At 40.1% G+C, this 57,671-nt stretch carries 58 protein-coding genes and 1 tRNA gene (2 of these 59 cut by a window edge); 45 read left to right on the plus strand and 14 right to left on the minus strand.

Annotated elements, in window-relative coordinates; translation table 11 throughout:
* Positions 1–1,584 carry the 5' portion of a hypothetical protein gene (locus tag FHK88_RS00490; RefSeq protein WP_227428826.1) on the minus strand. 111 nt of this gene lie to the left of the window's left edge, so the window shows 1,584 of its 1,695 coding nt (coding positions 1–1,584); it begins with the start codon at positions 1,582–1,584; its stop codon lies beyond the left edge, outside the window.
* A gap of 466 nt (positions 1,585–2,050) precedes the next feature.
* On the opposite strand from FHK88_RS00490, the gene FHK88_RS00495 reads away from it, so the two are divergent.
* The 14 genes from FHK88_RS00495 (at position 2,051) to FHK88_RS00560 (ending at position 14,464) form a co-directional block, all read left to right on the plus strand.
* Positions 2,051–3,136, plus strand: coding sequence for an FAD:protein FMN transferase (locus FHK88_RS00495; protein ID WP_413680425.1), 1,086 nt, complete (start codon positions 2,051–2,053; stop codon positions 3,134–3,136).
* 174 nt (positions 3,137–3,310) lie between these two features.
* Positions 3,311–4,795 carry a sodium:proton antiporter NhaD gene (gene nhaD, locus FHK88_RS00500; RefSeq protein ID WP_264480567.1) on the plus strand — a complete coding sequence of 495 codons (1,485 nt, stop codon included), beginning with the start codon at positions 3,311–3,313 and terminating at the stop codon, positions 4,793–4,795.
* Positions 4,796–4,891: 96 nt separating this feature from the next.
* On the plus strand, positions 4,892–5,140 hold the full coding sequence (gene nqrM, locus FHK88_RS00505) for a (Na+)-NQR maturation NqrM (RefSeq protein WP_227428828.1): 249 nt from the start codon (positions 4,892–4,894) through the stop codon (positions 5,138–5,140).
* 261 nt (positions 5,141–5,401) lie between these two features.
* A complete protein-coding gene (locus FHK88_RS00510) occupies positions 5,402–6,664 on the plus strand; it encodes a CynX/NimT family MFS transporter (RefSeq protein ID WP_227428829.1) in 1,263 nt (420 codons plus the stop codon).
* Positions 6,665–6,735: 71 nt separating this feature from the next.
* A complete protein-coding gene (locus FHK88_RS00515) occupies positions 6,736–8,049 on the plus strand; it encodes a valine--pyruvate transaminase (protein ID WP_227428830.1) in 1,314 nt (437 codons plus the stop codon).
* Between the two features lie 147 nt (positions 8,050–8,196).
* A complete protein-coding gene (locus FHK88_RS00520; RefSeq protein ID WP_227428831.1) occupies positions 8,197–8,715 on the plus strand; it encodes a GbsR/MarR family transcriptional regulator in 519 nt (172 codons plus the stop codon).
* 91 nt (positions 8,716–8,806) lie between these two features.
* Positions 8,807–9,304: a hypothetical protein gene (locus FHK88_RS00525; protein ID WP_227428832.1), complete on the plus strand. Its 498-nt coding sequence runs from the start codon at positions 8,807–8,809 to the stop codon at positions 9,302–9,304.
* Between the two features lie 3 nt (positions 9,305–9,307).
* Complete coding sequence (locus tag FHK88_RS00530; protein ID WP_227428833.1) at positions 9,308–10,219, plus strand: TIGR01777 family oxidoreductase; 912 nt, start codon at positions 9,308–9,310, stop codon at positions 10,217–10,219.
* A gap of 71 nt (positions 10,220–10,290) precedes the next feature.
* Positions 10,291–10,776, plus strand: a complete 486-nt coding sequence (locus FHK88_RS00535; RefSeq protein WP_227428834.1) for a hypothetical protein — start codon at positions 10,291–10,293, stop codon at positions 10,774–10,776.
* 54 nt (positions 10,777–10,830) lie between these two features.
* The gene (locus FHK88_RS00540; RefSeq protein WP_227428835.1) at positions 10,831–11,262 is read left to right on the plus strand and encodes a DoxX-like family protein; all 432 of its coding nucleotides are present in this window, start codon (positions 10,831–10,833) and stop codon (positions 11,260–11,262) included.
* Positions 11,263–11,405: 143 nt separating this feature from the next.
* On the plus strand, positions 11,406–11,876 hold the full coding sequence (locus FHK88_RS00545) for a DUF2269 family protein (protein WP_227428836.1): 471 nt from the start codon (positions 11,406–11,408) through the stop codon (positions 11,874–11,876).
* A gap of 92 nt (positions 11,877–11,968) precedes the next feature.
* Positions 11,969–12,448: a thiol-disulfide oxidoreductase DCC family protein gene (locus FHK88_RS00550; RefSeq protein WP_227428837.1), complete on the plus strand. Its 480-nt coding sequence runs from the start codon at positions 11,969–11,971 to the stop codon at positions 12,446–12,448.
* A gap of 16 nt (positions 12,449–12,464) precedes the next feature.
* On the plus strand, positions 12,465–13,361 hold the full coding sequence (locus FHK88_RS00555; protein ID WP_227428838.1) for an NAD-dependent epimerase/dehydratase family protein: 897 nt from the start codon (positions 12,465–12,467) through the stop codon (positions 13,359–13,361).
* Between the two features lie 164 nt (positions 13,362–13,525).
* Positions 13,526–14,464 (plus strand): fatty acid desaturase family protein, encoded by a 939-nt coding sequence (locus FHK88_RS00560; protein WP_227428839.1) that lies wholly within the window; start codon positions 13,526–13,528, stop codon positions 14,462–14,464.
* On the opposite strand, the gene FHK88_RS00565 is transcribed toward FHK88_RS00560, so the two are convergent.
* Positions 14,454–14,906, minus strand: a complete 453-nt coding sequence (locus FHK88_RS00565; protein ID WP_227428840.1) for a hypothetical protein — start codon at positions 14,904–14,906, stop codon at positions 14,454–14,456. The two genes, FHK88_RS00560 and FHK88_RS00565, sit on opposite strands and share 11 nt — an antisense overlap.
* Before the next feature lie 119 nt (positions 14,907–15,025).
* A complete protein-coding gene (locus tag FHK88_RS00570) occupies positions 15,026–15,208 on the minus strand; it encodes a hypothetical protein (RefSeq protein WP_227428841.1) in 183 nt (60 codons plus the stop codon).
* A gap of 687 nt (positions 15,209–15,895) precedes the next feature.
* Between FHK88_RS00570 and grpE the strand changes: the two genes are divergently transcribed.
* The 6 genes from grpE to dld all read left to right on the plus strand — a co-directional run bounded on the left by grpE (position 15,896) and on the right by dld (position 23,214).
* Positions 15,896–16,513: a nucleotide exchange factor GrpE gene (grpE, locus tag FHK88_RS00575; RefSeq protein ID WP_227428842.1), complete on the plus strand. Its 618-nt coding sequence runs from the start codon at positions 15,896–15,898 to the stop codon at positions 16,511–16,513.
* 292 nt (positions 16,514–16,805) lie between these two features.
* Complete coding sequence (dnaK, locus tag FHK88_RS00580) at positions 16,806–18,749, plus strand: molecular chaperone DnaK (protein WP_227428843.1); 1,944 nt, start codon at positions 16,806–16,808, stop codon at positions 18,747–18,749.
* 297 nt (positions 18,750–19,046) lie between these two features.
* Positions 19,047–19,628, plus strand: a complete 582-nt coding sequence (locus FHK88_RS00585) for a porin family protein (protein ID WP_227428844.1) — start codon at positions 19,047–19,049, stop codon at positions 19,626–19,628.
* A gap of 134 nt (positions 19,629–19,762) precedes the next feature.
* The gene (locus tag FHK88_RS00590; RefSeq protein ID WP_227428845.1) at positions 19,763–20,224 is read left to right on the plus strand and encodes an NfeD family protein; all 462 of its coding nucleotides are present in this window, start codon (positions 19,763–19,765) and stop codon (positions 20,222–20,224) included.
* Positions 20,225–20,328: 104 nt separating this feature from the next.
* Positions 20,329–21,186 carry an SPFH domain-containing protein gene (locus FHK88_RS00595; RefSeq protein ID WP_227428846.1) on the plus strand — a complete coding sequence of 286 codons (858 nt, stop codon included), beginning with the start codon at positions 20,329–20,331 and terminating at the stop codon, positions 21,184–21,186.
* Between the two features lie 324 nt (positions 21,187–21,510).
* Positions 21,511–23,214, plus strand: a complete 1,704-nt coding sequence (dld, locus tag FHK88_RS00600) for a D-lactate dehydrogenase (RefSeq protein ID WP_264480577.1) — start codon at positions 21,511–21,513, stop codon at positions 23,212–23,214.
* A 32-nt stretch (positions 23,215–23,246) separates the two neighbouring features.
* Here the strand turns inward: dld and FHK88_RS00605 are convergent, their stop codons facing one another.
* The 3 genes from FHK88_RS00605 to FHK88_RS00615 form a co-directional block, all read right to left on the minus strand.
* On the minus strand, positions 23,247–24,392 hold the full coding sequence (locus tag FHK88_RS00605; RefSeq protein ID WP_227428847.1) for a hypothetical protein: 1,146 nt from the start codon (positions 24,390–24,392) through the stop codon (positions 23,247–23,249).
* Positions 24,393–24,721: 329 nt separating this feature from the next.
* Positions 24,722–26,275: an oxygen-independent coproporphyrinogen III oxidase gene (hemN, locus tag FHK88_RS00610; RefSeq protein WP_264480568.1), complete on the minus strand. Its 1,554-nt coding sequence runs from the start codon at positions 26,273–26,275 to the stop codon at positions 24,722–24,724.
* A 100-nt stretch (positions 26,276–26,375) separates the two neighbouring features.
* Positions 26,376–27,011, minus strand: coding sequence for a glutathione S-transferase family protein (locus FHK88_RS00615; RefSeq protein ID WP_227428848.1), 636 nt, complete (start codon positions 27,009–27,011; stop codon positions 26,376–26,378).
* A 214-nt stretch (positions 27,012–27,225) separates the two neighbouring features.
* Between FHK88_RS00615 and FHK88_RS00620 the strand changes: the two genes are divergently transcribed.
* From FHK88_RS00620 to FHK88_RS00655, 7 genes are all read left to right on the plus strand, one after another.
* Positions 27,226–27,639 (plus strand): Ohr family peroxiredoxin, encoded by a 414-nt coding sequence (locus FHK88_RS00620; RefSeq protein ID WP_227428849.1) that lies wholly within the window; start codon positions 27,226–27,228, stop codon positions 27,637–27,639.
* 124 nt (positions 27,640–27,763) lie between these two features.
* Positions 27,764–28,453 carry a nitroreductase gene (locus FHK88_RS00625; RefSeq protein ID WP_227428850.1) on the plus strand — a complete coding sequence of 230 codons (690 nt, stop codon included), beginning with the start codon at positions 27,764–27,766 and terminating at the stop codon, positions 28,451–28,453.
* A 128-nt stretch (positions 28,454–28,581) separates the two neighbouring features.
* A complete protein-coding gene (locus FHK88_RS14305) occupies positions 28,582–29,370 on the plus strand; it encodes a ribonuclease domain-containing protein (protein ID WP_319800140.1) in 789 nt (262 codons plus the stop codon).
* Positions 29,371–29,742, plus strand: a complete 372-nt coding sequence (locus tag FHK88_RS00640) for a barstar family protein (protein ID WP_227428851.1) — start codon at positions 29,371–29,373, stop codon at positions 29,740–29,742.
* A 234-nt stretch (positions 29,743–29,976) separates the two neighbouring features.
* Positions 29,977–31,527, plus strand: a complete 1,551-nt coding sequence (locus FHK88_RS00645; protein ID WP_227428852.1) for a YifB family Mg chelatase-like AAA ATPase — start codon at positions 29,977–29,979, stop codon at positions 31,525–31,527.
* Between the two features lie 311 nt (positions 31,528–31,838).
* Complete coding sequence (locus FHK88_RS00650; protein WP_227428853.1) at positions 31,839–32,204, plus strand: CZB domain-containing protein; 366 nt, start codon at positions 31,839–31,841, stop codon at positions 32,202–32,204.
* 262 nt (positions 32,205–32,466) lie between these two features.
* Positions 32,467–34,113, plus strand: coding sequence for an amidohydrolase (locus FHK88_RS00655; RefSeq protein WP_227428854.1), 1,647 nt, complete (start codon positions 32,467–32,469; stop codon positions 34,111–34,113).
* A 435-nt stretch (positions 34,114–34,548) separates the two neighbouring features.
* Here the strand turns inward: FHK88_RS00655 and FHK88_RS00660 are convergent, their stop codons facing one another.
* Both FHK88_RS00660 and FHK88_RS00665 read right to left on the minus strand, forming a co-directional pair.
* On the minus strand, positions 34,549–35,268 hold the full coding sequence (locus FHK88_RS00660; protein WP_264480569.1) for a YceI family protein: 720 nt from the start codon (positions 35,266–35,268) through the stop codon (positions 34,549–34,551).
* A gap of 99 nt (positions 35,269–35,367) precedes the next feature.
* Entirely contained in the window at positions 35,368–36,045 is a 678-nt protein-coding gene (locus FHK88_RS00665; protein WP_227429184.1) for a phosphoglycolate phosphatase, read from the minus strand.
* Positions 36,046–36,227: 182 nt separating this feature from the next.
* On the opposite strand from FHK88_RS00665, the gene FHK88_RS00670 reads away from it, so the two are divergent.
* From FHK88_RS00670 to FHK88_RS00725, 12 genes are all read left to right on the plus strand, one after another.
* The gene (locus FHK88_RS00670) at positions 36,228–36,587 is read left to right on the plus strand and encodes a hypothetical protein (RefSeq protein WP_227428855.1); all 360 of its coding nucleotides are present in this window, start codon (positions 36,228–36,230) and stop codon (positions 36,585–36,587) included.
* A 268-nt stretch (positions 36,588–36,855) separates the two neighbouring features.
* Positions 36,856–38,220 (plus strand): tyrosine-type recombinase/integrase, encoded by a 1,365-nt coding sequence (locus tag FHK88_RS00675; protein WP_227428856.1) that lies wholly within the window; start codon positions 36,856–36,858, stop codon positions 38,218–38,220.
* 122 nt (positions 38,221–38,342) lie between these two features.
* Positions 38,343–39,233 carry a hypothetical protein gene (locus tag FHK88_RS00680; protein ID WP_227428857.1) on the plus strand — a complete coding sequence of 297 codons (891 nt, stop codon included), beginning with the start codon at positions 38,343–38,345 and terminating at the stop codon, positions 39,231–39,233.
* A 143-nt stretch (positions 39,234–39,376) separates the two neighbouring features.
* On the plus strand, positions 39,377–39,607 hold the full coding sequence (locus tag FHK88_RS00685) for a helix-turn-helix transcriptional regulator (protein WP_227428858.1): 231 nt from the start codon (positions 39,377–39,379) through the stop codon (positions 39,605–39,607).
* 1 nt (position 39,608) lies between these two features.
* The gene (locus FHK88_RS00690; protein WP_227428859.1) at positions 39,609–39,923 is read left to right on the plus strand and encodes a helix-turn-helix domain-containing protein; all 315 of its coding nucleotides are present in this window, start codon (positions 39,609–39,611) and stop codon (positions 39,921–39,923) included.
* A gap of 2 nt (positions 39,924–39,925) precedes the next feature.
* The gene (locus FHK88_RS00695) at positions 39,926–40,453 is read left to right on the plus strand and encodes a KilA-N domain-containing protein (protein WP_227428860.1); all 528 of its coding nucleotides are present in this window, start codon (positions 39,926–39,928) and stop codon (positions 40,451–40,453) included.
* Positions 40,446–40,859 carry a hypothetical protein gene (locus FHK88_RS00700; RefSeq protein WP_227428861.1) on the plus strand — a complete coding sequence of 138 codons (414 nt, stop codon included), beginning with the start codon at positions 40,446–40,448 and terminating at the stop codon, positions 40,857–40,859. The genes FHK88_RS00695 and FHK88_RS00700 overlap by 8 nt, the downstream gene beginning before the upstream one ends.
* A complete protein-coding gene (locus FHK88_RS00705) occupies positions 40,852–41,901 on the plus strand; it encodes a hypothetical protein (RefSeq protein ID WP_227428862.1) in 1,050 nt (349 codons plus the stop codon). The genes FHK88_RS00700 and FHK88_RS00705 overlap by 8 nt, the downstream gene beginning before the upstream one ends.
* A complete protein-coding gene (locus tag FHK88_RS00710; RefSeq protein ID WP_227428863.1) occupies positions 41,894–42,502 on the plus strand; it encodes a hypothetical protein in 609 nt (202 codons plus the stop codon). Before FHK88_RS00705 ends, FHK88_RS00710 begins: the two co-directional genes overlap by 8 nt.
* 116 nt (positions 42,503–42,618) lie before the next feature.
* A complete protein-coding gene (locus FHK88_RS00715) occupies positions 42,619–44,772 on the plus strand; it encodes a DUF3987 domain-containing protein (protein ID WP_227428864.1) in 2,154 nt (717 codons plus the stop codon).
* 382 nt (positions 44,773–45,154) lie between these two features.
* Positions 45,155–45,487 carry a type II toxin-antitoxin system RelE/ParE family toxin gene (locus tag FHK88_RS00720; protein WP_227428865.1) on the plus strand — a complete coding sequence of 111 codons (333 nt, stop codon included), beginning with the start codon at positions 45,155–45,157 and terminating at the stop codon, positions 45,485–45,487.
* Positions 45,477–45,770 carry an addiction module antidote protein gene (locus FHK88_RS00725; protein WP_227428866.1) on the plus strand — a complete coding sequence of 98 codons (294 nt, stop codon included), beginning with the start codon at positions 45,477–45,479 and terminating at the stop codon, positions 45,768–45,770. Before FHK88_RS00720 ends, FHK88_RS00725 begins: the two co-directional genes overlap by 11 nt.
* Positions 45,771–46,424: 654 nt before the next feature.
* On the opposite strand, the gene FHK88_RS00730 is transcribed toward FHK88_RS00725, so the two are convergent.
* Together FHK88_RS00730 and FHK88_RS00735 are read right to left on the minus strand one after the other, a co-directional pair.
* Positions 46,425–46,500 (minus strand) — tRNA-Phe (locus tag FHK88_RS00730).
* A 72-nt stretch (positions 46,501–46,572) separates the two neighbouring features.
* The gene (locus FHK88_RS00735; protein WP_227428867.1) at positions 46,573–46,992 is read right to left on the minus strand and encodes a hypothetical protein; all 420 of its coding nucleotides are present in this window, start codon (positions 46,990–46,992) and stop codon (positions 46,573–46,575) included.
* Between the two features lie 177 nt (positions 46,993–47,169).
* Between FHK88_RS00735 and hisB the strand changes: the two genes are divergently transcribed.
* From hisB to FHK88_RS00760, 5 genes are all read left to right on the plus strand, one after another.
* Positions 47,170–47,796 (plus strand): imidazoleglycerol-phosphate dehydratase HisB, encoded by a 627-nt coding sequence (hisB, locus tag FHK88_RS00740; RefSeq protein ID WP_227428868.1) that lies wholly within the window; start codon positions 47,170–47,172, stop codon positions 47,794–47,796.
* Positions 47,797–47,855: 59 nt separating this feature from the next.
* Complete coding sequence (gene hisH / locus FHK88_RS00745) at positions 47,856–48,503, plus strand: imidazole glycerol phosphate synthase subunit HisH (protein WP_227428869.1); 648 nt, start codon at positions 47,856–47,858, stop codon at positions 48,501–48,503.
* Between the two features lie 36 nt (positions 48,504–48,539).
* A complete protein-coding gene (locus FHK88_RS00750) occupies positions 48,540–48,863 on the plus strand; it encodes a hypothetical protein (RefSeq protein ID WP_227428870.1) in 324 nt (107 codons plus the stop codon).
* A 7-nt stretch (positions 48,864–48,870) separates the two neighbouring features.
* On the plus strand, positions 48,871–49,026 hold the full coding sequence (locus tag FHK88_RS00755) for a hypothetical protein (protein WP_227428871.1): 156 nt from the start codon (positions 48,871–48,873) through the stop codon (positions 49,024–49,026).
* A 97-nt stretch (positions 49,027–49,123) separates the two neighbouring features.
* Positions 49,124–49,882 (plus strand): lysozyme inhibitor LprI family protein, encoded by a 759-nt coding sequence (locus FHK88_RS00760; RefSeq protein WP_227428872.1) that lies wholly within the window; start codon positions 49,124–49,126, stop codon positions 49,880–49,882.
* A gap of 63 nt (positions 49,883–49,945) precedes the next feature.
* Here FHK88_RS00760 and FHK88_RS00765 read toward each other — a convergent pair whose 3' ends face one another.
* From FHK88_RS00765 to FHK88_RS00775, 3 genes are all read right to left on the minus strand, one after another.
* Positions 49,946–51,952, minus strand: a complete 2,007-nt coding sequence (locus FHK88_RS00765) for a DUF262 domain-containing protein (protein ID WP_227428873.1) — start codon at positions 51,950–51,952, stop codon at positions 49,946–49,948.
* 2 nt (positions 51,953–51,954) lie between these two features.
* The gene (locus tag FHK88_RS00770; RefSeq protein ID WP_227428874.1) at positions 51,955–53,658 is read right to left on the minus strand and encodes a DUF262 domain-containing protein; all 1,704 of its coding nucleotides are present in this window, start codon (positions 53,656–53,658) and stop codon (positions 51,955–51,957) included.
* 149 nt (positions 53,659–53,807) lie between these two features.
* Positions 53,808–56,528, minus strand: a complete 2,721-nt coding sequence (locus FHK88_RS00775; protein ID WP_227428875.1) for an ABC transporter permease — start codon at positions 56,526–56,528, stop codon at positions 53,808–53,810.
* 472 nt (positions 56,529–57,000) lie between these two features.
* On the opposite strand from FHK88_RS00775, the gene FHK88_RS00780 reads away from it, so the two are divergent.
* Complete coding sequence (locus FHK88_RS00780) at positions 57,001–57,342, plus strand: hypothetical protein (RefSeq protein ID WP_227428876.1); 342 nt, start codon at positions 57,001–57,003, stop codon at positions 57,340–57,342.
* A gap of 123 nt (positions 57,343–57,465) precedes the next feature.
* Here FHK88_RS00780 and FHK88_RS00785 read toward each other — a convergent pair whose 3' ends face one another.
* On the minus strand, positions 57,466–57,671 hold the 3' end of the coding sequence (locus FHK88_RS00785; RefSeq protein ID WP_227428877.1) for a hypothetical protein. 529 nt of this gene lie beyond the right edge of the window; 206 of the gene's 735 nt are visible here — the last part of the coding sequence; its start codon lies off the right edge, out of view; it ends in the stop codon at positions 57,466–57,468.

A 57,671-nucleotide genomic window follows, 5' to 3' on the forward strand; every position in this document is an offset into this window, starting at 1 on the left:
ATCATGTTTATCCAGATAATACACACTCCAAGAGTCTGTACCATGCACAGGTGATTTTAACCCTTTTGTCCCTTCATAAAATTCTTGAGTTAATGCTTCTAACCAACCGTCAGGACAATCTTCTTTTTGATAATTCACCACAGGATAAATGGCAAAACCGCGAGTAAAGCCATACTGTGTATTTAAATTACGATAAGGTACAATCAAAGACAGCGTCAGCTTTGGCTCAGTATATACCCGCACCTCAATAGTAACACCATCCGTCCGTCCTGTTGGCAGATTGGCATACATATCATAACTTAAAAAATCAAACTTCTGACCTTCTTTAGGTATCTCTAACCTTTGTAACAACGAGCCTACGTCACCATCTACAAATTTTTCAAAGCTGATATTATTGCTGGCTTCATCATAGATTATCGACATTAGCCCTGACTCTGAGCCATCACTAAGATGTATCATATTCCACCCTGCCAATAGCCCTGCCAAATTCATGGCTCTTTGCCAGTCCTCTGGTAGCTTCTTTTCTTCTCTTTGATGAGCATTGACCGATAAAGGATAACTACTTAAATTACCCGCATTTTCCCGCATCACATTATCCGCAAATGCTGTGGCGGTGGTGGGATAATCATCAAGCAGGTCAAACAGGCGATTGGTCACCACCAATAAAGGCGTCCGCATATAACCGCCATCAAAAATAATCACTTGATTATTTTCTAGACAAAAATGAAAATCAGGATTATCGCTAATCTCTTGTATTTGCTTACAGTTAAACCATTTTATCGAACATGTGGCAAGGCGTGCTGAGGTCATACCAATATAACAGCCCAACAAATACATAAATGCCTGATTTTCAGCTTTACTGACAAATTCATCATAATTCTTAAAGGTGAAATTTTCATGATTTTTGATGGCAGTCAAACATTGGTCTATTTGCTTAAGGCTTTGATAAGAGTAGTCAAAATTAACCTTAGACAATAACTTATGATAAGCGACTATATTATCAATCAGCTTACCTGTACGTACTTTTTTAAGATAATGGGTACAAATGTCATTGGCATCATCAAGCAGGTTAATTTGTGCTTTGCTTAATAATTGATTCACCGTATCGTTAACATAATCAACCAAGCTCATTTCACCATCTAAGACACTTTGTACTGCCCCAAGTGGCAAACTGATACCATAAGAAAACTGCGCACCAAAGCTAAATGGAAAATCTTGCTCAAATGTAGGCTGACTTTGCTCATCTGTAGAGCCATCCATACCTATCTTGGTTAAATCCTCATAATTTTTCCACATCGGTACGTCATCAATTTTTCTACCTATCTGCTCAATAATATAGATAGCAAGCGTAAGCAAAAAATTTTTATGACCCTGTTGCTTTAAAATTTTATTCAGGGTAATGCCTTGACGCTCCATTTGTTGTAGCAGTTGGTTAAGGCGATGAATACTGGCATCGGTATTACCCAATTTGCATTGTTGCAATGCTTTAAAAAATAGCATACCGCCATTAGGTACGGTTTGTTGCTGTAGGTGATAACGCAGATATTCGACTTGACGTTGTACAGCATTAGGTTGGTTAAACATGAGAGATAGAATCCTTTTTATATTTTATTAATCTGATTAAATATTCAAAACAGCTTTTCTCAACGTTCAGTCTAGCACAATTAATCACAGCTAATAATGCTCATGTCTGTATAACCCTATCTAGTGGTCAGCATCAAATACCCTATCACCTGATATAGGCAACTCAATACAACCCTATGCAAATAAACAGTTATCACAACCAAAACAACGACTCCCACAAAGGATTTCTTTTCCAAAAAAATACGCTACACTATATGCCAGCTTCACTTATGGTCAAAAACTACGAAACAGCGACAGTGTTGCTCTCATTTACAGTACAACCGTCCTATCTGGGACTATCTGCACTCGGTCACCTTGTATCTGTTTTAGTCTTCTTTGGCTATAGCATCTGTATTTTCACTTATTAGGGCAATCCATTATGTCTCGCTCTGTCACTTCCAATACTGCTATCAATCCCTTTCTGCTAATGGCATGGCTTGCTATTGTTGTATGTTCTATGTTCACACTTAGCGCCTGTCAACAAGCTCCCAATTACGACTATATTGAGGGGCAAACGATGGGAACAAGCTATCATATCCGCTACCAGCAACCTAAAGACATAGATAAGCAAAGCGTCCAACAAGCAGTCAATGCCCGTCTTGTAGAAATCAATCACAGTATGTCCACTTACCAAAAAGACTCACTCATCAGTCAGTTTAATCGCCTGCCTGCACATCAAGTATTCCAGATTGATAATGACTTTTTGCAAGTCTTTAATAGTGCAAAAACAGTATACAACCAGTCTGGTGGCGCATTTAATCCAACTGTTTTACCTTTGATTGAGCTTTGGGGATTTGGCTCAACCATGACCGTGGATAGACTACAAAGTCCACCAACAGAACAGGAAATCGCCACAGCAAAACATCTTATTGACTTTGATGCCATTACAGCCAATGAGATGCAACTATCTAAAAGTAAAGACAATGTGGCATTAGACTTTTCTGCGATAGCTAAGGGCTATGGTGTTGATGCCATTGCCCAGTTGTTACAAGAAAAATATCAGATTCAAAATTATATGGTTGAGATTGGGGGTGAAGTTGCTACTGCTGGTGTCAATGCCAAGTCGCAACCGTGGCAAATTGCCATTGATGCACCCATTTTAAATAGCAGTGTCAGTGAGCGCCAAACCATTGCAGCCATTCGCCAACCCAAAGAGCCCAACCGTTTAAATTTGGCAACCTCTGGTAACTACCGAAACTCTGTTGTTTTTGATGGTCAGCGCTACAGTCATACCATAGACCCAATCACAGGCATGCCTATTGTTGGCGGTGCGCCGTCTGTCACTGTATCTGCTGATTCAGTGACACTTGCTGATGCGTGGGCAACGGCATTAACTGCCATGCCTTATGAAAAAGCCTTAGACATTGCTACCCAAAAAGATCTGGCGGTGATGTTTATTGTGCCTAAAAAAGGACAAGAACACACACAAGATAACCAAAGTATCAATGCTTGGGAGGTAGTCGAAACACCAGCAATGCAAGCATTACGCTCAGGGAAGACAGCAACAAATTAAAGTGCCAGATTGACAGTCCGTTCCTCTCAAATATCAATTCATCTGTATCAAAATGTGACAAAACTCTTAAATTGGCTGATATTTAAGTAACAATATGTGTAGAATATGGTCTAAAGTAAGGATATTGTGAGACTTTTAAGGTATTAGATACTGACTAGATACTAAGGATAGATGATGATATATACACTCATGGCAGTCGTTTTTGTTATTGGATATCTTGCTATTGCATTAGAGCATAATTTACATATTGATAAGGCTGCCTCTGCATTATTAACGGCTGTATTGGTCTGGACATTATTAGTATTTGGTGTCGATACCTTATTTGCAGAGCATGCAACTCATGCTGCAACAGAAGGTGTAACACATGGCGCCATGCTCAACATAGAGTTGCGTCATCACCTTGCCGAAATCGCTGAAATCTTATTTTTCTTAATGGGGGCCATGGTCATTGTAGAGCTGATTGATGCTCATGATGGCTTTGATGTTGTTACCAGTCGTATCAATACCACCAGTGCTACTTCTCTTTTGTGGATTATTGGTACATTAACCTTCTTTTTCTCTGCCTTATTAGACAACCTAACCACGACCATTGTTATGGTTTCACTACTGCGTAAATTGGTGACAGATAAGAATCTGCGTTGGTGGTTTGCAGGGATTATTATCATTTGTGCCAATGCTGGTGGTGCATGGTCACCGATTGGTGATGTAACAACAACGATGTTATGGATAGGTAATCAGGTCACTGCCAGCCGTATTATGGTCGATTTGATTGTACCAAGTATCATTGCAGCAGTCATTCCACTGGCAATTTTAAGCTTCAAACTTAAAGGACAAAATATCCAAAAGCCTATCAGCAATGTGTCTGCACCATTAACTGCAAATAGCAATTATCTAAGTACCAACCCACACCAGCAAGCCGATGAAGAGGATGTCACAACTGTCAGTAGTCATGCAGAAGATGGACATCATGCCAGAGCCTTACCTATCCGCCCCCGTAGCCGTACTAATGTTTTAATCCTAGGCTTGGGAGCATTGGCATTTGTGCCTATCTTTAAGACCGTGACCCATCTGCCACCTTATATGGGTATCTTATTTGGTGTAGCGATTTTATGGATTTACACTGAGCTACTACATCGTGATAAAGAGCAACATGTCAAAAGGCAGGTAACGGTTGTTGGTGTACTGTCACGTGTCGATATGCCCAGTATTCTATTTTTCTTAGGGATTTTATTGGCAGTCTCTGGATTGGCAACGGCGGGTCACTTAACTGATATGGCGCACTTGCTTGATCGCTCATTCGGCAATTTATACATCATTAATGTGTTTATTGGCTTGTTATCTTCCTTAGTAGATAATGTACCACTGGTCGCTGGTGCAATGAAAATGTATCCTTTATTAAATGATGCTGCCCTCAATGGACTTAGTGGTGATGCACTAGCACATCAACAACAGTTTATCCAAGACGGAGCATTTTGGCACTTTTTAGCATACTGTGCAGGTACAGGTGGTAGCTGTCTGATTATTGGTTCAGCAGCAGGTGTGGCTGCCATGGGTATGGAAAAGATTCCGTTCATGTGGTATCTAAAACGCATTAGCTGGTTAGCATTGGTTGGTTATTTGGCAGGTGCAGCGACTTATATTGCCATACACGTGTTGTAACCGTTTGGCCCGTGTGTCGCCTGCCTTCATTTGTTATAATGAAGGTAGGTTATACCCGTGTTTGAGTGTTTGTCCGCTTGATAAACAGGAGTCATTATGCTGACGCAGTTGTTACCAATACTTGCCATTACCTTTACCGTGTTTGTGTTATTCTTCATTTTTATGGGTATTGGATATATGGTCAAAAAAGAGCCGTTACGTGGCTCTTGTGGACGTGTTGCCAACCTGATGGGTGATGAAACCTGCCAGTTTTGTGGTGATGACCCCAATAAGTGCGAGTCTCTCAATGACCAAAAAGCCAATATGCGAGATAAAGCAAAAGAGCTGGGAAAATCGGCTGTATAGTAAATAACTATATCAATGGAATTGGTTAATTAATGATATTAGCAAATATAAACTCGCCTATAATACGGTAAAATTGCAGTCACAAGTCATGTTTATATACGCTAAATGACAATATATTTAAGACCATCGCTATATCTGCGATGGTTTTTTACTGACACACCTACCACGTATTACGAGAATAAAGGTAAGCGTTTATCATTTTTAAATTAAGCTGTTATTAATTTTTTATTTAATATTTTCATCTACCTAATGTACTGACTTATGTCTTCAACCACTCAGCCAGAATCGTCCAAAAGCTCATCTTCAGCTCAGATTACTAGGTCTGCGCCATCACCACGCTTTACTTTCTGGTTGGTGCTGATTGCCATTATTCTACTGTCTGCAAATATGCGCTCCCCCATCGTTGCACTTGGCTCTATTGCACCAGTTGTGCAAGAAGCATTGCATATCCACGAGGCACAGATTGGCTGGCTGGGAGCTGTACCTATGCTCATGTTTGCAGTGGGGGCATTTATCTCACCACCCATTGGCAAACGCTTTGGGCTAGAAAACACGCTTATTGTGATGCTGGTTATGCTGACAGTGGGTATTATTGTACGTTCATGGTGGGTCGGCTGGACAGGGTTTTTGGTAGGTACAGTTTTACTGTCTTTTGCCATTGGCTTTGCCAATACCTTGGCAGCTCCGATTATCAAACAGCGCACCCCCAATCACATTGCGTTAATAACAGGACTGTTTAGTTTGACCATGACCACAGTTGCAGGTTTGGTAGCAGGGGTTATCTATCCTCTCACTACTAAGGTTGGCTGGCAATGGGCGCTTGGTGGTTGGGCAAGTTTGGGAGTATTGGCAATCGCTGTTTGGATTGTACTGCGCATCATGCTCGGCTCATCACATCGTATTCCACAATCAATGGATACCACACCAGATGATAATATCTCTATCTGGCGCTCACCACTGGCATGGCAACTTGCTGTATTTATGGGGTTACAGTCGGTGATGTTTTATACCACTGCCAGCTTTCTGCCCTCTATTTGGCTCAGCAAAGGGCTAAGCCAAGTCCAAGCAGGTCATATGGCATCGGTATTTCAGTTTATGGCACCGCTCGCAATTTTAAGTTTAACTTGGCTCATACAACGTGGCAAATCCATCCAGATGGTCGCCATCACTGCTGCCGCATTAAATGCCATTGGTTCTTTTGGTATGGCATACTTAACCCCATCAGTTGCTTGGCTATGGTCAGCCTTGATGGGACTGGGTACATCAGGGATTTTCACTCTCTCCATTATGTTATTTTCACTACGCACTTACACACCACAGCAAGCCAGCCAACTCTCTGGTATGGTACAAACCATTGGCTATATGATTGCCATTTTTGGACCTCTTGGGGCAGGTTGGCTACATGAGATTACAGGTAGCTGGGATTTATCTTTATTACTATTATTTTTATTGATGGTAGTCAATGTGGTGTTTAGCTATTTTGCCAGTCGTCCCATGATGATTGATGGTCGACCTTCTTACTAAAGTAACTAAAGAGCTATCTCATTTTACTCACACCTTACAAGTTAACAAACTGATATTACAAACGGTTTTTTATGAAATTCTCAAAATTTGGACAAAAATTTACCCAAACAACTGGCATTTCACAATTGATGGATGATATGGGTAATGCCCTAAAAAGTGATGCACCTATCAATATGCTTGGTGGTGGTAATCCTGCCCGTATTGATGCGGTTAACCAAGTATTTTTACAAACCCTAAAAACATTAACTGAAGGGGATTTTGCCAGTCCTGCCCTTGATAGTGTGGCAAACTACTCTAATCCTCAGGGTGATGCAGGTCTTATCAAGGCACTGGTTGAATTTTTTAATCGCCATTATGACTGGCAACTGACACCACAACATATCGCTTTGACCAATGGCTCACAAAATGCATTCTTTTATCTATTCAATCTGTTTGGTGGTGAGTTTGTAGAAGAGCTTGAGAGCGGAGAAAGCACTCATAACAAAGCCATACTTTTGCCCCTTGCACCCGAATATATTGGCTATAGTGATGTGCATATTGAGGGTAAGCACTTTATTGCAAGCAAACCGTATATTGAAGAAACCACCCATGACGGCAAAGAAGGCTTTTTTAAATATCGAGTAGATTTTGATGCATTAGAAAATCTACCTGAGCTAAAGCAAGGAAAAATCGGGGCAATCTGTTGCTCTCGCCCCACCAATCCTACAGGTAATGTCCTGACTGATACAGAGATGATGCGACTTGCTGATATTGCTCAGCAATATGACATACCACTGATTATTGATAATGCCTACGGTGCACCTTTTCCCAATATCATCTATCCGCAAGTACAACTGCACTGGGATGACAACACCATCTTATGCTTTAGCCTTTCCAAAGTTGGACTACCTGGTGTGCGTACAGGTATTGTCGTTGCACACCCTCAAGTGATTGAAGCCATTAGTGCGATGAATGCCATCGTCAATCTTGCCCCAACCCGATTTGGTGCAACCATTGCCACACCGCTACTACAAGACGATACGCTAAAGCATCTGTCAGATACGGTTATCCAGCCATTTTATGCCAATAAAGCCAAATACGCCATTGAGCAACTGCAAGCAGAGCTTGGCGATACCCCGATGCGTATCCATAAACCAGAAGGCGCTATCTTTTTATGGCTATGGTTTAAAGATTTACCCATCAGCACCACTGAGCTATATCAACGCCTCAAAGCAGAAAATACACTGGTTGTTCCCAGTGAATACTTCTTTCCGGGGCTAGACATCTCTGATTATCCACATGCTCACCAATGTATCCGTATGAGCATTGCGTCAGATGATGACACACTACAAAAAGGGATTTCAGTCATCGGTAAAATTGTCCGTGAGCTTTATACGAATGGGTAAAATAGAGACGTAGAGTATATTATCTTCTGTCTTAAGTACTAAATCATTATAAACTGATATCATCAGAATATTTCACTCTTGACAGAAATAATAGAAAGGTGCATGATTATGATATCAACCATTCATATTTAAGAGTAACAAGAAACCATGAAATTAAACCCAGCTACTGAGCAGTTTATTCTACATTGGGGCGAGATGGGCTCACAATGGGGCGTGAATCGTACCATGTCACAAATTCATGCCTTACTTTATATTATTGGTAAACCACTCAATGCTGAAGAAATCACCGAAACCTTAGGTGTGGCTCGCTCGAATGTATCGACCAGTATTAAAGAGCTACAAAACTGGGGCTTGGTACAAAAGGTATCTATTTTAGGTGACCGCCGTGACCATTTCACCACACATGGTGATGTTTGGGAGTTGGCTCGTATTATCGTTGTTGAACGCCAACGTCGTGAGCTTGAACCAACGGTACAGTTTTTACAACAGTTGATGAATAGCCCAGAGTTTGCACAAGAAAATAGCCAAGTACAACAGAAAATTCAAGAGACGCAAGAGTTTGTATCCACACTTACCAGTTGGTCAACTGAGATGCTAAAACTGCCCACAAGCACCCTTAGAAAAGTGCTAAAACTGGGGGCGAGTATTAAAAAATTATTGCGTTAATGTATGATTATTAAGACTTCTAATTATTCGTTTATTTGTAAATTTCAGTTAAAACAGAAATTTTAGAAAAATATAAAAGGAAAGAATCAACATGGATAACGATGGCAATAGGATTGATAAAGTTTCTTTGCATACACTAATGGACTATCCCACTAAACAAGTTTTAATATTATTTTCGTTAGTTGGTACTGTTATTGGTGGCATTATCTTAACAATGTTAATGCTATTAATTGATATTAATTTTAGTTATCAGATGGTGATTTTTTCTTTATTAATAGGCATTTTACCTGCCACTTTAACGGCAGTGTATGTGTGCTACCGAAAAATTTATGCTGAAGGTATATTCAGTTCTGTAGTTGTATTTTTTGCAGGTGCGGTTAGCTCTATTATTTTTGCGATGTTGGCGATTGTTACTCTTTATATCATTGTGAACGGAAGTTTTATGGAGTTTTTGGTATGGCATAACTTAAAAGCTTCATTAGTAATAATGATTTTTGCGGGTATATTGGGAGGGTTTTGTGCGGTGTTGACAGGATTATTTGCATTGCCAAAAAGTGAAGTAAAAGTAGATAAAACACTCAAGGAATAAATAATGAATATTTTAATCAGTGGTGGTTCAGGGTTTTTAGGCAGTGCCTTAACTGACTGCTTAATTCAGCAAGGTATGACGGTTACATGGTTAACCCGAGATACCAGTCAAAGCCACCCCAAAAACGTGCAAATGCTGTCTTATGAGCAGTTAGCAAATGACAATCATAACCACAACCAAAATTATGATGTGATTATCAATTTAGCAGGGGCAGGTATTGCTGACAGCCGTTGGACAGAGAAACGTAAACAACAACTTATGGACAGTCGCCTAAAACCCACACAAGCGATTTTGGACTTTATCGTTCGTAGTGAGTATAAGCCTAAGTTATTAATTAGTGGTTCAGCGATTGGCTGGTATGGCATACAAGGTGATACGCCTCTAACGGAGGACAGCTCCGCTAAACCTGATTTTGCCCATAGTCTTTGTGAAAAGTGGGAACAGCTTGCCATGTCAGCAACTCAGAAAGGGGTAGCGGTGGCAATCGTACGAACTGGCGTGGTGATTGATAGTCAAGGTGGTATGTTGGCAAAACTACTTACGCCCTTTAAGCTCGGATTGGGTGGCAAATTGGGTGATGGTCAGCAAATCATCAGTTGGATAGGGCGTGATGATTGGGTACGGGCAGTGCAGTTTATTATTGAGTGTCATATAGATAGCCAAAATCAAGTGATGATTTATAACCTAACCGCCCCCAATCCCATCAGTAATCATACTTTTACCAAAGCTGTGGGCAGTTGGCTGAATCGTCCAACGTGGTTTACCCTTCCACGATTTTTATTGAAATTATTGTTTGGTGAAATGGCAACTTTACTCATTGATGGACAAAAGGTATTGCCCCAAGCATTATTACAGGCAGGATTTGGATTTGAGTATCCAACGATTGATACATTGTTAGCCAGTCAAGATAAATAAATATTATGTTTCACATGAAACATTAGTTGATATTTGTTTTGCAATAATAAGCTCTTGATAAACAGGATGTGATGATGGAGACAAATAATAATAGACCCTATCCAAGACAAAGAATACTATCAGTATATACCTGTTTGGGTGGCATACTTGGTGGATTTATTTTATATATCATAATGGCATTATTCACTAATATTATGAGCTTGTCTTATGAAAGCATCACTGTTTTAGATTATGTATTACCCAGTTATTTTTCAGTTATTGTGGCTCATATGTATATGATGGTTGCAATGTCTGTTATGGGTGGTGTTGTGGGTCTGATTCCTGCTTTATTGACTGCTTGCATCATCACTGCATCAAGGATATATGCATCTACAAAAAGCTTTGTATTAGTATTTGTCATTGGTACGATGGTCAGTGCATTATTTTCAGCAGCAATGGGTTCAACAGCTTGGGAAGTTGCTGTTACAGGTGGGTTTAGTGCACTGATATTGGCATTATTTACCCTACCAAAAAAAGATACAGATTTAGCTTTAGATGACAATGCTACTGACGCCTAAATATTTGCATGCTAAATTGTTTCACGTGAAACCTATCATAAAGTAGTGACAATTATGAATACATTACCCTTACAAACACAAAAACCGCAAGACTATATTAACCTTGTTAATCCTGCCAAGTCAGATTTGCCCAATTATTTATATCTAAGTTTGGCTGTTTTATGGGCATATAGTGGAGTTATGCCAGTGTTGTTTGCCCCCACCGAGTCACTGGCAATGTTGGCAAAATTGGGCATTGCTGAATCATTACAGTGGGGTGTATTTTTATTTGCCTCTGCTTTAGATGTGGTGTTTGCGGTGTTGATTATTAGCCGTTGTCGTTATCAGGCATGGTTATGGTTGGCTCAGTTTGTGGTGGTAGCAAATTATAGTGTGATAGTGGCAGTGGGTTTGACAGAAAATTGGACACACCCTTTTGCCCCACTGATTAAAAATGTACCAATTATGGCGTTGTTGTTTTATTTATATCAACAACATAACCACTAGTTTTTCCAGCTACTTTTTTTTAAGATTTTATTTCAGTTTTAACAGAAATTACTAAAACAAAACCCTCCCCCAACCCCTCCCAAAGGGCGGGGAGAGATATTTATCAATAGTCAGGTAATGGCTTAGATACAAGGTGAAAGAATATGGATACTTATTTAATTGTCAAAACCCTACATATTTTATCGGCAACCTTGATTATGGGAACGGGATTGGGAACAGCGTTTTATCTGTTTATGGTCAATCGTAGCGACAGTGTGCCTGCTCAAGCAGTGGTGAGTAAGTGGGTATGTAAGGCAGATTGGTGGTTTACCACGCCTGCGGTGATTTTTCAGCCATTATCTGGATTGTGGCTTGCCAAGCAAATGCATATGCCAATGAGTGCGACATGGATTTGGCTAACGTTGGCATTATTTGTGTTTGCAGGGGTGTGTTGGCTACCTGTCGTAGTGTGGCAAATTCAAATGCGAAATATTGCCAATGAGGCTTATAAGGCAGGTGAAAGTAAGCTACCCAAACGCTATTGGCAGTTAGCTAGACGTTGGGAAACTTTGGGTTATCCAGCCTTTACTGCGGTGGTAGTGATATTCTTTTTAATGGTATTAAAGCCAATGTAATCAATTAAGCATGTTGATTGTTTCACGTGAAACTTTTGATGGCTACTCAAAGTATACTGCAAATCATAAATGACAAAACAGGAAATAAAAATATGAAACCTTTTAATAAGCAAGCCAACGTTAAGCCAAGCCATACAACCACTACACCCATCACCATGTATTACGATGACGCTTGTGTGATATGCAGTACGGAGGCAAAAAATATGCAGTCACGTAACCCAACTGGCATACGCCTTATACCTGTCGATGTTGGTATTGAGGAGCTAAATAAGGCAGGGTTTAGCCGAGAGGACGCCATGACTTATTTATGTGTGCAAGATGGTGCAGGGCAGTGGTATACACACATGGAGGCGGTGCGACAACTGTATAAAACCGCAGGGATAAAACATGCCAACTGGCTATATTTGCCTGTCATTAAACAAGCAGGTGATTTTGTTTATCCGTTTATTGCTCGTAACCGTTATCGCTTTCCTGATTGGTTGGTAGTCATGCTGTATGGTGAGGCGGTAAAAAATGAGTGCCAAGATGGGGGGTGCAAATTGCCAATAAGTGAACGTTTAAAGAATAAATAAAAGTGAGTAAAGAAAAATGACCATTTTACTATTGGGTAGCTCGGGATTTATCGGGCGACAAGTTAAGCAAATACTTGAGCAAATGGGGCATGATTTGCGTCTGCCTACTCATCAGCAGATAGATTTTAAGAGTCTTGATTTGCCCACCAATCAGCAAAATCTTATTAAGCTTTTAACAGGTGTGGAGGTGGTCATTAATATGGTGGGTATTATGAGCAGTGATACAGATGAGCTTGAGCAAGTACATCATCATAGCCCTGTACGTTTAGCTAAACTTGCCAAAAGTTTGGGGGTGAAACGCTGGGTAAATTTATCGGCATTGGGGGCAGATAGCAATCATCAGGTGGCATTTTTGGCTAGTAAAGGTCGGGGTGATAGGGCGTTGCAAAGCCTCGCCAATGATGATTTTTCAGTCGCTATTGCTAGACCCTCATTGGTGTTTGGGCATACAGCTCAGCAGTATGGGGCAAGCGGTGCGATGTTTATTAAGCTGGCTAAACTGCCTGTGTTGTGTCTGCCGAATGCAGGTCAGTTTCACATACAACCTGTGTATGTCAATGAGGTGGCAGAGGGGTTGGTTAAGTTGGCAACGATAAAGCAATTTACCCATGATTGTCCAGCAATGGTGGTCGATTTTACTGGCAAAACAGTCACCACATTAGCTGAATATCTACAAATGATACGCCAAATTATTCACCAAAAACCACCATCAACCATTATTAATCTACCAATGGCATGGGCAAAAATGGGCATGGCATTGATTAAGCCGTTTAGCTTATTCATGCCCAATAGTATGTTAAGCACTGACAGTTTGACCTTATTAGAATATGGCTCGGTAGCAGATTATCAAGCGTTTACTCAATTATTAGGACATGAGCCAATGGGTTATAAAGAGTTTTTAGCAGTTTTTTAATTTATCGTCAAAGAACTACTAAACAGCTACGGTGTTGTCCTCACTTGATGTACTGATTGTACTATCTTCACTCGGTCGCCTTGTATCTATTTTAGTCTTCTTTGACTATACAAATTTCTGTTTTTACAGAAATAAATATAAGAATGTAAAAAAGGAATAAAGCCATGTCATCAATTACTACTAAAATAAATCAGCCAGCAAAAACAAAACCCATCATTGAATGGCAAGATTTACGTCAATTAAGTCGTATGCAGGTGCTAAAAAATATTTTATTTCCCATTCCTTTTTTGATGTTATTTTGGTTTTGTTTGGCACAAAATTGGTGGCTAATGGCATTTGTGCTGGCATTTTTTAGTTTTAGTGCCTGTTTTCGTTTGACGCATGATTGTTATCATCGCAGTTTGGGCTTGTCGAAAACGGTAACGCATACGCTATTATTTATTTTAAGCGGTATGATGTTTTGTAGTACCCATGCCATTCACCATACCCACCTGCAACACCATCGTGAGACGCTAAGTGATGATGATATTGAGGGGACATGGGCAAGATTGCCGTGGTATATTGCGTTATTTGCAGGGGTTGTATTTACCATCAAAGTTCAGTGGGCAGGATTTGCTCAGTCTCGCCCATCTCAACAAAGATTGGTCATCATTGATTTACTGATTCTTATCAGTTTGTTGGTGGTGGCAGTTATCACCATGCACCCTATTTTATTGGCACATATTGCAATCATGCTATTGGGTAATACATTGGTGGGATTTTTTGGGGTGTGGTTATTGCATCATGATTTAGATGAGGGTTTTGCTGAAAATGCTAAAAAGGACATGCCTGCTCGTAGTGAGCGTAATTGGCTTATCAATTTGCTAACCTTTGGGCAGTTTTATCATAATGAACATCATTTATACCCTGCTGTCCCCACTGATAATCTGCACAAATTGGCACAAAGGCTAGATAGCTTATCACTTATCAAGCCAATACCCGTTATACCTTTTTTACCGCAGTCTTGTTTAACACAGACCTGTTTATCAAAGCCTTGTTTGTCTAGCTTAGAGAAGATAAAACAACTAAAGCTACCACAGCAAGTGCTAAAGGTTAGGTCTTAGATGAGCGTTTAGACTGAACCAAACCCACAACCAAACTAATTACCCCAACCATTAACGATAAGAAAAACCCAGTCAATAGCGTTGCCAACAAGGCATATAAAAAGGGTTGTTGGTGGATATTAACCAGTTGTTCCACGATAGCGACGGCCCCCATACCTGCCCACATTTCAGGTGCAATAGGCAGACTAATAAACGTACCAATATTAAGCAGTTGTAATCCTGCCTTGATATACACCCCTGTGATAAGGGCTTTGTGAGCTGTTTTGTGTTGATGCTTAAGCAGATAGCCATCAAACAGGGTATAAGCGACAATAAAACAAGCGACCCCAACCACCATACCTAAAATATAAGGGGTAGATTGATTAAAAACTATCGCCCAAATAAAGCTGGCAATGGCATTGACCACCACCCAAAATGTCCAAAATCCAAAACGGTATTGCATGATCATATCCCAGTTATAAATTATAAAAGTGAATATTTTTATATTCATATTAAAGAATAACAAAAAAGCCGACAATCATGTCGGCTTTTATCATCAGTAGTGAAAAAATAGTTTTTAAGCTAGATACCAGCTGCAGCTTTAAAAGCAGCTTCGTCATAGTCATCACCATGAGTGACAACAACTGCTGTACCGTCTACACTGACGTTGACAAATTTTACACCTTGTACACCTTCCGTCTTTTTAACCAACTCTTGTGCAGCTTCTTTATCAATGGCATTAATTTCATATTTAGTTTGTGGCATAACTATAATCCTTATTTTTCTATAACCAATACTAAAAGCATCAAGCACCTTTGTTATAGGTAAAGCTTGCTACTCCAAATGCAAGTTATTTTTGATATGTGGCTCTAGTATTGATATCAATTGATTTTTTGATTTCATGAGTTATATGCTAGACACATAAACTCACATATTATTAGAAGTTACTCGACAAAGTACATTTTACTTATGCACTATTGTAACATTAAATACTTTAACAAATAGCCATAGTCTTAGGTAGACTGCTTATCTGTATATATGACTTTTCATCACAGTATTCATCTTTCGCTCATAGTTTAAACGCAGTTTTATCATATTTTTTTGACTGTCTAACACCTTTTGCAAAATTAGCAAACTATTGTTTTGTTTTTGTCTAAGTTCTATATGCACTTTTCATAGATTCACTATCTACTCTACCCCGTATACCCATACTAAACCCTATCAATATTGCTAAGAACCATAAAATATCAAGCAAAGTTACCGAATCACTAATAAATAATCTGCCTGAAGGCTTGAAATTTACCTATATCATCTTTATCAACTTGCTATACGGCATTATAGCTATATTTATGATTATGCCTTTTTATCATTATAGTCCGGTATCACAACGACTTATATTTAAATAACAAGCAGTTTTACAACTTTACAATCTTAATAGTTATAGGAGTTATTATGAGCGAGCAAGCCCCAAACCATCAGTACGATACCAAAGACCCCAAAGCAGCGCAAAGCAACATTGAGCATGATGAGTCTATCCTTGAATCAACTATTGAAGAGTTTGATCCCGCCAGTAATTCAGGTGATGAAGCAACCATCAAAAATGATATCAATCTTGACGCATTTCAGGCACGTATTGCTGAGCTGGAAGATGAGGTGAAATCTGCTAAAGAAGGACAAGCCCGCGCCAATGCTGAAGCATATAATGCACAAAGACGCATGGAGCAGGAAACAGAGAAAAGCAAAAAATTTGCTCTACAAAAATTTGCCAAAGAGCTGTTAGAAGTAGTCGATAACCTTGAACGTGCCATTGTCAGTGTGCAGCAAGATGATGATGCAGACGATGCCATTATGGAAGGAGTAAAGCTGACTCATAAATCGCTACTAAATGTACTAAATAAACATGGTGTACAAGTAGTTGACCCACAAGGTGAAAAATTTAATGCTGATTTGCATGAAGCTGTAGGCATTGATCCAAATGCAGAAGCAGATACTGTCGGTGAAGTCTTACAAAAAGGTTATACCTTGCATGACCGACTACTACGCCCTGCCATGGTGCGTGTTGGTCAATAAATAATCGTAGCTTATATATAGGTAGTAAATTGTGTTTATGAAACCTTAAAGTCACCATAATTGACCATCGTAGATAAAAGGTTTTCACAAAAAGATACATAAAAATATTAAGTGACTGATAATTTTACTTGAAAAATTCGCTCACTAAACCGATATATCTAAGCAAGACAAGATAACTCTAAACTGCTTGCAACACTGATAAAGCCTTTAATGAATGACAAGATTTTGTCAGTTGTAGCATGTTAAAGAGATCTTTTGATAAACAATTAATTAAAAAACTGGAGTATATTTTATGGCTAAAGTAATTGGTATTGACCTAGGTACAACTAACTCATGTGTTGCCGTCATGGAAGGTGATAATGTTAAAGTCATCGAAAACGCTGAAGGTACACGCACAACCCCATCTATCGTTGCTTACAAAGATGGTGAAATTTTAGTCGGTCAAGCAGCAAAACGCCAAGCTGTAACCAATCCTAAAAACACATTATTCGCTATTAAGCGTTTGATTGGTCGTCGCTTTGATGACAAAGTAGTACAAAAAGATATCGGTATGGTACCTTATAAAATCGTCAAAGCAGACAATGGCGATGCATGGGTAGAAGTAAACGACAAAAAAATGGCACCACCACAGATTTCTGCTGAAATCTTGAAAAAAATGAAGAAAACAGCAGAAGACTATTTAGGTGAAGCGGTTACTGAAGCAGTGGTTACTGTCCCTGCTTACTTTAACGATAGCCAACGTCAAGCAACTAAAGATGCGGGTAAAATCGCTGGTCTTGATGTAAAACGTATTATCAATGAGCCAACTGCGGCTGCATTGGCATACGGTATGGATAAGAAAAAAGGTGACCGTACGGTTGCTGTCTATGACTTAGGTGGTGGTACTTTTGACGTATCAATCATTGAAATTGCTGATGTGGATGGTGAGCAACAGTTTGAAGTGCTATCAACCAATGGTGACACCTTCTTAGGTGGTGAGGACTTTGACTTAGCATTAATCGACTACTTGGTAGAAGAGTTTAAAAAAGAGCAAGACTTTAACTTAAAAGGTGACCCTCTTGCGATGCAGCGTCTAAAAGAAGCCGCTGAAAAAGCTAAAATTGAGCTGTCTTCTGCACAAAGCACAGAGATTAACTTGCCTTATATCACTGCTGACGCATCTGGCCCTAAGCACTTGGTTATCACCATCAGCCGCTCAAAACTTGAAGCACTGACTGAAGAATTAGTACAACGTACTATGGAGCCTTGTAAAGTAGCACTTGAAGATGCAGGTCTTAGCAAAGGTGACATTAATGATGTGATTTTGGTTGGTGGTCAGACTCGTATGCCACTGGTACAACAAAAGGTAGAAGAGTTCTTCGGTCAAGAGCCACGTAAAGATGTGAACCCTGATGAAGCAGTTGCTGTTGGTGCAGCAATTCAAGGTGCGGTACTATCTGGTGACAAAACAGACGTATTGTTATTAGACGTGACACCATTGACACTTGGTATTGAAACAATGGGTGGTGTGATGACACCAATCATTGAGAAAAACACCATGATTCCAACTAAGAAATCACAAGTGTTCTCTACTGCTGAAGATAACCAGCCAGCAGTAACTATCCAAGTGTATCAAGGTGAGCGTAAAGTTGCGTCACAAAACAAACTACTTGGACGTTTTGACTTAACAGATATCCCACCAGCACCTCGTGGACTACCACAAATTGAAGTAACTTTCGACATCAACGCTGACGGTATCATGAATATCTCTGCTAAAGATAAAGGTACAGGTAAAGCACAAAGTATCCAAATTAAAGCAGACTCTGGTCTATCAGATGAAGAAATCGAACAAATGGTACGTGATGCAGAAGCCAATGCAGCCGAAGATGAAAAATTCGCTGCCCTAGCTCAGGTACGTAATGAGGCAGATGGTCGCATCCATGCTATCCAAAAAGCACTAAAAGAAGCTGGCGATAAAGTCACTGATGATGAGAAAGCAACGGTTGAATCAGCCATCAGTGATTTAGAAGCAGCGACTAAAGAAGATGACCATGATGACATCAAGTCTAAGCTAGAAGCTCTTGATAATGCCTTCTTACCAATCAGCCAAAAAATCTATGCTGATGCCGGTGCGGGCGCTGAAGGTGTAGACCCAAGCCAGTTCCAGCAAGGTGCTGGTGAGCAAGCCTCAGCAAACAAAGCTGATGATGACGTGGTCGATGCTGAGTTTACTGAAGTCAAAGATGACAATAAGTAAGGCTGAAATTATCATTTAAACTTCAATAAGTTATAAAAAACGCACCAAAGTAGGTGCGTTTTTTGTTGCCAAATTATCAGCCATTACTCATTTAGCAACAAATGTAACAAATAATTTCATAAACCCTGCTTTGTAACTTCACCGACTTGAAATACTTGCAAATCTTAACGCCGATACAATCAAACTGCGACAGATAATCAAGAATACTTTGTTAATATAGTCTCATCGATATTAGGCACAGGCATCTACTTACTAAGCCTCGTTATATGCTTAATATCTTAACTAGAGGAGTTAAACATGAATACATTACAAAAATCATTAATTGCACTAGCCGCCGGTTCATTACTAAGCGTTGGCGCACAAGCCGCTGTATTTGGTAACGGTTATACTGGACAACCTTATGTTGGTGTCAAAGTTGGTCAAATTGATCCAAAACCAAATACTGGTGATTTAGACAAAGCAACAGCATACGGTGTATATGCAGGTTATAACTTTGATCCTAATTTTGGTGCAGAGGTTGAGTACTTAGGCTCTGATGACTCTGACTATAGCCATACCCAAAATGGTATCACTAAAACAGGTGAAGGTGATGCAAAAACCTACGGCGCATACGGTACTTACCGTTATTATGTCCCAAATGCTAATGGACTATACGCTAAAGGTAAGCTAGGTATTGCTAAAACTGATATCTCAGCATCTGCTTCAAAAATTGCTGGTGTTGAAGTTTCAAAAACCAGCACTGATGAAAGCTCAACTGGTCTAGCTGGTGGTGTTGGTATCGGCTTTGCACCAAGTCAAAATCTTGGTATTGAAGCAGAATACTCTAAAATTGGTGACAAAGCTGATTTAGTTAGTGTTGGCGCTCACCTAAAATTCTAAGTCTCTGACTTAGGGTAGTAAAAAGGAAACGACTACTTCGGTAGTCGTTTTTTTATGGTTAACGTCATAAAACTTCACTATATTTTATGCTACATTAAGTATTGAGATAAAGTATTTATCAATAGGGGTATTTTATGATGATTGAACCATGGCATTGGCTGGTCTTGGGTATGATACTCATCATCGCTGAAATGTTTTTGCCAACGTTTGCAAGCCTTTGGTTTGGGATTGCAGCCATTATTGTGGCGCTACTGGCATGGCTATTACCATTGTCTATACTATGGCAGGTCATCATCTGGCTATCTCTCTCTGTGATTATGGCTCTGGCATGGTTTAAATACATCAAGCCATTATCTGTTGATCGTACTAAAGCAGGGCTAGGTGGTAGTGTTATCATCGGTGAGACAGGTATGATTGTGGTCAAACCGCAACCAGAAAAACTGGGAAAAGTTCGCTTTAGTGTCCCGATTGTCGGTGCTGATGAATGGCTATGCCGTACTCGTGATGAAGTCGTCGAAGTGGGTGACCGAGTGACTGTCATTGATATCACAGGTAATGAGCTTATTGTCAGTCCTACCAAAACTTTAAAGCCCTAAAATTAAAACCTTAACATAATTCATCAAAGTGCAAACTCACCACTGTTTAATATCTGAAATATGATCGTTATAGCATGACAAAGAAAGTTTAAAAGGAGTATACAATGGGTGGCTTAAGTACAGTCATGATGGTGTTAATCGCCCTTGTGGTATTTACTGTCTATAAAGGGGTACGCATCGTACCACAAGGCTACAAATGGATAGTGCAACGCTTGGGTAAATATCACCAAACCCTAGAGCCAGGGCTTAATATCATCATTCCCTATGTTGATGATGTGGCTTATAAAGTCACCACCAAAGATATTGTACTAGACATTCCTAGCCAAGAAGTCATTACCCGAGATAACGTGGTCATCATTGCCAATGCGGTGGCATATATCAATATCGTCCAGCCAGAGCGAGCGGTATATGGTATTGAAGATTATGAATATGGTATTCGTAATCTGGTACAAACCTCTTTACGCTCTATCATCGGTGAGATGGACTTAGACAATGCTTTATCTAGCCGTGACCAAATCAAAGCGCAACTTAAACAAGCCATTTCTGAAGATATTTCTGATTGGGGCATCACGCTAAAAACCGTTGAAATCCAAGACATTAACCCCTCTTCAACCATGCAAATGGCGATGGAAGAGCAAGCAGCAGCCGAGCGTCAACGCCGTGCTACTGTGACCCGTGCTGATGGTCAAAAACAAGCAGCTATTTTAGAAGCTGATGGTCGTCTAGAAGCCTCTCGCCGTGATGCTGAAGCACAAGTGGTCTTGGCAAAAGGTTCAGAGAAATCTATCCGCCTAATTACTGAAGCGATGGGTGAAGAAGAAATGCCTGTGGTCTATCTACTTGGTGAGCAGTACATCAAAGCCATGCGAGAGCTTGCCGAGTCAGATAATGCCAAAACTGTGGTATTACCTGCCGATATTCTAAATACCGTTAAAGGTATGGTTGGTGATAAGTTTAAATAAGCCATAACACACCAAACAACTTAACGAAAAGCCCATTTATCACAAAAGATGAATGGGCTTTTTTCTGCTACAATTTCTTTAATATCCGTTATTTAGTCATTCTTTGACTATGGTTTTTGCCAAATCATATATCAAGTAGGGCAAGTGTCATCATTTATATTGAGACTTGCTATAAAATACAATGATTTGGGATTCTCTGACATAGGTCTTTATATGAATATCCAGCCACCACCTCATGATGCCAATAATATTAATAACATCAACAATAGCCATGATGCCTTTATACAACCGACTGACCTACAAGTATGGACATCTGATGTCAATATGGGCAGTTTGGCGCAACAGGAGCTCATACCACGTTTACAAGCCATTGTTGGGCAGGAGTTTGTCCTAACCGATGAAGCACAAACCCTACCCTATCGGCAAGGCTATCGCTTTGGTGAAGGTCGTGCATTGGCGGTGGTAAAACCTGCCGATTTGTGGCAACAGTGGCAGGTCTTAGAGGCTTGTGTGGCAGCCGATGTGATGATTATTACCCAAGCAGCAAACACAGGGCTAACTGGTGGCTCAACACCTGCTGGAGAGATTTATGAGCGTGAAGTAGTGATTATTAACACCTTACGCATTGATGGCATTCAATTGATTAATGATGCCAAAGAGGTGATTTGTCTGGCAGGTAGCACCCTAAACGAGCTAGAAAAAACGCTCAAACCACACCAACGTGAGCCACATTCTGTTATTGGCTCATCGTGTATTGGGGCATCAGTACTCGGTGGGGTGTGTAACAACTCGGGCGGCGCATTGGTACAGCGAGGACCTGCCTATACGGAAATGGCATTATACGCACATTTAGACAGCGAAGGGCGACTGCACTTAGTCAATCATTTGGGCGTACATCTGGGCGAAGACGTACAAACCGTTATGCGTACCCTACAACAAGGGGACTATAAGGATAAGGACATCGAATCAGCAGTTGGTGTGGGGCATGACCATCATTATTGTCAGCATGTGCGACAAATTGATGAGCCCACCCCTGCCCGCTTTAATGCTGACCCATCACGCCTACATGAAGCCTCTGGCTGTGCAGGTAAACTGATGGTATTTGCTGTCCGCTTAGACACCTTTCCACTAGAAAGCCAATCGCAAGTCTTTTATATCGGCAGTAATGATGCCAATGAATTTAATGATATCCGACGCACTGTTTTGGCAACATTTAAAAACTTGCCCATCTCAGGTGAATATATTCACCGTGATGCCTATGATATTGCTGCCAAATATGGCAAAGACACCTTTTGGGTGATTAAAAAATTCGGTACTCATAACCTACCAAAGATGTTTGCTCTAAAAAATAAAATAGATAGAGTTGGCAATCGCTTTGGCTTTTTACCCAAGCATTTATCTGACCGTGTCATGCAAATGTTTAGCCACTTCTTGCCACAACACTTACCCAAATCAATGCAAGATTATCGTAACCGCTATCAACATCATTTAATCTTAAAAATGGGCGGTGAAGGAATCAAAGAAGCTCAAGACTTTTTGCAAAGCTACTTTGCAGATAACACAAAAGATGGGGGCTTTTTTGTATGTAATGAGACAGAAGCTCAGGCTGCCATGCTACACCGATTTGCAGTCGCTGGTGCTGCGGTACGCTATCGGGCAGTGCATCATGATGAGGTAGAAGACATTGTGGCGTTAGACATTGCCCTGCGTCGTAACGACCGTGAGTGGCAAGAGGTACTACCTAATGAGATTGAAGATAAGCTTATCCATAAGTTGTACTATGGGCATTTTTTCTGCCATGTGTTCCATCAAGACTATTTGGTCAAAAAAGGTGTGAACTGCCATCAGCTAGAGGAGCAGATGTTAGCATTGCTTGATAAGCGTGGGGCAAAATATCCTGCGGAGCATAACGTCGGGCATTTATACACTGCTGAGCCATCATTACAAAACTTTTATCAATACGTTGACCCAACCAACAGCTTTAATGCAGGTATTGGTAAAACATCTGCATTAAAACATTGGCGGTAAATTCTAACCATTATGTATTTGGGTATTGGATATTAGGTATTCGGCAGTGCCTCCACTTGCCGTTTGTAAAAATCTAACACATCGGTGGTAAAGTCTTTCATTACCCATTTGCCCCAAAATCCTGCATAGGCATTGATATTGGTGGTGATACGATAATTTACCGTAAAGGTTAGCTTAGAGGTATGTGGGTCGATGGCGGTAATGTCGTATTGCCCCAATAGCAATTTAAAATGCTCACCATTAATGGTGACATGGTCGTCAAGTGCACCACTAGGCACAGAATCAGGATAAAACTTAAACTGCCAGCGAAGTTGCTGATTGGGGATTTGTGAAATGATGGGCTCATCAAAATAAATGCCTTTATGCCACTCACATTTACGTACTGCTTGTCCATTTTCCCAGACCGTCTGAGCCGACTTTGGCGTTGGTACACCTAACAATGGCAACAGCTTGCTATGCTGATAAAACTGCTGTGGCTCAATGTTTTCGACATGATTGATGGCTTGCCAGATTTGCTCAGGGGTTGCCTGAATGACAAGGCTTTGCTGGTGCTGATAAGTATGCGACTGCTCTGCCCATGGCATAAATAATACTAACAATGGCAACAACACCACACTATGTAAGACATGGCTTTTCCAAATCTTTTGGCAAAACCAGCGCATGCTAAATGCCCCTAACAAGAGCAACACAAAAATAGCAGGGCTTGCCATCACAATACAAATCACCCCTTCTCTTAAAATCGGCATAGAAATAATAATAATCGCCAACATCAACCAACAAATAGCTTTAAAAATCTGCCCACTGGAGACGGGGTTCTGATAACTGACAAAGTAACTGACCCACGCTCCCAAAAAAAAGGGTACGCCCAATAAAAATTGACCACTTAATAATCTCTCATAACCATGAGCAATGGCATAACAAAATATAAATACCATTAATGCCGATAACACCGTTGCAGGTAAGAGCTTTAGTCGTCGTGAACGAGGTAAATAGACCAATTTACCAAAAGAAAATTTAGGCTGTTGAACGGTAGTAGGTGGGGCGTATAGATTGTCTTCTGCTAAATCAGCTTTATCTGTTTTTTGTGTATCTGGTTGCTGATTCGCTGTTTGCTTGGCTATTTGCTTGGTTGTGTCATCTTTATTAGAATCAGAAGGTTGATTGGTTGGGTTGCTCATGTCAGTCACCATGCTTTATGGTCGTTATAGTCGACTCAATATAAAACTGTTACTTTGTCAGCCTCATTCGCAGTACTACATGTACACCTTCACTCGGCTTCCTCGTAACAGTATTATCTTGAATCAACTATATTATTATTTGAGTTGTTATTTCTTTATATTCTATAATTTCTGTATATACAGAAATATAATAACAAACATACCTGAGATTAGGATAATAAGCAAGCCATAAAATTAGCCATGTTTAAATTAATTGTAAAACCAGTTTAAGCATGGCAAGATTAGCTATTGTCTACTCACTATAAACGATAGTAAAGGCAGGTATTTAATTAAATCACCTTTGAAAACCGCCCCTGCTCTTTACTTGCCAAATAACTATCAAACACCATCGCCACATTGCGAGCAAGCAAGCGACCTTTGGGTAAAATACGAATACCCATTGCGTCCATATCTATCAGCTTGTCTTGTTGCATATCCCCTAATGCCTGTATCTCATTGATAAAAAAGGTAATCGCATCAATGCCAAACTTCTGATTCACATCTTTAAAATCAATATAATCATGACACAACAAATTCATAATCACATAGGCACGCAAGCGGTCTTGGATAGAAGTTTTAATATGTTTGACCGCAGGCAATTGACCATTATTAATCGCCGTTTGATAGTCATCGAGTGACACATCATTTTGCAGAATATGACTGGCATGAGAGCTATATAAAGTGCTGTTAATTTGGCTGATAGCTGATACCCCAAAGCCCAACAAATCACAATCACCCATCAGCGTATAACCCTGAAAATTACGGTGCAATTTGCCGTCACGCTGGGCGATGGCAAGCTCATCATCAGGGCGGGCAAAATGGTCAATACCAATATATTGATAGCCTGCCTCATTTAACGCCGTGATGGTGTTGCTAAACATGGTTAGCTTATCGCTTGGGCTGGGTAAATCCTCAGCTTTAATTTGCCGTTGTGCCTTAAAACGCTCGGGCAGATGAGCATAATTAAATATCGACAAGCGGTCAGGTTGCATCTCAATAATACGAGTCACAGTATCTTGTAAGCTGTCTATGCTTTGATGGGGCAATCCATAAATCAAATCCATATTAATTGAGCCAAAGCCAAGCTGTCGTGCCTCAGTCATCACTTGACGGATAAGCGATTCAGGTTGTACTCGATTAACAGCAATTTGTACCATTTCATTTAAATCCTGCACCCCAAAACTAAGCCGATTAAATTCCAGTTTACGCAATGTCTTAAGCGTATTATCGCCCAATTCTCTGGGGTCAATCTCAATCGAATAATCACCAGCATTTTCCCCCTCAGTGGGAGCAAACTCAAATTGTGTCTGCAAAAATTGCCACAGTTGTACTAATTCATCATCACTTAAAAAAGTTGGCGTACCACCGCCCAAATGTAGTTGTTTAACAAATGGTTTGCCCGTAGCAGATATCTCTTGTGGGGCAGGTTTTAGCAATGCCCGTTTGCGTTTAATTTCAGCAAATAGATAATCTAAATAATCACCTGAGTCGCTGTTTTTTTTGGTAATGATTTTATTGCAAGCACAGTAATAGCAAAGGTGGCGACAAAACGGAATATGAAAATATAGCGATAACGGCGTTTGTGGGTCACGCTCTGCCAATATTTGTGCTTCAACGCCTTCATGAATGGGCTTAAATTCTAATGCGGTTGGATATGAAGTATAACGAGGTCCTGAGCGGTTATACTTTTGGATAAGCTGGTCATCAAAAATTAAGGGCTGAGTAGCGGGGCTATTCTCAAATTGACGGCGGGCATAAGGATTGCTTGGCTCACTGATGGGGCGTTGGGTGCTGGGCTGTTCAACTGCTGAGGAGGAAAAAGGATTGGCTTGCGGTGAAGACATGGCTATTCCTTGACGCTAGGGTTTGTGGGTGATAACTATGGGTAATGGCTATTATAACAAACCCTAGCAAAAAACTAAGATGGCTATTTATGCCACTTACTCAGCTCATGTCATACTGCTTTTCTAATGCCATCGCTTGTTGCAAACTTGGCAAGCTCATTAAATGCTTGGCATAGTAGGCAATGTGTGGATAATCTGCCAACGCTTGTTTTTTATTCAGCATTAACACCACAAAAGACAACATAAAATCAGCCCCTGTTAATTTATCAGCGACCAGATAGCTTTTATTTGCCAAATTATCATTTAAATAATTCAAGACTTTGGATTTCTCTTTATCAATATATTGCAATAAAAACTGCGTGTCACGAATGCCTTCTTTAGCCACAAATACTTCCATTAAAATCGGTAACATCAGTGAGCTTTCAGCAAAATGTATCCATTGCAAATATTTGGCATACTCCATGCTATCAGCTTGTGGGCGTAAATCTGGAGCATAGCGGTCAATCAAAAACTCCACAATCGCTCCCGACTCGGCAACGACTTCGCCTTCTACCTCAATCACAGGCGACTTGCCCAATGGGTGAATGGCTTTGAGCGATTCAGTGGCAAGGTGGGTGACAGGGTCACGTTGGTGAGTGATGACCTCATAATCTATGTCATACTGGTTTTTTAGCACTTCTAATAACCATAAAATCCGCAATGAGCGAGATTGGTTAAGGTGGTGTAAACGTATCATGGACTGTTCCTATTGTCTGAAATGTTATATAAAATGAGTTATGCTAATTAGCAGTATGTCAAAATGTGATTAAATAATAAATAGTAAAACTAAAGCCATCACAGCAATAAAACAACATAAAAAATAGACCAGTCATCTAATATTATGTAAATAAACCCAAGGTAAACTTACTTAAGTTTTACCATAAAAAACCACCTGAAGGAAGGAAAATCCCATGAGTATATTATATGAAACCCAAGCCACTGTAACTGGTGGACGTGAAGGCGTTGCCAAACTAAATGACAGCGATTTAACCGTTAACCTTGTACCACCTGGTAGCAAAAAAGATGGCAACAACCCAGAGCAACTGTTTGCCATTGGTTATGCCTCTTGCTTTGATAGTGCCTTAAACGTGGTCAAACAGCAAAGCAAAGTCAAATTTGACAGCGAAACGCAGGTGACCATTCAACTCAATAAATTTTCTGATACAGATTATGGGCTATCAGGTCGTATTCATGTCATCGCCAGTAACACCGAATTATCAGCTGATGAAGTACAAAAAGCAGTAGAAACAGCACACCAAGTCTGCCCTTACTCAAAAGCCACCAAAGGTAATATTGACATCAGTGTGACTTCAGAAGTGAAATAAAACGCAGTTTATATTTTGTTTTTTGTGAATGTTTAATAGATAGCCAAAGGTTTTAATCACTTTTGGCTATTTATTTTTATTGCCAACTAATTTTTGATTGTTAGGCGAAATTTAAGGAAAAATTATGAGTCAAAACACGCCAGCCAGTGAGGTATTAACCCAACTATTAAAACAGCGTTATTCTTGCCGTCAATTTCTACCTAAAACGGTTGAACATAGCACCATTGAGGCAATCTTAGCCGATGCCCAACTCTCGCCCTCAAACTGCAATACCCAACCTTGGCAAGTGCATATCGTTTCAGGTGATACCCTAAAAAAACTTAGCCAAACCATGCTCCAAAAGGCAAAACAGCAAGCCTATTCGATGGATTTTACTGCCAGTGTAGAGGATTATTTTGGGGTATTTAAACAGCGTCATCATGATATGTCATCACGCTATTATCAGGCTCAAGGCATTGAGCGTGACGATACGCAGGCTCGGCAAGCAGAGATTGCCCGTAACTTTACTTTTTTTGATGCCCCACATGCAGTATTTATGTTTATGCCTATTTTTGGTGATGGTATTCGTTCGGCGGTGGATTTGGGGATTTATACCCAGAGCTTTTTATTATCGCTAACCGCTCGAGGCTTGGCAGGTGTACCGCAAGGGATATTAAGCTTTTTTGCTGACGATGTGCGTAAGATTTTGGGCGTATCTGATGAGTTTAAGTTGGCTCATGGTATCTCGTTTGGTTATGCTGATGAATCTGCCCCTGTGAATAGCCGATTTATGGAACGTGTGCCTGTCAGCGAGAGTGTGACGTTTCATGAGTGATTGGTCATGAATAATTGGTTATGTCTAAACCTACTTAATTAGCCTTTATAGAAAGAGCAAAAAATACTGCCCTTAATACCTCAGTCCTATATAATCTTATGGCATTAAATATATAGGATTGGGTGATTATGCAAAGCGGAAAAGTTAAACATTATAATGCAGAGAAAGGCTATGGCTTTATTGATGTGGATAATCAAAGTGAAGATGTATTTTTTCACATTAGTAAATGGAAATTGTCGCAACCACCTCAGGTAGGACAACAAATTTATTTTGATAGTCAAAGAAATGATAAAAACCAACTGCGAGCCACCAAAGTAACGGCAACACCAAACAACCAATCATCGTCAACTTCTGGTGCAAAACGACACTCTTCATCGCAGAAAAAGCAGAACAGACAGCATCGCAATCAGCATCAAAACCAACACCAACACCAACACCAACACCAACACCAAAAAAATAATCCCAAAAAAGGGATATTAAGCACTGTATTTAGCTTAATTATTTTGCTTGCCATTGCTGTTTATGCCTTTCCTAATTTAAAAGCCAAGTTTTTTCAGGACAATGATTCAGCTAATACGACAACACAGTACACCTATACATCGTCCTCATCACAGCCTACCGCTAATACACAAAGCAATACAATTACTGGTGACCCACAGGTTGACCAGACCATCCATCTAATCCAACAAGGTGGACCTTTTCCCTATCCAGAAAAAGATGGCACGACCTTTTATAATCGAGAAGGCAGGCTACCGCAAAAAAGCCGTGGTTATTATAAAGAATATACCGTACCCACTCCGGGGGTTTCGCATCGTGGGGCAAGACGTATTGTGACAGGGGGGTATCCACCAGAGGTCTATTATCTCACTGTTAACCATTATGAAACCTTTAAAAAGTTAAATGTGGAGGCACAGTAAATGCAAAACGAGATACAAAACGAAATGCAAAGTCCATCAAACCAAGCCATTATTTATATTGATGCAAATAATCCTGATGCCATGAATACCCTACCTAAGCAGGCGACGCATTTACTTATTAAAGAAGTCGTTGATAAACAAACCTTACTGGCAAGTTTGGCACAGGCGGGGGAGTTTCCCAGTTATTTTGCTAATAATTGGGACAGTGCATGGGACTGCCTAACCGATAGCAATATTGAGCATTTAGTCCTTAATCTTAGTGAGGTTAAAAGGATAAATACAGAGGACTTTAATACCTTTAAAAACCTGATTGAAGATGCTTATATGGATTTTGGCAAGCCTCAGCTTTGGGTAATCGTAGCAGGTGATTAATGATTTTGATAAGAGGTTATGAAAAGTTCTGACAATACCATGACTAAACCCTCACTTGCTTAAAACAGAAAACTAAAGTAAAGTTTTTATTTATAGTCAAAGTAAGATAAAACGCTGTAAAAGTGGTTTTTCTCAAATATTCCATCACTGTTTCTAATAAAGTTTTTTGATAAAGAACATCGTTATTTGAGTTGTCTTTGATTGATTATTTTTATTCATAATAAAAGGTAACTCATGTCATTTGCTCAAGTCCATACCCGTTCCGTTGTTGGTCTACATGCCCCAGCCGTGATGGTCGAAGTACATTTATCACAAGGATTGCCTGCTTTAACCATTGTTGGCTTACCAGAGGCAGCGGTACGTGAAAGTAAAGATAGGGTACGCTCAGCGATTATCAACTCAAACTTTCAATTTCCCAACCGCCGTCTGACCATCAACCTTGCCCCTGCCGATTTACCCAAAGAAGGGGCAAGGCTAGATTTGCCAATAGCGATGGGAATTTTGGCAGCCAGTGGGCAGATTGATGCAGATATTTTGGAAAATTTTGAGTTTATTGGCGAGTTGGCATTAAATGGTGACCTACGCCAGATTACAGGCAGTTTGGCGGTTGCTCGAGCTATAAAAACTCACCAAAATCAAGGCACACAAAGTCAAGGTTTACAAAATAAAAGTAAACAACGTCAGCTTATCGTTCCAAAAGCCAATGCAGCAGAGGCAGCACGAGTGGCAGGGGTCGAGGTTTTAGGGGCAAATAATCTAACCGAGGTATGCCGTCATTTGGCGGTGGTGAGTGGTCAGCAACCAAACCAAAATGATAAGATTGAGATTGAACAGCCCAGTAGCATCCATACGCAAGTTCATTATAAAATTGACCTTGCCGATGTTAAAGGGCAACATCATGCCAGACGGGCGTTAGAGATTGCGGCAGCAGGTGGACATTCGCTATTGTTTATTGGACCTCCGGGGTCAGGTAAAACGCTGATGGCGTCACGCCTACCGACCATCTTGCCTGAGCTGAGCGATGAAGAGGCGTTAGAGGTTGCCAGCACTTATTCGGTGGCAGACACAGAATATCAATACGGCACACGCCCTTTTCGTGAAATTCACCATACCATTTCAGCAGTGGCATTGGTGGGTGGGGGTTCACGCCCCAAACCCGGTGAGATTACCCTTGCCGACAAAGGGGTTCTTTTTATTGATGAGATGCCAGAGTTTGACCGCAAAGTTTTGGAGGTTTTACGTCAGCCACTGGAATCTAAGCAAATCACTATTAGTCGAGCCAATTCACAAATAACCTTCCCTGCTAATTTTCAGCTTATTGCCGCCATGAACCCTTGTCCCTGTGGCTATCATGGCGACTTATCTAACCGTTGCCATTGCCGACCAGAACAAATTGCCCGTTATCAAGATAAAATCTCAGGACCACTGCTTGACCGCATTGACCTGCATGTCAGCGTTCCTGCTCTACCGTTAACGGACTTACAAAATGCGCAAAAAGGCGAAACCTCCGAAGTGGTACGCCAAAGAGTAGCAAAAGCTCATAGCAGACAGATGCAACGGCAAAATAAAGTGAACAATGAGCTAACCCCCAGTGAGCTTGATGAGCAAGCCAATCTCGGTGAGCCACAAAAACAGCTACTACAAACTGCCCAAGCTCGTCTGAATCTTTCTGCTCGGGGTTATCATCGGGTGCTCAGAGTTGCCCGTACTATTGCCGACCTTGCCGGCAGTGATATGATAGAAATCCCACATCTTAGCGAGGCATTAAGCTATCGTGGTAATTAAAAATTACTCCCAGCAATCAGCAATCAGCAATCAGCAATCAGCAATCAGCAATCAGCAATCAGCAATCAGCAATCAGCAATCAGCAATCAGCAATCAGCAATCAGCATAATAAAACCATATCCAGCATTAAAGAAATGGCATACAAATTCGACAAATTTTGTACTATTGTAGAATAGATATATGAATGATAAAATCAAAGAGCCTTAAATGGCACTTAACAACAGAAGCATCTACTAAAACATTAAAGACAACAAGTTTAATAACTAAGATGCCACTCTGCATAATATTAACTATAGACAAGGAAAATAAACATGAGTAACTTTAATTTCACTGATGCTCTAAAAATCCATGCCGACTGGAAATTCAAACTACGTGATGCCATTGCTGATCATGCACAACTGGACGATAAAAAAATCGCTAAAGATGATCAATGTGTATTAGGAAAGTGGTTACATGATCCTGAGACTAAAGCCGCTTATGGCAACCTAGAAAATTTCCAAGAATGTATCAAGGCTCATGCTCGCTTTCATTTAGCAGCATCTGAAGTTGCACGCTACATTAATATGGAAAACTATGATCATGCAACAGACTTACTAAAATCAGGAACAGAGTATGCCACTGCTAGCTCTGAGGTCGGGCTGGCGATTCATGAACTGCGTAAAGAAGTACAATCATAACCTCAACCTTAGATATAAATTCATTCTTCTCAAACAACAAGTGGGTTTAAGTTAACATTTTACTTAAACCCATTTTTAATGTTTAACAAACCCTATAAAAGACTGGGTTTTTTCTCTATTTTTAGGGGATTATGGATAAACAATCAAGGTATATCATTGTTTATTGACCCAAAAAATTATCATAAATTTTAAACTATAAGTACCAAATATAAATACCAAATATAAATACCAAATATAAATACTAAATTATAAGGACAACGCCATGACCACAGCCACCACCCTATATCACAATGGACATATCCTTACCATGGAAGGCGACAGCCCACAATATGCCCAAGCCCTTGTCACCCAAGCGGACAAAATCGTTTACGTTGGTGAATTAGCAGATGCCAAAACCACCTACCCACAAGCGACCCTAATTGACCTACATCAGCAAACCCTATTGCCCGCCTTTATCGACCCACACAGCCATTTTGCCTTAGTTTCCAATACCATGGGGCAAGTTAACCTCAGTCCCCCACCAATTGGACAAATCAGCACCATTGATGAGATGATGCAGGCGGTGAAACAATACAAAATTGATCAGCAAATCGCTGATGGCGAGTGGATATTTGGTTGGGGCTATGATGACAACGAGCTGACCCCAGCACGTCACCCAACCAAAGATGAGATTGACGCCGTATTACCCAACAACCCTGTATATCTACAACATACCAGCGGACACATGGGCGTGGCAAACTCCAAAGCCCTTGCTTTTATGAATATCACCGCCGACACCCCAAATCCCGAAGGCGGTAACATCGCTCATTATGATGACAGTAAAGAGCCAAACGGCTTGGTACAAGAAACCGCCATGTATCCCTTTATGCGTCACATGCTTGAGCTGTTTGCCCCAAAGCAGGGCGATTTTTTTATGCAAACCCAAGATTATTACATCAAACAAGGTGTCACCACCGCTCAAGATGGCTCAACCCCTCGTAATACCTTACATTTTTTCCAAGCTCAAGCCGATGCAGGCAAGCTAAAAATCGACCTTGTGGCATTAGCAGGGGTCAGTGATTTGGACGAAAATTTGGCGGATAATCAACTAAAATGGCAACATTACCAAAACGGCTTTAAAACCCAAGGTAGCAAAATCATTGCCGATGGTTCACCACAAGGCAAAACTGCCTATTTTACCAAGCCTTATCTGAGCAATATCCCAAGCTGTGGCTGTGGCGGTCACGCCCGAGGCATGCCAAGCCTGACCCAAGAGCAGATAAACGACATGTTTTACAAAGCCTATCAGCATGACAATCAACTGTTTATCCATAATAACGGTGACGCCGCCACCGACATGATTATCATCGCCCATGAATATGCTTGCCAAAAATTAAACCAACCTTTAGACAAAGACCGCCGTACCATTGCCGTTCATGCACAATTTATCCGCCCTGACCAACTCAAAAAACTGCAACAATACAACATTCAGCCCTCATTTTTTACCAATCATGCCTTTTTTTGGGGTGACGTGCATGTCAAAAATCTTGGCAAAGAGCGTGCCTACTCTTTAAGCCCGATGGCAACCGCACACAACATGGGCTTTAAATACACCAACCATTCAGACGACACCGTCACCCCTGTTAACCCCTTATTATCGGTATGGACAGCAGTGAACCGTACCTCACGCTCAGGACAAATCATCGGTGCAAACGAACGCATCACCCCGTATCAAGCTCTAAAAGCGGTCACCGAGCACGCCGCATATCAATACTTCGAAGAAGACAGCAAAGGCACATTGACGGTCGGCAAAGTTGCTGACTTGGTGATATTAGACAATAACCCACTGACCGTACCAGCCGACCGCATCAAAGACATTAAAGTAATGCAAACCATCAAAAATGGGCAAACCATTTATAACTGTCAATGATAACGGTCAAAAGTAGCTAATCTTGCCTTCTGCTTGTATCTGACAGCCTAGGCGGGGCGGTGGCACAAGCTGATACATTGCTGTTACCTCGACACTATCTCAGACTCTAGCCACCGCAACCCGCCCAGACTATCAGGATACCGCTACAGTCAAGGCTAAAAAGCACCACGTAAGCTAAGCCCGAGCAGGATATCCGCTACTGCAATTTGCGACAATGCAAATTCCCTTGCACTCGGGCAAAGCAGTGCTTTGCTATTTCCTCGCTCAGGCTAAAAAGCACCACGTAAGCCAAGTTCAAGCAGGATATCCGCTACTGCAATTTGCGATAATACAATTCCCTTGCACTTGAGCAAAGCAGTGCTTTGCTATCTCCTCGCTCAGGCTAAAAAGTATCACCTAAGCCAAGTTTTAAGCATTTGCTATGCTTGCTCAAGGCTATTGCTTAATCGCCTCAACCTGAATGCTCAATCGCACCTGCTTACTCATCCCCATTGCCACATACTTATCAATGCCCCAGTTAGTACGGTCAATCGTCGTAGTAAAATCACCACCACACACCGACTTTTTATACACAGGGCTAAAATAACAATTAAACTTTGTCGCCGTTAAGCTCACAGGGTGGGTGTTGCCGTGCATCGTCAAATTACCATCAACCTGCGTTACTTTCAGATTTCCATCACTGCTATCCCCATCATCAGCTTTAGCAAAATGCCACTGTGTTGACTCAAAAAGTGCTGTCGGATACTGCTCAACCGCAAAAAAATCCTCACTTTTTAAATGCTCATCAAACTTCTCATTACCTGTATTCAAATCCGTCATCGGAATGGTAATAGCAACTTTGCCAAACTGCTGTTTTGGGTCGTATTGCACTTCACCAGTTAGGTTATAAAACCCGCCTGTATTGGTCGAGGTATTAAAATGGTCGATAGCAAAACGTACATTGGCATGAGCAGGGTCAATCTCATAAGTGCTGACCTGACTCATATCGACCTGAGAAGTGTTATTGGCAGTGTCTTGGTTAGAGTTAGCTTGACTGCTACGGCTACTATCTTGCGTAATACTGGCACAACCCGCACCCGCCAGTATCGAAGTTAAAGCCAGTGTTATTAGTAACTTAGCTAAATACTTTGTAGCGTGATTCGTATGAGTTTGCATCGTATTTTTCCTTATTAATTAATTGATTATTTATCGCTTTATTAAAAACTGGTTTATTAAAAGTGGTTTTATTGGGCATAATGAACACAAGCCAGTCAGTTAATCATTAGCAGGCAATAAATACGCCACCAAACTGGCAAAATCATCAAACGCTTGTGTTGGATTAAAATCACGAATATCTTGCCCATAGTTATAACCATAGGACAGCCCCAGCGTATCTATGCCTGCATTTTGTCCCGCTAAAATATCGTTTTTTGAATCGCCAATCATTACTGCTTTATTAGGATTGACCCTAAGCTGTCCACATACATAGTGTAGCGGAGCAGGGTCAGGTTTTTTCTCAGCCAAGCTATCGCCCCCTAACACCTCAGCAAACAAATCCTGCCAACCAAAACTTTGCAACAACTTAGGCACAAAGCGTATCGGCTTATTGGTTACCAAAGCTAATATATACCCTGCTTGTTGCAATTGTTTTAAACCTTTATCTACCCCTGCATACGCCACGGTTTTTGTGCCACTGGTTTGCTCATATGCCTCAAAAAATACTTCTTGAGCATCACTAATCTGTTGCTGAGTCGGCGGTACTTGACTACTGGCAGTTAACGCCCGTTCTACCAGTTTACGTGAGCCATTACCCACCCAGTTTCTCACCTCACTTTCAGGATAGGTCGGTTTGCCTAATTGGCTGAGCATCATATTTGTCGCCTCTGCCAAATCTGGTACGCTATCAATCAACGTCCCGTCAAAATCAAAAATCAATAGTGACTTTTCACCCATCGGCGTTGTTATAGGGGAGATATGATGGCTTAACTTAGCAGAAGGGGTAATATTCGTACTCATAAAACTCTCTTTTTTAGTTAATTTAAAATTGGTGTACGATTGCGTACTATCATGTTATTACTAATAATAGTAACAAAAATCGCTGACCCCAATGTGTGAAGTTTTTTTAAGGAATACTTATGCCTTATCCTATCCCCAGATTTATAAATACAGACAATATACACCAACGGTGGATAGCACGACTTATAGCAACGCTAAGTGGTTGTCTGTTATTGACTATCACTAATATCAGCCATGCGGGATTATTAGAACGTTTAATCCCACAAGGTGAAACTCATACGGTCACTGCGGTAGACCGTGACGTGGCATTTATTATTGATGGTTATATTTATGATGCCCGCCAATTTTGTTATATGGTGGTTGGTGACAAAGTGGTGTTTTTGGACGGTCGGCATGGCATTGATTACCGAGCCACTGTTTATAATCTTGACGGGCATGAGCAGTGTGATTTGTTGTTACGGAAGCGGGTGGAAGAGTAATTTTGTTATGGTATTAAAAACTTGAACAAACGGCTACCAAAATAGATATAAAAAACCCAACCCTATATAAATCAACAATTTACAGGCATAAAAAAACCCCAAACGGGGGGACTTGTTTTCATTATCAGACGTTATCAGATGTTATCACAAAGCTATGAATAGCAAGGGATTGATGATAATATGGGTTATCTAGTGTTATCACAAAATGGCTACCATTAGCGGTATAAATGGCTACCAAAACGGCTACCAAAATCCAAGGCATAACATCATGGCAAAAGTCAGCAAAGGGATTACTACCGTAACCCAAATTGATAGAGTGATAAAACAGACTATTAAGGCAGGCAAGCAAGCCATTTACCCCTTAGCAGGTTACAAGGGGCTTGAGCTACGCATACGCCCTAAAGGTGATAAAGATGCTACCGCAGATTTTCGCCATCGTTATACTCACCCTTACACTGGTAAACGTCCTTATATGACATTGGGGCTATACCCCGCCTTTACTCTTGAGCAAGCACGCCAAGCCCATACCAATAATATGAGACTATTAGCCCAAAATATTGACCCCATTACCCATAGAGATAAGCAACACACCGAGCAAGCTACAGCCATTACTCATACCTTTAAGGCAGTTGCTAAAGACTGGTTAGCTGAACAGACCAGTAACCCTGAGCATACCCCTAGCCAAAAGACCATAGATAACTGGCAGGGTTTCCTTGAGCCATTGAACAATGCCTTTGGTAATTATCCTATTAGTGAAGTGACAACCCAACAAGTGCTAGCTGTGTGCCGTGAGATTCAAAAAACCCATGTGCATAAAGGCAATAGGGTTAAGGGGCTTGCCAGCCGAATATTTGCCCATGCTGTGGCGAATGGCTTAGTAGAGGTTAACCCAGTATTACAGCTCACTGGTGCAAAAGTATTAAAGCCTACTAAAACCAACCATCACCCAGCATTAACCACGCCAGCTGAGTTTGCCGAGCTATTAAAAGAGATTGACCAGCTAAATCAGCCCAATAGCTATAACAAAGAGGTATTGCAGTTATTGGCATTAACCTTTGCCCGTATTGGTGATGTGTGTTCTATGCGGTGGTGTGATATTGACTGGCAGGCTAAGCAGTGGGTATTTGAGCCAATGAAAGGGCAGGGACGTGAAGATATGGTGGACTGCCTAGTCATACCCCTAGCACCGCAGACCATTGATATATTACAGCATATGCAAGCTATAACAGGTGGGCATGACTATGTGTTCTACAATGCTAGACGCAAAAAGGCTCACTATCTAGACCCTACCCGCATTAATGCCACCTTAAACAACCCTGATATGAATAAAGCAGGTATCGGTAAAGATTATTGCGGACAAGGCTATAAAGATGTACACAGCCCGCATGGCTTTCGTGCCAGTGCCAAAACCTTATTGATGGAACGACTAGGCTATAACCACCTATTGACTGAGCTACAAAGTGGACGACAAGTTCCTGATCAATACGGAAACACCTATAACCGTATGGAGGCAATCGCAAAGCGTACCGAGATGATGAGCAAATGGGCAAACTACTTAGATGACCTGAAGGCTGGCAAGATTGATAACGTCATTCATACCAGCTTTAAGCAGGCAGAAAAAAAGCAGGGTTAAGCCTCTGCTATAACGACCATGCAAGGCTAGGATTAATTACCCGAACGGCAGTATTTATCACACCTTTAGACTGCCACCGCCTTGCACCTATATTTGACTAAGGGTGTGTAAAGGTGTGAATTGTGAGTAAAGAATTTCTAAATATTGATGAGTTCATAGCTGAGCTAGAAAGTAAAAACTATCACTGGAATGACCCTAAAACTACTAATTTATTATTGGAGCTATTTGATAGTAAAAGGCTAACTCCTGTAATTTTCTACAATGGTAACTTTGATGTGATTTATGAAAATCCTGGTTTTATGTATGATGAGGTAAGGATTGCAAAAATAGACCACTGTTGTAATTTAAAAGGTTATTTCTATTTTTCTAGCGAAGACATAGTGGATTTTTACTTATATGCGATTGAAACTGAGGATAATATTGATAACCTTTGGCTTACTGACTACATGCAGGTAGAAATATATCGCACTTATGGAACAAAGCCCCCTGTTATTAATAAATATATGAGAGAATACGAAGGTATCTATAATTACCTATTAAGATTTCCAGAAAATAATACTTGGGAAATTTCTTTTAATGAACTTCTATTCCCTACTCATCAAGTAACCGAAATATTTAAATCCCAAAAACCTAGTGATGAACAATTAACTATAGATAACCTAATGGAATCATTAGAAATAGCAAAAACTACTATAGCACAACAACAAGCACAAATAGCTGACCTTAAACAACTAGAACAAGCCCAGTCAAGCCAGCCTAATAAACTTGATATTATTTTTGATGATACTTTTGAACATCATGCCCCAGACCTTAAACACGCTATTAACCTATGGCTAGACCTATATGCTAATGGTGAAATAAAAGAAGATTCACATACCAACAAAGCCAATCAATGGATTAAGAAAAATACAAATTATGATGATAATGCCATTAGTTCAACTAACCGCATTAGAGAAATAAGCACACCATTAAAAGATTTTGGTGCAAAACGCAGTAAAGAAAATGATAAATAGATTTATCTGTAAGTTATTGATTTATTTATACCTTAGGTAACTAACCTAAGGTATTTTTTTACCTTACCTTACTTACCTGACCTAGCACTCAACCCCCTACCATTGCTAACACCTGATAACCCATCAATACAGGAGTTAGTAATATGTTACACCTATCAGACAACCCCACCGAATTACACCCGCAAGGTCAGACACGCATTAAGCCTACTGCTGATATTTTAGGCATTCACCATCAAACACTGAGGCGGTGGTGGAAAGCTGGCAAGTTCCCCAAGCCAACCAATATTAACGGCATTTTACTGTTTAGAAATGCAGATATTCTGGAGTGGTTAGAGCGTCACCAGCCTGCCAGTAATCAAGCAGAGGGGGCATAGTATGACTACTACACGGCAACCCCTTACCCCCAAACAAACACAAACAGCAATCATTAAAGCCCATCTATTAAGCGGTCAATCTATATCAACATGGCAAGCATACCAGCTATATCAAATCACCTGCTTAGCCCAACGCATACATGACCTACGCAATGCAGGCATGCCTATTGATAGCGAGATAGTTATTAAAGACGGTAAACGCTTTAGTCTTTACTGGTTAGCTCATAGCAATGCACAAGCAATGCAAGGCGTATGCACAAGCAATGCTCAAGGTGTGCTTGAAGAATGCCCCAACAATGAATTACAGGGGGCTTAATCATGTTAACGATATTAGATAACACTATTCGCATGTTGGACGGCTTATATTCATTAAATGACTTGCACAAGGCGAGTGGTGGACGTAATAAACACCGACCGACTGAATTTTTTAGAAGTGAAACAGGCGTAGCCCTAACTGATGAGCTAGAAAGAGAATTTAAGCTAAGTAAAATTCCCACACCTTATAAAAAAGTGGTTATAGGTAAAGGTAAACCACAAGGTACTTATGTTTGCCTTGACCTCGTTTATGCCTATGCTATGTGGATTAATCCCGCCTTTTATCTGCAAGTCATACGCACCTTTCATCATATCGTCACTGGCAATAGCTACACCCAGCAAGTAAATGCCCTTTGCCATGAGATTACACTACTAGAAGAAAAGCTAAGTATTGCTGGCAGGGTGCTATGTGTGGGTGGTAAACAAATCAAACCGCAGATGATAAAGGCAAGGGATAATCTATTACGACAAATGCAACCATGCCTAACTTTTGGGGCAGAATTTGAGCCTACAGGGGGTTGTCATGACTAATCAATACAATCACTCCAACCAATCTTTAAAACCGCAATACGGGGTAAATAGACAGCAAAACAACAGTAATAAATTTCAGTGTAACGGGAACTATTCCCCACTTTGTGAGCCTTCCTCAACTGTGAGGAAGGGTGGCGTAAATAATACGATACCCCATGACAGCAAAAGCCATGATATAGGCGTGTGTTTGCCCTATGAGTACATCGAACAATTACTACTCACTATAACCGCCAATGCTAAGGCACTTAATACCGCATCACAGTTATTTTATAACCGTGCTGAGCTGGCAGACTTCAAACCAATGGGGCGTAAAGAAATTAACACCCTAGCCAATCAGATAAACGATATATCTATGCAGATATTAGACATTGCTGATAGCTTAAGCGAGGTAGTTAACGATGAATAGCCAATATGAAAACATTGCCACTGCCTTGCTATTGGTGTTTGTGATAGCAGTACCATCATGCCAGCCCAATCATGCAAGAGGTAACGAACAGGGTAACGCTGTTATAACGGACGTTGAACAGGATATTAACGACCGTTCAATGAGCCTTCACCCACTGGGTGAGATACACCATCAAATTGAGGACGTTAAACACATAGACCCCTCCCGTCTTTTGGGGAAGGGTTATCCAGCTTTAAATAGTAATATTTTGCGATTTGTTGCGATTGAAAACGCCATATTTAATCGTAAACGTGAAAACCACTTGCCAACTGCCAAAGATAATCGGTATGATGGAGTTCTCTTAAAAATCAGTAGCGGACAAGCCAGCCGTTACCCTTTGGCTTTTTTTGTGTTTGATATTTGCCTAGCCTCTCAAGCAAAGCAAACCATTAGCACAAACTCACACCCCCAAGTCATAGGGGTAAACCGTCATATCATGCCAACAATGGCAACTAGCTATGACGGGGTGACATCGCAAAATAAAAGAGCCTTATGGCGAATATGCGGGGCGGTTTCTGTTAGAGCCGAGAGTGAACCCCGTCACCCTATACCATTAACCACCTATGATGGGGTGGCACAGCCAAATAAAACACCTGTAAAGGGAATAGGCTGGCAGGTGTCTAGTGAGCCTGAGAGCAAGCCCCATCACCCTATATCAATCAATTCTAATCAAAACTACTTGCCAACCAAGCCAATATCTAGGCATAATGACCCTACTACATTACAAGCGGTTAAGCCAAGCCGTCATTCATTGGCTATTTTTGTGCCTAGCATTTGTGGTTACTACCCACAAAACACCACAGGCACAAATACGCCCAAACTATGGGCAAGTCATATCTTGAGCAAGCAGAAGTTTGCAACCAGCTATGACGGGTTGATAGAGCCTAATAAAAGACCTTCGGGGAATAAGCTCAGCCGTCTTGTAACGGTAGTTGAGACCCGTCACCCTCTATGTGGTGACGACTTACTAACTAAATTACAAGGAGGGCAATATCATGCCTAATTCAAACCGTAATACCTCAACAAATACCCCATCAATCCCCAATCAAACCATCTTTAAAGCGGGTGATAAAGTCTTATGCCCAATACTAGGCAATGAGCTTTATACCCTGTTAACACTACCTATTGATGACCGTTTATATATTGAGCATAACGGCTCATATCGTAGCTTTAACCCTGACGGTAAACACTACTCAGATGACAGACTGCCTGAGCTATTCCACAACACGCCAGCCAATCGCCAAGCCATTGCCACCTTGTTTGGTCAACAGGTTAGCAGTGATGGCATGGTCAAAATGACCACTCCCCAACCTACTAGAAAAGTCATTGATTTAACAGATAGTGACGACAAAGAAGTAATTATCATTAGTGCGTGTGAGTTTTCTGATACCGCTTGTGATGTATTAGGGGCTGGCGAGGTCATGCACGACATTGGACAGTTTCTATGGTTAATCTATAACGATAAGTTAAGCATTAGTCAGATTAAAGCAATGGCCAGACTTGTTCATGATACTACTGATAGATGGCATAGCATTATGAATGGCTTGCTTAACAAACTTAATAAGCCCCTCGAGCGAACAGAGTTTGGCAAGGTGGAGGGTTAATACATGACACGCCACTTTCCACCACCAAAACAAAGCAGACGACAAGCCAAACGCAAAAGCTACTATAAAAAGCGTCAACAGACACGCCAGCCAAAAGGTAAGGCAAGGGGGATTAGATGACCGCCATATTAGATAAATCATGTACACAACAAAAAGCCCCCACTAGCAATAGTGGAGGCTTAGTAAATATCTTAGCAGACTTTGCACCAGCGACACGGCAAGCACTGGCAGATGATAGCGTCTTAACTAATCTGTATGACCTACAGCATGAGCTAGACAAGCCATTACAGCTAGATAAAACACTGCTATATCTTGATAGAGATATTAGCATAACCAGTGGTGAATTGGCAGGCGAGATAGCCCAAAATACTGCCAATACTATTGGCTTAGTGTTAGTAAATAATCAAGATCAGCCTGTCAGTATTGCTAGCTATGCCCCTAATAGTCATAACAAGCCATTTATTACTGATACAGCTCCACCGTGTGCGTTTGTTATCGGTGATATGAGCCAAGATAGTGACTGGTGGGCTGTAGATAACTTAGCAGATGCTATTAAGCTATACACTCATCTAACGGTATCTCAAGGGCTTAATATCAGCGTTTTAGTGAGCATAAATGCCTATCAGTTTAATGATATGGTCAGGCACTTTAGTGAGGTGCAGACTGTCACCATTGCCACCACCATTGTTGATAAAGACAAAGTATGCCAGCCATTGGCTGGCGTGAATGCCAAAGCCATTGTAACGGTGTTTGACTTGTTACTATCCTTTGACAATGGGCAAAGCCTTGATGAGATATTAAGTGACCCTGATACCATCACTCATGACTTAATGCTGGACATATGGGGCGAACCTGAGCCACTGGCCAACGACCCCAGCAAGCCAACACCCTACCCCATTGACGCATGGCAAGGGTTACTTAAACAGACCATAGAGCGTATTGCCTACCACACTCAAACACCATTGGCTATGGCTGGTCAGTGTGTACTAGGTGCTATTGCTCATATTGGGCAACGCTTTATTAACGCCCCCTTTGGTCATAAGAGTATGCCTGCCAGTCTAATACTGATTACTGAGGGTGAGAGTGGTAGCGGTAAGTCACAAGCTATGGGGCTATCTCACTTTAAAATCAAAGAACATGAACGCCAGCAATATGAGAGTTATTTATTATTACTGGACGAGTGGGAAAGCCAAAAAACTACCCTTAAAGGTAGTGAGCTTAAAGACTTTCTAGCCAATGAACCCAAGCCACAAAACCCTATTACCTTGTTTGATGACGCTACTATCGAACCGATACTAGATAAGTTTATCAATGGTGATATGAATAACGGCTCATGGTCAACTGATGAGGCAGGGCAATTCTTTAATGGTCACACCATGAAAGGTGATACTGCAGGTAATGCCCTATCTGCATTAACCAAGCTATGGAGTGATGGGCAAGTTAGTCGTGTACGCTCACAAAAGAATGCTTTTGCCAATGCCCGTACTCATGCTTATGACGTGCGTATGACTCTTATGTTAATGGGACAAAGGGTGATATTAGAACAAGCCCTTACTGATGAGATGATGAACCAGCAAGGCTTTTTAGCAAGGGCTTTGATTGCTTGTCCTGAGAGTTTGCAAGGTAAGCGTGTATGGAATGATGACCATCGCAGGCAGATAGACCCATACAGTGACCCTGTATTGATTGCTTATTGGCAACGCTGTCATATCTTACTTGACCCACTGCCCAGCAATGTACCTGAAACACCGCAAGGACAGCCTAACCGCCTGACTGTTAGATGGGCAGATAGACAGGCAGAGCAGGCATTTTATGAGCGTATGCAAGCCATAGAGAACCGCCAAGCTAAAGGGCAGGTATTGGAATATCTCAAAGCCTATGCCAGCCGTATGGCAGAGAATGCCAGCCGTATTGCCTCATTGATGGCTTTCTTTGATGACCGCAAGGTGATTACTGCAGATGATATTAACCGAGCCTTTGAGCTAGTGGAATACTCAACATCTGAACGGTTACGCTATCTTGATGCAACCCCTACTGGTGAGCAAAACGATAGTGAGAAGTTAAGTTGCTGGCTGGTGGATAAAGCTAAAAGTAAAAATCCCCCTATGCTTAATCGTAGTTATATCTATAACGGTTCACCCAAGCCCATGCGTAAAAATAATAAGCTACTACAAAATGAACTTGATATGTTAGAGAGTGCAGGACATATCAAACAGGAAACAGAGGGTAAAAAGAAAGTAATTTATATTAATCCTAAACTATTAATGTAATAGCTACTATATGCCCTTAGAAAAATGTGCCTAAACTGCCTAAATCACCCCTATGCCTTATGGTGTGGGGGTTTTGCTTATGAATACCCCTTGCCTACGTCGTGCCTAAATGCCTAAATACCGTCCTAAACAGGTTCTATTTAGGCACAATATAGGCATTTTAGGACGGCTTAGGATAGCCAGTTGCATAGCTAAAACCCTTATATATCAAGGCTTACAGACCATTTAGGCAATTTAGGCAGGTTTTTAGGTAAGTACATATATTAGATATAAATATATTTTTAGATTTTATTAATGTTCAGTGGCTGGTTGGTGGATAAAATATAACTTGTAGGAATGTAGTAAAAACACTACAATATAAACTATGATAACAGGTGGTTAAATGATTCAAATAAATACAACTGATATTTTCATTAACTGGTTAAAAAAGCTTAAAGACCCCATCGGTAAGGCAGGCATTGCTATACGCATTAAACGGGCAGAAAGTGGCAATTTTGGCGACCATAAGATACTACCTAATACAGGAGGTATCTATGAAATGCGAATATTTAAGGGTAATGGCTACCGTGTGTATTATGCACAGCAAGGTGAAAACATTTACTTACTTTTGATTGGTGGCAGTAAAGACAGTCAAACCCGAGATGTACAAAAAGCCATTGATATATGGCAACAGGTACAACAGGACTTAGAACAGGATAATGACGATGATTGCTGAAAAAATAGAAATAACCCCTTTTGATGTTGCTGAGTGTCTTAATGATGATGAAACCATTCAAGCCTACCTCAATGAGGTACTGGCAGAAGGTACAGCTAGCGAGTTTGTACAGGCGTTAAATGATGTTGCCAGAGCTAAGGGCATGAATGATATTGCCCAAAAATCAGGCATAGGACGCACCACACTTTATAAGTCACTATCTTCTGATAAACCCCGCTTTGAAACGCTATTCAAAGTATTAGATAGCATGGGCTTACAGTTTCAAATAGCCAATAAGGCTTAGTATTTTAAATAAGCACACCTTTACCAACATGGTAACGGTTAACCAATAAGCAACCATATAAGGGTTAGATTTCAAATCTAGCCCTTTTTTATAATGTAAAAAACCCAGCCATATTGAAAGATGTTTAGTTTTGTTAAGGTTGTGAGGAGTTACTAGGGTGTGAATAAACTAACACCCTAAGTATTTACTATTGTGGTGATAACTGGCAGGCAACCCAATGACGTTCAAAACGCTGATGGGTGATAATTTTTAGAGTCCATAAAAAAGGGTTGCATTTGAAATGCGACCCTTTCTGTCAATAGCTAAACTTTTAATTTCGCGGTCGTAAAAATGTACTTAGGGGGGCGGTCACGCCAGCTTATTACCCTGAACTTTTTATCTACCCCTACCATCATAAATAACCAACTCAATCAGTGGCATTTATTCCTACCTAGTCAAAAAGGGTCATTTTTTTGAACAAATGGCTACCAAAACGGCTACCAAAATAGACATAAAAAAGCCCAACCCTATATAAATCAAGGATTTACAGGCATAAAAAAACCCCAAACGGGGGAGTTTGGGGAAAAGGAGAGGTTAGCAAATACTGCAAAACCTTTATTAGGATTATCCATATAATCATATAATAAGGATAACTAAAATATCAGATTAAACAAATGGTGGCTCGAGGCAGGATCGAACTGCCGACACAAGGATTTTCAATCCTTTGCTCTACCGACTGAGCTATCGAGCCGTATTTGTTTGAGGTCGCTATTAAACTAAATATACGCCCATCTGTCAAGCACTTTTTAAAAAATTATTGCCACTACTTCACCGATAACAGCTCATATTCTGCCATAATCTGATGAATATCCTCATCAGCAGGCACAAACTGACGTACGCCTTTTTTTACCTCACAATCATATACTTGCTTGATAAACTTACCCTCAATACCACGATTATGATTTTGTGGATGCACCGCTAAATATTGCAAGCGTTTACTATCCGTTTGCCCATCATCAAAACAGCCCATCACCGCAATGGGCTTATCATTAAACATACCCACATATAGCAGTCCGCCTCGTTTAAATTCCGATGTAAATAAGGCAATGGCATCTTCACCCTTATCAAACTCAGGGTGTTGCTCTAGCAAATCAGCCACTCGCAACGCCAGCTCATTTTCGCGGGCAGGCTCACGAATAATTGGGGCATTAAAATCATTTATTGCAACAGCTTCTAACGGCATAATAGCGTTCCTAGTTAGTCAATTTGTAAATTAGATTAATGACAATATTTTAGCAAACAAACGGCTTGGGCATGGCACAAAAAGTGTGGGTTTGCTATTATCATCACCTTAATATCATTATTATGACCTTATCCTTTTTTATCTTATTTTCATTCATTTTAATTTAGCGAGCCAGCCATGAGTCAACAGTCAACCTCTTGCCCATCAGCACGCCCTGCCCGTATTGCCACCGTTGAGCGTAACACTGCCGAAACTCAAATCACAGTTACCGTCAACCTAGACGGCACAGGTCAAGGCACAGTGGATACAGGCGTGCCGTTTTTAGACCACATGATTGACCAGATTAAGCGTCATGGCTTGTTTGACCTTGATATTAAATGCGTCGGTGATACGCATATTGACGACCATCACAGCGTTGAAGACACAGGCATCACATTAGGGCAAGCATTTGCCAAAGCCTTAGGTGATAAAAAAGGTATCCGCCGTTATGGACATTTTTACGCCCCGCTTGATGAATCGCTATCTCGGGCAGTGGTTGATATCTCAGGTCGTCCGGGGCTACATATGGACATTCCATTTACCCGCTCGCATGTGGGTAGTTTTGACGTCGATTTATTTAGTGAATTTTTCTATGGCTTTGTTAATCATGGCTGGATGACGGTGCATTTAGACAATTTAAAAGGTAAAAATAGTCATCACCAAATAGAATCTACCTTTAAAGCCTTTGCTCGGGCTTTGCGTATGGCGTGTGAATATGATGAACGTGCGTTAAACACCTTACCATCGACCAAAGAGGCGTTGTAGTTGCTGATGGCTGTGCAATCACACCTATCTAACTTTCACTTGATGATTAAGCAAATAATATGACCAAAATCGCACTATTAGACTACGGCATGGGCAACCTACACTCAGTCGCCAAAGCATTAGAATATGTCGGAGCAGACGTGGTGGTTACCAACCAACCCCAGCAGATTGAAAGTGCCGACAAGCTACTCTTCCCCGGTGTCGGAGCAATGCACGACTGTATGCTCGGTATGCACGAGGCAGGCATTGATGACGTGGTACGCAACGCCATCTTTAACAAGCCAGTCATGGCGATTTGTGTTGGTATGCAAGCCTTGTTTGAATACTCAGAAGAAAACTCACAAAATGCTGATGGCACACCTTGTTTGGGCTTGCTTAAAGGACAAGTCAAAAAGTTTGATCCCAACTGGATAGACGAGCAGGGCAACCGCATCAAAGTTCCGCACATGGGCTGGAATACCATCTCAGGCATGGACACCGCCCACCCCTTATGGCAAGGCGTTGATGAGCATACCCATTTTTATTTTGTGCATAGTTATTACTGTCAGCCAGAAGATAATCGTATCGTATCGGCTCGTTGTGATTATGGCGTCGAATTTTGTGCCAGTGTTATCAAAGACAACCTATTTGCCACCCAATTTCACCCCGAAAAAAGCCATAAAGCAGGGCTACAGCTATTAAAGAACTTTGTTGAGTGGGATATATAATTAAAGGTAGATATTGCATCAGGTAAGGAAAATACATTGACATTCCAATCCTTCAAACTATTTTTGATACAGTTATCTGGCTTAGATAGAGACGCTCTACATATCTATATTGGTATGGCTATCTTTTTGTCTTGCTTGATTATTTTTCGCAAGATTGGATTTCATCGTTATGGTTGGGCGTTGGTGATTACTACCTGCTTTGCACTATTGGGTGAAATATTTGATATTCATGACAATATAACCACCCTGAATAAAATTGGTTTAAATGCCAGTATCCATGACATCATTAATACTTGTCTATTACCTTATGTTTTATATGGTATCAGTAAATGGACAAAGATTTTTGAGCTGAATAAATAAAGCATATTTGTTTTGTAGCCAATCCTGCTATCCGCTCATATCTGCTCAGCTAGGTGTGGCAGTGGCACGGTTTGGGGCATTCCATCTAAACGAGCGACTACCCCAAAACCTAGCCACAGCAACACACCTAGCCGAGCAGGATAACCGCTACTATCAGGGCTAAACCGCACCTCAAGACGACTATTGGTACATAATTCACATTAGGGACAAGGTTTCTTTGCAAGATTAATTAAAACAGCGATACTAACAATGAGAACCACATGACAAAATCTATCTTTACCAATTTGGCTGTTTTTGTATCTTGCTTAGTCTCGATGCCTGCTTTTTCAGCCAGTTTTGATTGTGCGAAAGCCAGCAGTTGGGTAGAAAAAACCATTTGTTCTAATGCCCAGCTATCAAGTCTTGATGAGCAAATGGCAAGACATTATAAAAATAGCCTTACTAACGCCTCTGATAATCCAAATAGCACCCAAATTACCCATAATGCTCAGCGTAGATGGTTAAAATTTCAGCGTAATACCTGCACAACACAAGTGTGTTTGATTCGAGAATACCAAGAATATTTAGGTGAGCAGAGTACATACATTGGCGTAGAGGATAACCCTGAGGCTTTAAGTAAAGAAGATTTGCCAAACTCCAAAGCTTTTGGTCAATTTTCTACCATTGTCAATATATCCGTGTATGACCTAGATACTCAGCGTTGGCAGAGTACAGGTGATTCAGTTAATTCAATTTCTATTTATCCTGTCTCTAACAAACCCTATCTTGCGATAGTCACTGGTGATTTAATTTATACCAATGCTCATACATGCAGTTTTGATGATGAAAAAGCGACATGGTCAGAGAATCATTGGGTTTTAACTAATTCGCAAGCAGGTACAACCTCTGAATTGCGTTTGTATCCAGCAACCCATCAAGACAAGACCCAGTTATTATTGCGAGATATAGACAATCAATATCGAGAGACACACTGCGGTATGCGAGGGTATCTTGATGGAATTGTGTTGGATGCTGAGTGATTATTACTTTTGCAACTAAACCATACTACAAGATAGGTTGCAATATTATCATCTCACTTTAAATTAAATGATTTTTATACTTCCTTCTAAATCTCTAGGACGGATACTTTTTAATAGATAGCAAAAGCTATTATCTTCTGCAATAGCTATGTAATGGGATTTTGAGTTATCTAATAATGTTTCATCTTTAATTAACTGTAGTTTCCAATTAGGGAATTTTTCAGGAGGCTCAAATGTTTCTATGATTTCTTCTAAGCTCATTGAGGTAAGCTTATGAATTAAAATTTTAAAATACTCTCGATTATATGAGTGAAGTAAGTATTCTATCTCCCTATAATTATCTATTAATTTCCTTTTACTCATATCTTCTAGATACCAATATGACTGCCAATAATCGTAAAAATTATATTCCGAATTACCCTTTATGGTTAAAAGGGCTCTTCTTAAATTATTAGTCAAGCAAACTTCACTTCCGAGGTGCTTGATAAAAGCTTGAGAAATATTCCTAAATTTTTCATCATCAAAATTGCAATGCTCGGGAATATAATCTAAACAATAAAATATAAATTCCAATCGTCCCCTTAAAGTATCAGTATCTTCTAAGTCATAGATAATATTTTTTCTTTCAGGATTTTGTAAAATTAAAGTAGCTTTAACTCTCTCCTCTTCAACTTGAGCTTTTGAAAAAGTTGAACTAATTATATTAGATTTATCAGCTAAAAAATTATAAATATTATTTGCACCTGCAGATAAATCTATAATAAGGTTTAAAACACCAATAAAAGCTTGTGGACTACGAATAATATCTGGTCTTTTTCCATTTTTATCTATATTACCAAATGCTATAATATTCCTAATAACTCTCATCCAGTTATTATAAAGTGTAGTATCAAAACCTGTAAGATTATCAATTTTTTCTAGATATTTAATTTGAGCGAAAAGTAATACTTTTTGAGTATAAGATGCAACAGGAGAGTGAGTTAGAACTTCATGCAGTAAATTTTCCTGAGGTTCATGTCTAAAAAGCTCTAAATTAAGTTTATTTTTTAAAAAACTCGGATAATACTCTGTCAGTAAGTCTAAATAATTGACTAATCTTCTAAAACTTGATTCTGTTAACCAGTCAATAGAAATATTATGCGGATTTTCTTGAAGGGATTTTATAATATCATTTGTATCCTCTACTTGCTTAGTAGATGCTAAGTCCACCATAAATACAAAAGAAAAAAATCTTACAAAAGATTCATCAATAGCAGAATATTTCCTAAAATTGCTCCATAGAAAGTCTGTCCATTTGGTATCAATCTTGACTTTGAAGCTTTTTTGAGCTGGTATTTTAGATTCCCAGTTAAAATCATAAACTCTCTTTTCTATACCTGCTTTAAAATTTTCAAAAGTAGTTAAAAGTTTTCCTCGAGCATTCATTTTTATATATAAATCATCCGTTAGACCTAAATATTCAAGCTCTATATAATAAAATTGTATAATATTTTTTGTAGTTAGTTTATCCCAGAGATTATTTATTTTAAAGAAATTTTCATGTATATCATCAAGTGTATTTAACATCGCACTAATAGTCGAATCATTCTTCCATGATAAAAAGAACCAAGAAGAATCTTTTATAATACTACTTATTTTGATAGTAACCGAGTCATTATCTTCACCTATTTCAGGAAATGTATTTAAATTTTCGACTAATTTTCGACAGAAATCGCGCGAAGTCATACGAGTCTCATATGAAAAATTAGCAAGTATTTTATAAGTATCATAAGGAATTTTGCTAGTTATAGAAGCATAACAATGTAAAAGAAATAAAGTTGTTAAGCGTTGTTGTCCATCTAGTGGTTGAAACTTATTATTTTCAATACTTCCATAAATAAAATCTAACATTAATATTTCATCTTTGTGTAGACTTTCATATAAAGCTTTTAGAAAATAGCTTCTAATCTTTGATTGACTTTCTCTTCCTTGAGCATAATCTCTTTGAATGATAGGTACTTCTATAGCATATTTATTTAAGAGCTGATAGAAAGTTAATGACTCACCTTGATAATTAGGTTTGTTTTTCATATTTAGTTCTCAATATAATTATATTTTTCTAAAGTAGTAATTAAATCATTTTCATAGTTTTCTTTATCTAATTGTGTCCAAAAAGATATTTTGGGAGGATATGAGCTAAAATATTTAAGAAAAACATTTTTTGTACATATAGGAATAAATATTCCTTTTTTATCTCTATCAATTATAGTTTTTCTTTTTATAGGAAAAACTGCATTTTTATAACTTCTATTAGTAGTTGAGTCTAATAAAGTAAGATTAAATAGACTATCTACATCATCTTCTAATTTAATATGCTGATTGAAGTGATTATTTATTTCTTCAAATAGAATTATGAAACTCTCTTCAGATTCATCCCAACTATCAATTCTATCTATTAAATCATGACTATCTGGAGCTAAAGCTTCAGTATCTATAAAAGTTCTAGAATCAACTAACCATTGTTTTCTATTTTTCTCATCAGGAACTCTATTTTTGATAGAAGTTATATGTTCGATATCCCATTTTTGATTCTCATATAAGTCAAAAGGGAAATATGAATTATCTTTATCACTTGATAACATAGTTAGTATATTATACAAAAGCAATATTTTTCTTACTTCGGTAGTATCATTGTACTGTAAATCTCTCACAGATATTTTTCTGAGGCTGAATTTTATTTTTTCATCTAAATATTTATGAAAATCTGATTTTTTCTTACTACAAGATTCTTTATAAAGTTCTTTAATGTTTATAGCATTAACTGTTATAAGACATCCTATTTTATGATATAAACTTCTTTCTTTATACCATTCATAAAATCTATTATAATAATCTTTAATTTCATTCCAATTTTCTGATAAAATATCGTTGCTAGGTTTTCTAAATTTTTTACTAAAAAATCTGAAAGTTGCAAGTTTATCTTTACTATCTGGATTTTCATTCATTAAATCGAATATAAATTCTATACGATTTACAAATTTCCTTTCTTTGTTTATAAAATACCAGAATCTATCATCTTGTAGCGAACCTTCGATTCTATCCCATTCATTTGCTATTTCTAATTGACGTAATTTTAACTTGTTATCTTGTTCATTGAAGTTTGAGCTATTTAAAAATAAGGCTTTTATTAACTCTGAGTTAGTTAATGGTATTTTTCCTATATTAATTCTAGTGAATATAGAAATAGCATCATCCTCAATGCTTTCATACCAAATAACTCTTGAGTGAAACTTAAATTTTGATGAGAAATTTAATTTATCAAAAGATATATCCTGATTTTTTTTATCAAACCATGCTGATATAGTTATATAAGCTTTTGAAATATAATAAAAATCTATATTACTTTCATTGATTTTTTGATTATCCTCTAAGCTTTCAAGAAATAAACTAGAAGAAGGACGAGTTTCATAATTTAATTTAAATATTTTTTCTCTTTTACTTATTATGTAGTCTTGATTTAAATAGAATAAGATGAGATATATAGTAGTAAGACGTTGTTGTCCATCAATAACTTCAAACTCTTCATTATCAGTTTTTTTAACAACTATAGGTTGCAAACAGTACCAAGTTTTATCATCTGACTGAGAATCGATTGCACGAGGAGTGAAACTGTTAATATCGTTAAGCAATTCAGTAATTTCAGTAGCAGTCCATCGATACCCTCTTTGATAAGAAGGTATTATGAAATTACAGTCTCGTAGTTCGTTTATCGTTTTGAGTTTAAGTATATTTTGCATGAGTCTCACTAGATAGAATTATTATGTCAAGTTTTTTGAGTTTATAAGCATTATATTAATAGTTGTTTGGGTGTCATGTCTATAGTTCTTTTTTCTGTATACGATATTTTTGATTATGTGAAAAGAGTATTTTTAACACTCCCCCCCCCTCAAGCCATACCCCGTACCCTTGCCATAATCCCTTTTTTAATCACCAAACGTACATAGCTTACCGCAATAATCAGTAACACCGCCAGCAACGCCACACCACCCATCGCAAAGCTTGCCCACGGCACACTAAAACGTAAATCAAACCACTGCGTAATCAGCACCCAAGCCGTGATACTCGCCCCGACCACCGCAATCAGCCCCGCACTGATACCCAATAAACCAATCTCTAAAATATTAATCGCATACAAGTCACGAGTCTGCATACCGAGCAACCGAAACGACGCACTGTCTCGCAGACGGTCTTGTGACGTGGATAACAGCGACGTAATCAGCACCATCATACCCGTAAGCAACGCAAGCAAAGTAAACACCTGCACCAATCGGCTCATCTGAGCCACAAAAGTTTGGATTTGTTTGGCAATCGCCCCACCATCAATACTGGTAATCGCAGGAAACTGGCGAGCAATATTGGTTTGCAACTGTGGAATGCTCTTAGCATCGACCCGAGCCGTAGCAAATTGAATCTGTGGAGCGTCCGCCATCACACTTGGCTCAAATAAAAAGTAAAAAAACGGACTAGGACCTTTTTCATAACGCTCACGAATACTGGTGATTTGCCCAACCACCTCAATACCCTGAATATTAAAACGTATGTGGTCGCCCAATCCCACCCCCAGCATCTCAGATGCCGTATCCAAAATCGACATCGGTACTGCTGTATCCGCAGGGAGTGTGGTTGAGGTATTATCTGTATTATCCGTTTCTATGCCAGTTTTTGATTCTGTTTTTATATCTGTATTTGTCACAGGGGCATAAAGCTGGTTAGCCACCACCGCCTCTGCAATAAATTCCGTATCCATCAACGAATCGGCATAGCTAAGATTAAAAATACGTGTCGGGTCATCGCCTGTCCCCGACTCAATCTCACTGGCTGGCACACCGCCCGCCTCAATAATACGTGCCCGAATCACAGGATAATAAGTCAACGGAGCATCAATCATCTTATCCAGCGTATCGTGTTGCTCAGACTGCACATCGAGCAAAAATAAATTAGGGGCATCTTGCGGATATGCCTGAATAAACTGGCTATTTAAACTGTGATTTAATAGCGTTACCATGGTCAAAACCGCCACCGACAAAGCAAGGGTCACAAAAAACAGCCCCGACTGATTGCCCTTACGGGACAAATTATGAATGGCTGTGCGTCCCAGCCAGCCCAACTGTCTATGACTTGCAATCGCACTTAACAGCCACAACCAGCCCCGAGCCAATAACCAAAAACCACCCGCCAATAACCCCATACCAAGCAACGCTTGCCCCCCTGTCAGTACCGAGCCGAACTCAAACGCCAACAAAGCAAAACTGGCAAGCACCACCAACACATACCAATAGACAGGCGGACGCTGACGGCGACTATTGTTGGCTTGCTTTAATACCGCTGACGGTTTGGTATGAGTCACTGCATACAGGCTATGTTGCACAATCAGCAAGGTAATCGTCACCGCCACAAGGCTAATTTTTAACACACTCAGCGGTTGAATCGACAGCACAATATCACTGGGCAACACCGCACTCAAATAACGTCCCCCAAGCCTAAGCATCGCCACACTCATCAGCACCGAACTGGCACAAGCAAGCCCCGCCATCAGCAAAAACAAACGATAATAACTGTGCTTAATCGACCCAACCGACTCACCCAACGCCCGACGAATCGCCGTCGCCCGTTGCCCCAAATCCACAAACGCCTTCACCACACTTAGCAAAGCCACCGCAGATAAAAACAGCACCGCAATCACCAACAACTTCAAAAACCGAAGCACATTATCCGACACCCGTGACACCGACGTATCCGTACTATCGGCATCACTCATGGTTACATCAGGCTGACTTGCCAAAATCTCAGCCAGCCGAGCCTGCTCAGCCTCAATCTGCTCAGGCGACCCTGCAAGCTCAATGCGATAACTCACCCGACTACGCTGACCAAGTAATTGCGTCGCCTCTAAATCCGAGCTTGCCATCAACACCCTTGCCCCAAAGCCAAAAGCCGTCAACGGGCGGTCAGGCTCAGCGGTCAGCTCATCGCTAATCGTAAACACCGCCTCACCAATCTTCACCTCATCACCGACACTTAGCCCCAGCCCAGTCAGCACCTGTGTTTCTACCACCACCTGATGCGATTTTAATTGCTCAGACAACGCCTTACCCGATGCCAACTTCACCTCACCATACAGCGGATATGCAGGTGATACCGCCTTAATCCGAGCCAGCAAGCTATGCGAATTGTGCGAATTATCCGTCTCTTGCACCGCCTTTGTTGCTTTTGCTTGCCCCGTAATCATCGCATTAAACTGCGACTCATAAACCACATTATCAGGCTCAAACCCACGCACCGCCGACAACACAGACTCAGACCACGCCTGCTGACTGGTCAAAACCAAATCACCGCCCACCAACGCCCGCTGATTATCCGCCACATAATCGTCCACCGATTGTTGAATCGAATCCAACGTCAAATACGTCGATAACGACAAAATCATCGCCAACAAAAACAACAACGGATAAATCCAATGTTGCACCCAACTACGACGCACCACCTTATTACCCAATACCGAGCCTGAAAACCAAGCATCAGCGAACGCTTGCTTTTTTAAAGAGGGCTTATTTTGAGAGTGGTTGTTTAAAGGTGGTTTATCTAAAGAATGGTTATCAGGTGTGGACATAATCAAAATCTATATTGAGTAGCAAAGCAGAAGAGTATAACAACAAGTGATACAATGAAAGTGAGTAAAAATACCAGCAATAATAGTTAATTAAATGATAGTAGCTAATCCTGCTATCCGCTTATATCTTGCATGCCCACTAGAGCGGTGACTAAAGCCAGTGGCGTTCCTGTTACCTCGATACCGCCACTAGCTAAGTCACCGCAAACTAGTGGTCATACAAGGATAACCGCTACTATCAGGGCTAAAAAGCCTTGTTAGGGCAACACTTAACTATCCGTTGATATTTCGTAGTAACGCATCGTTTTCACAAAATCCTATTTAAAGGATTTTGTCTTGCATGAGGGACAAAGCAGTGCTTTGTCTTAATCCTCACTCAGGGCTAAACCGCACCTCAAGGCAACTTTTAGGTTGATTATTTAGCTTCGTTATTAGCTTACACCCGAAGCTTATCAATTTATAGGGATATAATATGATTTATTTATGTGGTCCAAAGAACGCTAGATACACATATACTGGTAGTCCAATTCCGCATTTAGACCTTGCCTATCGTTGTGATGCACAAACGCTTGCAAAAGCTTTGAGTATTTATGAAAGCGTATTCAATGTACGCATCACCTCGATGCAAGAGCCTCTTTTGGGCTTGAGCGAAAACATAGGTAAGTATTTTGATTATCTGGATTTAGACAATAATTCAAAAATAGCAGTTGACGTTCATGTCATTCGGCAAGGAGAGACTATTTGCCCCAAACAAAATTTAGATTTTGTGCTACAAAAAGAAGATATTGTCGATATTGGACCATTACTTTGTTAATTAGGAAGTTTGACCAGCAGTAAAGGATCTAGCAAAAGAAAGTCTATGACTTTCTTACCATGCAATTTTTTTACGGTTCTCATATCAGGGTGACGCTGTTTTTAAAGATGATTCTTTTTAAATTTATCCTCTGGTAGTACCAGAAATAGAAATATAAGGCATGTCTTTATATTTTTTTACTAACTTTATATATTCATCAATTAATGGCTGTATTTTTTGCTTTCTATTAGTAGAATAGACATTAATAAGCATGTATCTTGCATACTCAGAAGGTTTTTTAGGTTCATAAAAACCTTGATAAATTAATCCTAAGTATACTTTCCCAGAGT

The organism is Psychrobacter sp. I-STPA6b, from assembly GCF_020662265.1.
Taxonomy (GTDB): Bacteria; Pseudomonadota; Gammaproteobacteria; order Pseudomonadales; family Moraxellaceae; genus Psychrobacter.

What these genes read in the sequence shown, in the direction of transcription:
- FHK88_RS00515 (WP_227428830.1), top strand. Translation starts at nt 6,736, where the DNA reads ATGAAATTCTCAAAATTTGGACAAAAATTTACCCAAACAACTGGCATT.
- FHK88_RS14305 (WP_319800140.1), top strand. Translation starts at nt 28,582, where the DNA reads ATGCAAAGCGGAAAAGTTAAACATTATAATGCAGAGAAAGGCTATGGC.
- FHK88_RS00560 (WP_227428839.1), top strand. Translation starts at nt 13,526, where the DNA reads ATGTCATCAATTACTACTAAAATAAATCAGCCAGCAAAAACAAAACCC.
- nqrM (WP_227428828.1), top strand. Translation starts at nt 4,892, where the DNA reads ATGCTGACGCAGTTGTTACCAATACTTGCCATTACCTTTACCGTGTTT.
- FHK88_RS00545 (WP_227428836.1), top strand. Translation starts at nt 11,406, where the DNA reads ATGGATACTTATTTAATTGTCAAAACCCTACATATTTTATCGGCAACC.
- FHK88_RS00720 (WP_227428865.1), top strand. Translation starts at nt 45,155, where the DNA reads ATGATTCAAATAAATACAACTGATATTTTCATTAACTGGTTAAAAAAG.
- FHK88_RS00735 (WP_227428867.1), bottom strand. Translation starts at nt 46,992, where the DNA reads ATGCCGTTAGAAGCTGTTGCAATAAATGATTTTAATGCCCCAATTATT.
- FHK88_RS00780 (WP_227428876.1), top strand. Translation starts at nt 57,001, where the DNA reads ATGATTTATTTATGTGGTCCAAAGAACGCTAGATACACATATACTGGT.
- FHK88_RS00665 (WP_227429184.1), bottom strand. Translation starts at nt 36,045, where the DNA reads ATGGGTGAAAAGTCACTATTGATTTTTGATTTTGACGGGACGTTGATT.
- FHK88_RS00595 (WP_227428846.1), top strand. Translation starts at nt 20,329, where the DNA reads ATGGGTGGCTTAAGTACAGTCATGATGGTGTTAATCGCCCTTGTGGTA.
- dnaK (WP_227428843.1), top strand. Translation starts at nt 16,806, where the DNA reads ATGGCTAAAGTAATTGGTATTGACCTAGGTACAACTAACTCATGTGTT.
- FHK88_RS00640 (WP_227428851.1), top strand. Translation starts at nt 29,371, where the DNA reads ATGCAAAACGAGATACAAAACGAAATGCAAAGTCCATCAAACCAAGCC.
- hemN (WP_264480568.1), bottom strand. Translation starts at nt 26,275, where the DNA reads ATGTCTTCACCGCAAGCCAATCCTTTTTCCTCCTCAGCAGTTGAACAG.
- FHK88_RS00705 (WP_227428862.1), top strand. Translation starts at nt 40,852, where the DNA reads ATGAATAGCCAATATGAAAACATTGCCACTGCCTTGCTATTGGTGTTT.
- FHK88_RS00540 (WP_227428835.1), top strand. Translation starts at nt 10,831, where the DNA reads ATGAATACATTACCCTTACAAACACAAAAACCGCAAGACTATATTAAC.
- FHK88_RS00495 (WP_413680425.1), top strand. Translation starts at nt 2,051, where the DNA reads ATGGCATGGCTTGCTATTGTTGTATGTTCTATGTTCACACTTAGCGCC.
- FHK88_RS00650 (WP_227428853.1), top strand. Translation starts at nt 31,839, where the DNA reads ATGAGTAACTTTAATTTCACTGATGCTCTAAAAATCCATGCCGACTGG.
- FHK88_RS00535 (WP_227428834.1), top strand. Translation starts at nt 10,291, where the DNA reads ATGATGGAGACAAATAATAATAGACCCTATCCAAGACAAAGAATACTA.
- FHK88_RS00710 (WP_227428863.1), top strand. Translation starts at nt 41,894, where the DNA reads ATGCCTAATTCAAACCGTAATACCTCAACAAATACCCCATCAATCCCC.
- FHK88_RS00760 (WP_227428872.1), top strand. Translation starts at nt 49,124, where the DNA reads ATGACAAAATCTATCTTTACCAATTTGGCTGTTTTTGTATCTTGCTTA.
- FHK88_RS00645 (WP_227428852.1), top strand. Translation starts at nt 29,977, where the DNA reads ATGTCATTTGCTCAAGTCCATACCCGTTCCGTTGTTGGTCTACATGCC.
- FHK88_RS00700 (WP_227428861.1), top strand. Translation starts at nt 40,446, where the DNA reads ATGACTAATCAATACAATCACTCCAACCAATCTTTAAAACCGCAATAC.
- grpE (WP_227428842.1), top strand. Translation starts at nt 15,896, where the DNA reads ATGAGCGAGCAAGCCCCAAACCATCAGTACGATACCAAAGACCCCAAA.
- FHK88_RS00725 (WP_227428866.1), top strand. Translation starts at nt 45,477, where the DNA reads ATGATTGCTGAAAAAATAGAAATAACCCCTTTTGATGTTGCTGAGTGT.
- FHK88_RS00555 (WP_227428838.1), top strand. Translation starts at nt 12,465, where the DNA reads ATGACCATTTTACTATTGGGTAGCTCGGGATTTATCGGGCGACAAGTT.
- FHK88_RS00765 (WP_227428873.1), bottom strand. Translation starts at nt 51,952, where the DNA reads ATGAAAAACAAACCTAATTATCAAGGTGAGTCATTAACTTTCTATCAG.
- FHK88_RS00565 (WP_227428840.1), bottom strand. Translation starts at nt 14,906, where the DNA reads ATGCAATACCGTTTTGGATTTTGGACATTTTGGGTGGTGGTCAATGCC.
- FHK88_RS00690 (WP_227428859.1), top strand. Translation starts at nt 39,609, where the DNA reads ATGACTACTACACGGCAACCCCTTACCCCCAAACAAACACAAACAGCA.
- FHK88_RS00570 (WP_227428841.1), bottom strand. Translation starts at nt 15,208, where the DNA reads ATGCCACAAACTAAATATGAAATTAATGCCATTGATAAAGAAGCTGCA.
- FHK88_RS00775 (WP_227428875.1), bottom strand. Translation starts at nt 56,528, where the DNA reads ATGTCCACACCTGATAACCATTCTTTAGATAAACCACCTTTAAACAAC.
- FHK88_RS00625 (WP_227428850.1), top strand. Translation starts at nt 27,764, where the DNA reads ATGAGTCAAAACACGCCAGCCAGTGAGGTATTAACCCAACTATTAAAA.
- FHK88_RS00675 (WP_227428856.1), top strand. Translation starts at nt 36,856, where the DNA reads ATGGCAAAAGTCAGCAAAGGGATTACTACCGTAACCCAAATTGATAGA.
- FHK88_RS00605 (WP_227428847.1), bottom strand. Translation starts at nt 24,392, where the DNA reads ATGAGCAACCCAACCAATCAACCTTCTGATTCTAATAAAGATGACACA.
- dld (WP_264480577.1), top strand. Translation starts at nt 21,511, where the DNA reads ATGGGCAGTTTGGCGCAACAGGAGCTCATACCACGTTTACAAGCCATT.
- FHK88_RS00620 (WP_227428849.1), top strand. Translation starts at nt 27,226, where the DNA reads ATGAGTATATTATATGAAACCCAAGCCACTGTAACTGGTGGACGTGAA.
- FHK88_RS00685 (WP_227428858.1), top strand. Translation starts at nt 39,377, where the DNA reads ATGTTACACCTATCAGACAACCCCACCGAATTACACCCGCAAGGTCAG.
- FHK88_RS00615 (WP_227428848.1), bottom strand. Translation starts at nt 27,011, where the DNA reads ATGATACGTTTACACCACCTTAACCAATCTCGCTCATTGCGGATTTTA.
- FHK88_RS00670 (WP_227428855.1), top strand. Translation starts at nt 36,228, where the DNA reads ATGCCTTATCCTATCCCCAGATTTATAAATACAGACAATATACACCAA.
- FHK88_RS00530 (WP_227428833.1), top strand. Translation starts at nt 9,308, where the DNA reads ATGAATATTTTAATCAGTGGTGGTTCAGGGTTTTTAGGCAGTGCCTTA.
- FHK88_RS00770 (WP_227428874.1), bottom strand. Translation starts at nt 53,658, where the DNA reads ATGCAAAATATACTTAAACTCAAAACGATAAACGAACTACGAGACTGT.
- FHK88_RS00695 (WP_227428860.1), top strand. Translation starts at nt 39,926, where the DNA reads ATGTTAACGATATTAGATAACACTATTCGCATGTTGGACGGCTTATAT.
- FHK88_RS00715 (WP_227428864.1), top strand. Translation starts at nt 42,619, where the DNA reads ATGACCGCCATATTAGATAAATCATGTACACAACAAAAAGCCCCCACT.
- FHK88_RS00550 (WP_227428837.1), top strand. Translation starts at nt 11,969, where the DNA reads ATGAAACCTTTTAATAAGCAAGCCAACGTTAAGCCAAGCCATACAACC.
- FHK88_RS00660 (WP_264480569.1), bottom strand. Translation starts at nt 35,268, where the DNA reads ATGCAAACTCATACGAATCACGCTACAAAGTATTTAGCTAAGTTACTA.
- FHK88_RS00525 (WP_227428832.1), top strand. Translation starts at nt 8,807, where the DNA reads ATGGATAACGATGGCAATAGGATTGATAAAGTTTCTTTGCATACACTA.
- FHK88_RS00510 (WP_227428829.1), top strand. Translation starts at nt 5,402, where the DNA reads ATGTCTTCAACCACTCAGCCAGAATCGTCCAAAAGCTCATCTTCAGCT.
- hisB (WP_227428868.1), top strand. Translation starts at nt 47,170, where the DNA reads ATGAGTCAACAGTCAACCTCTTGCCCATCAGCACGCCCTGCCCGTATT.
- FHK88_RS00520 (WP_227428831.1), top strand. Translation starts at nt 8,197, where the DNA reads ATGAAATTAAACCCAGCTACTGAGCAGTTTATTCTACATTGGGGCGAG.
- hisH (WP_227428869.1), top strand. Translation starts at nt 47,856, where the DNA reads ATGACCAAAATCGCACTATTAGACTACGGCATGGGCAACCTACACTCA.
- FHK88_RS00655 (WP_227428854.1), top strand. Translation starts at nt 32,467, where the DNA reads ATGACCACAGCCACCACCCTATATCACAATGGACATATCCTTACCATG.
- nhaD (WP_264480567.1), top strand. Translation starts at nt 3,311, where the DNA reads ATGATATATACACTCATGGCAGTCGTTTTTGTTATTGGATATCTTGCT.
- FHK88_RS00590 (WP_227428845.1), top strand. Translation starts at nt 19,763, where the DNA reads ATGATGATTGAACCATGGCATTGGCTGGTCTTGGGTATGATACTCATC.
- FHK88_RS00585 (WP_227428844.1), top strand. Translation starts at nt 19,047, where the DNA reads ATGAATACATTACAAAAATCATTAATTGCACTAGCCGCCGGTTCATTA.